The 57,671-nt window shown below is 73.1% G+C and carries 51 protein-coding genes and 1 tRNA gene (2 of these 52 cut by a window edge); 35 read left to right on the top strand and 17 right to left on the bottom strand.

Annotated features, from left to right (window positions below):
- Positions 1–579 carry the 3' portion of a discoidin domain-containing protein gene (locus ACI79I_RS10940; protein WP_456992359.1) on the top strand. The gene continues 2,271 nt to the left of window position 1, outside the view, so the window shows 579 of its 2,850 coding nt (coding positions 2,272–2,850); the start codon falls outside the window, past its left edge; it ends in the stop codon at positions 577–579.
- Between the two features lie 58 nt (positions 580–637).
- On the opposite strand, the gene ACI79I_RS10935 is transcribed toward ACI79I_RS10940, so the two are convergent.
- The 4 genes from ACI79I_RS10935 to ACI79I_RS10920 all read right to left on the bottom strand — a co-directional run bounded on the left by ACI79I_RS10935 (position 638) and on the right by ACI79I_RS10920 (position 4,205).
- Positions 638–1,612 (bottom strand): zinc-binding dehydrogenase, encoded by a 975-nt coding sequence (locus tag ACI79I_RS10935; RefSeq protein ID WP_456992358.1) that lies wholly within the window; start codon positions 1,610–1,612, stop codon positions 638–640.
- A 195-nt stretch (positions 1,613–1,807) separates the two neighbouring features.
- On the bottom strand, positions 1,808–2,191 hold the full coding sequence (locus ACI79I_RS10930; protein ID WP_456992357.1) for a DoxX family protein: 384 nt from the start codon (positions 2,189–2,191) through the stop codon (positions 1,808–1,810).
- A gap of 164 nt (positions 2,192–2,355) precedes the next feature.
- Entirely contained in the window at positions 2,356–3,279 is a 924-nt protein-coding gene (locus tag ACI79I_RS10925) for an RNA polymerase sigma-70 factor (protein ID WP_456992356.1), read from the bottom strand.
- Positions 3,276–4,205, bottom strand: coding sequence for an NAD-dependent epimerase/dehydratase family protein (locus ACI79I_RS10920; protein ID WP_456992355.1), 930 nt, complete (start codon positions 4,203–4,205; stop codon positions 3,276–3,278). Before ACI79I_RS10920 ends, ACI79I_RS10925 begins: the two co-directional genes overlap by 4 nt.
- Before the next feature lie 279 nt (positions 4,206–4,484).
- Here ACI79I_RS10920 and ACI79I_RS10915 point away from each other — a divergent pair, with 279 nt between their 5' ends.
- On the top strand, positions 4,485–5,696 hold the full coding sequence (locus ACI79I_RS10915) for a flagellin N-terminal helical domain-containing protein (RefSeq protein WP_456992354.1): 1,212 nt from the start codon (positions 4,485–4,487) through the stop codon (positions 5,694–5,696).
- 89 nt (positions 5,697–5,785) lie between these two features.
- Here the strand turns inward: ACI79I_RS10915 and ACI79I_RS10910 are convergent, their stop codons facing one another.
- Positions 5,786–6,613 carry an MOSC domain-containing protein gene (locus ACI79I_RS10910; protein WP_456992353.1) on the bottom strand — a complete coding sequence of 276 codons (828 nt, stop codon included), beginning with the start codon at positions 6,611–6,613 and terminating at the stop codon, positions 5,786–5,788.
- A 293-nt stretch (positions 6,614–6,906) separates the two neighbouring features.
- Positions 6,907–7,704 carry a MerR family transcriptional regulator gene (locus ACI79I_RS10905; RefSeq protein ID WP_456992352.1) on the bottom strand — a complete coding sequence of 266 codons (798 nt, stop codon included), beginning with the start codon at positions 7,702–7,704 and terminating at the stop codon, positions 6,907–6,909.
- A 78-nt stretch (positions 7,705–7,782) separates the two neighbouring features.
- On the opposite strand from ACI79I_RS10905, the gene ACI79I_RS10900 reads away from it, so the two are divergent.
- Positions 7,783–8,136, top strand: coding sequence for a nuclear transport factor 2 family protein (locus ACI79I_RS10900; protein ID WP_456992351.1), 354 nt, complete (start codon positions 7,783–7,785; stop codon positions 8,134–8,136).
- Between the two features lie 17 nt (positions 8,137–8,153).
- Here the strand turns inward: ACI79I_RS10900 and ACI79I_RS10895 are convergent, their stop codons facing one another.
- Positions 8,154–8,369, bottom strand: coding sequence for an FCD domain-containing protein (locus ACI79I_RS10895; protein ID WP_456992350.1), 216 nt, complete (start codon positions 8,367–8,369; stop codon positions 8,154–8,156).
- Between the two features lie 278 nt (positions 8,370–8,647).
- Here ACI79I_RS10895 and ACI79I_RS10890 point away from each other — a divergent pair, with 278 nt between their 5' ends.
- The 3 genes from ACI79I_RS10890 (at position 8,648) to ACI79I_RS10880 (ending at position 10,557) form a co-directional block, all read left to right on the top strand.
- Complete coding sequence (locus ACI79I_RS10890) at positions 8,648–9,394, top strand: alpha/beta fold hydrolase (RefSeq protein ID WP_456992349.1); 747 nt, start codon at positions 8,648–8,650, stop codon at positions 9,392–9,394.
- Positions 9,395–9,475: 81 nt separating this feature from the next.
- Positions 9,476–9,877, top strand: a complete 402-nt coding sequence (locus tag ACI79I_RS10885; protein WP_456992408.1) for a hypothetical protein — start codon at positions 9,476–9,478, stop codon at positions 9,875–9,877.
- Positions 9,793–10,557 carry a superoxide dismutase family protein gene (locus ACI79I_RS10880; protein WP_456992348.1) on the top strand — a complete coding sequence of 255 codons (765 nt, stop codon included), beginning with the start codon at positions 9,793–9,795 and terminating at the stop codon, positions 10,555–10,557. Before ACI79I_RS10885 ends, ACI79I_RS10880 begins: the two co-directional genes overlap by 85 nt.
- A gap of 217 nt (positions 10,558–10,774) precedes the next feature.
- Here ACI79I_RS10880 and ACI79I_RS10875 read toward each other — a convergent pair whose 3' ends face one another.
- The 3 genes from ACI79I_RS10875 to ACI79I_RS10865 all read right to left on the bottom strand — a co-directional run bounded on the left by ACI79I_RS10875 (position 10,775) and on the right by ACI79I_RS10865 (position 15,418).
- Positions 10,775–11,176 carry a hypothetical protein gene (locus tag ACI79I_RS10875; protein ID WP_456992347.1) on the bottom strand — a complete coding sequence of 134 codons (402 nt, stop codon included), beginning with the start codon at positions 11,174–11,176 and terminating at the stop codon, positions 10,775–10,777.
- Positions 11,177–11,659: 483 nt separating this feature from the next.
- The gene (locus ACI79I_RS10870; protein WP_456992346.1) at positions 11,660–13,021 is read right to left on the bottom strand and encodes a hypothetical protein; all 1,362 of its coding nucleotides are present in this window, start codon (positions 13,019–13,021) and stop codon (positions 11,660–11,662) included.
- Positions 13,022–13,180: 159 nt separating this feature from the next.
- Positions 13,181–15,418 carry a hypothetical protein gene (locus tag ACI79I_RS10865; protein ID WP_456992345.1) on the bottom strand — a complete coding sequence of 746 codons (2,238 nt, stop codon included), beginning with the start codon at positions 15,416–15,418 and terminating at the stop codon, positions 13,181–13,183.
- 600 nt (positions 15,419–16,018) lie between these two features.
- Between ACI79I_RS10865 and ACI79I_RS10860 the strand changes: the two genes are divergently transcribed.
- Both ACI79I_RS10860 and ACI79I_RS10855 read left to right on the top strand, forming a co-directional pair.
- Positions 16,019–16,228: a hypothetical protein gene (locus ACI79I_RS10860; RefSeq protein ID WP_456992344.1), complete on the top strand. Its 210-nt coding sequence runs from the start codon at positions 16,019–16,021 to the stop codon at positions 16,226–16,228.
- Positions 16,229–16,319: 91 nt separating this feature from the next.
- Positions 16,320–17,093 carry an AfsR/SARP family transcriptional regulator gene (locus tag ACI79I_RS10855; RefSeq protein WP_456992343.1) on the top strand — a complete coding sequence of 258 codons (774 nt, stop codon included), beginning with the start codon at positions 16,320–16,322 and terminating at the stop codon, positions 17,091–17,093.
- 102 nt (positions 17,094–17,195) lie between these two features.
- On the opposite strand, the gene ACI79I_RS10850 is transcribed toward ACI79I_RS10855, so the two are convergent.
- From ACI79I_RS10850 to ACI79I_RS10835, 4 genes are all read right to left on the bottom strand, one after another.
- Entirely contained in the window at positions 17,196–17,894 is a 699-nt protein-coding gene (locus tag ACI79I_RS10850; RefSeq protein WP_456992342.1) for a hypothetical protein, read from the bottom strand.
- A gap of 699 nt (positions 17,895–18,593) precedes the next feature.
- Positions 18,594–19,376 (bottom strand): hypothetical protein, encoded by a 783-nt coding sequence (locus tag ACI79I_RS10845; protein ID WP_456992341.1) that lies wholly within the window; start codon positions 19,374–19,376, stop codon positions 18,594–18,596.
- Between the two features lie 206 nt (positions 19,377–19,582).
- Positions 19,583–21,358, bottom strand: coding sequence for a hypothetical protein (locus ACI79I_RS10840; protein ID WP_456992340.1), 1,776 nt, complete (start codon positions 21,356–21,358; stop codon positions 19,583–19,585).
- Positions 21,359–22,114: 756 nt separating this feature from the next.
- On the bottom strand, positions 22,115–22,780 hold the full coding sequence (locus tag ACI79I_RS10835) for a class F sortase (RefSeq protein ID WP_456992339.1): 666 nt from the start codon (positions 22,778–22,780) through the stop codon (positions 22,115–22,117).
- A gap of 1,136 nt (positions 22,781–23,916) precedes the next feature.
- Between ACI79I_RS10835 and ACI79I_RS10830 the strand changes: the two genes are divergently transcribed.
- From ACI79I_RS10830 to ACI79I_RS10710, 25 genes are all read left to right on the top strand, one after another.
- Positions 23,917–24,165 (top strand): hypothetical protein, encoded by a 249-nt coding sequence (locus ACI79I_RS10830; protein ID WP_456992338.1) that lies wholly within the window; start codon positions 23,917–23,919, stop codon positions 24,163–24,165.
- A gap of 340 nt (positions 24,166–24,505) precedes the next feature.
- Positions 24,506–25,486, top strand: coding sequence for a hypothetical protein (locus tag ACI79I_RS10825; RefSeq protein ID WP_456992337.1), 981 nt, complete (start codon positions 24,506–24,508; stop codon positions 25,484–25,486).
- Between the two features lie 4 nt (positions 25,487–25,490).
- Entirely contained in the window at positions 25,491–26,987 is a 1,497-nt protein-coding gene (locus ACI79I_RS10820) for a phage tail sheath family protein (protein ID WP_456992336.1), read from the top strand.
- 10 nt (positions 26,988–26,997) lie between these two features.
- A complete protein-coding gene (locus ACI79I_RS10815) occupies positions 26,998–27,516 on the top strand; it encodes a phage tail protein (protein ID WP_456992335.1) in 519 nt (172 codons plus the stop codon).
- Positions 27,517–27,520: 4 nt separating this feature from the next.
- The gene (locus ACI79I_RS10810) at positions 27,521–28,240 is read left to right on the top strand and encodes a T4 family baseplate hub assembly chaperone (RefSeq protein ID WP_456992334.1); all 720 of its coding nucleotides are present in this window, start codon (positions 27,521–27,523) and stop codon (positions 28,238–28,240) included.
- Between the two features lie 785 nt (positions 28,241–29,025).
- Entirely contained in the window at positions 29,026–29,211 is a 186-nt protein-coding gene (locus ACI79I_RS10805; RefSeq protein ID WP_456992333.1) for a hypothetical protein, read from the top strand.
- On the top strand, positions 29,211–30,458 hold the full coding sequence (locus tag ACI79I_RS10800) for a DUF4255 domain-containing protein (protein ID WP_456992332.1): 1,248 nt from the start codon (positions 29,211–29,213) through the stop codon (positions 30,456–30,458). Before ACI79I_RS10805 ends, ACI79I_RS10800 begins: the two co-directional genes overlap by 1 nt.
- Positions 30,455–32,707, top strand: coding sequence for an ATP-binding protein (locus tag ACI79I_RS10795; protein WP_456992331.1), 2,253 nt, complete (start codon positions 30,455–30,457; stop codon positions 32,705–32,707). The genes ACI79I_RS10800 and ACI79I_RS10795 overlap by 4 nt, the downstream gene beginning before the upstream one ends.
- The gene (locus tag ACI79I_RS10790; RefSeq protein WP_456992330.1) at positions 32,704–33,018 is read left to right on the top strand and encodes a hypothetical protein; all 315 of its coding nucleotides are present in this window, start codon (positions 32,704–32,706) and stop codon (positions 33,016–33,018) included. Before ACI79I_RS10795 ends, ACI79I_RS10790 begins: the two co-directional genes overlap by 4 nt.
- Positions 33,015–33,677: a hypothetical protein gene (locus ACI79I_RS10785; protein ID WP_456992329.1), complete on the top strand. Its 663-nt coding sequence runs from the start codon at positions 33,015–33,017 to the stop codon at positions 33,675–33,677. Before ACI79I_RS10790 ends, ACI79I_RS10785 begins: the two co-directional genes overlap by 4 nt.
- Positions 33,674–34,042: a LysM domain-containing protein gene (locus ACI79I_RS10780; protein WP_456992328.1), complete on the top strand. Its 369-nt coding sequence runs from the start codon at positions 33,674–33,676 to the stop codon at positions 34,040–34,042. Before ACI79I_RS10785 ends, ACI79I_RS10780 begins: the two co-directional genes overlap by 4 nt.
- The gene (locus ACI79I_RS10775; protein WP_456992327.1) at positions 34,039–35,175 is read left to right on the top strand and encodes a hypothetical protein; all 1,137 of its coding nucleotides are present in this window, start codon (positions 34,039–34,041) and stop codon (positions 35,173–35,175) included. The genes ACI79I_RS10780 and ACI79I_RS10775 overlap by 4 nt, the downstream gene beginning before the upstream one ends.
- Positions 35,172–35,723 (top strand): phage baseplate assembly protein V, encoded by a 552-nt coding sequence (locus ACI79I_RS10770; protein ID WP_456992326.1) that lies wholly within the window; start codon positions 35,172–35,174, stop codon positions 35,721–35,723. The genes ACI79I_RS10775 and ACI79I_RS10770 overlap by 4 nt, the downstream gene beginning before the upstream one ends.
- Positions 35,724–35,733: 10 nt before the next feature.
- Positions 35,734–36,075: a hypothetical protein gene (locus tag ACI79I_RS10765; RefSeq protein ID WP_456992325.1), complete on the top strand. Its 342-nt coding sequence runs from the start codon at positions 35,734–35,736 to the stop codon at positions 36,073–36,075.
- Positions 36,076–36,078: 3 nt separating this feature from the next.
- On the top strand, positions 36,079–36,441 hold the full coding sequence (locus tag ACI79I_RS10760; protein ID WP_456992324.1) for a GPW/gp25 family protein: 363 nt from the start codon (positions 36,079–36,081) through the stop codon (positions 36,439–36,441).
- A complete protein-coding gene (locus ACI79I_RS10755) occupies positions 36,438–39,434 on the top strand; it encodes a putative baseplate assembly protein (RefSeq protein WP_456992323.1) in 2,997 nt (998 codons plus the stop codon). Before ACI79I_RS10760 ends, ACI79I_RS10755 begins: the two co-directional genes overlap by 4 nt.
- Positions 39,435–39,592: 158 nt before the next feature.
- Positions 39,593–42,484, top strand: a complete 2,892-nt coding sequence (locus ACI79I_RS10750; protein WP_456992322.1) for a hypothetical protein — start codon at positions 39,593–39,595, stop codon at positions 42,482–42,484.
- Complete coding sequence (locus ACI79I_RS10745; RefSeq protein WP_456992321.1) at positions 42,481–44,805, top strand: hypothetical protein; 2,325 nt, start codon at positions 42,481–42,483, stop codon at positions 44,803–44,805. Before ACI79I_RS10750 ends, ACI79I_RS10745 begins: the two co-directional genes overlap by 4 nt.
- A 27-nt stretch (positions 44,806–44,832) precedes the next feature.
- A complete protein-coding gene (locus ACI79I_RS10740) occupies positions 44,833–46,206 on the top strand; it encodes an eCIS core domain-containing protein (protein ID WP_456992319.1) in 1,374 nt (457 codons plus the stop codon).
- A 69-nt stretch (positions 46,207–46,275) separates the two neighbouring features.
- Positions 46,276–48,624 (top strand): eCIS core domain-containing protein, encoded by a 2,349-nt coding sequence (locus ACI79I_RS10735; protein WP_456992318.1) that lies wholly within the window; start codon positions 46,276–46,278, stop codon positions 48,622–48,624.
- A 79-nt stretch (positions 48,625–48,703) separates the two neighbouring features.
- Positions 48,704–49,270: a DUF3500 domain-containing protein gene (locus ACI79I_RS10730; protein ID WP_456992407.1), complete on the top strand. Its 567-nt coding sequence runs from the start codon at positions 48,704–48,706 to the stop codon at positions 49,268–49,270.
- Between the two features lie 547 nt (positions 49,271–49,817).
- Entirely contained in the window at positions 49,818–50,705 is an 888-nt protein-coding gene (locus ACI79I_RS10725; protein ID WP_456992317.1) for an FAD binding domain-containing protein, read from the top strand.
- On the top strand, positions 50,698–51,216 hold the full coding sequence (locus tag ACI79I_RS10720) for a (2Fe-2S)-binding protein (RefSeq protein ID WP_456992316.1): 519 nt from the start codon (positions 50,698–50,700) through the stop codon (positions 51,214–51,216). Before ACI79I_RS10725 ends, ACI79I_RS10720 begins: the two co-directional genes overlap by 8 nt.
- Positions 51,213–53,669 carry a xanthine dehydrogenase family protein molybdopterin-binding subunit gene (locus ACI79I_RS10715; RefSeq protein ID WP_456992314.1) on the top strand — a complete coding sequence of 819 codons (2,457 nt, stop codon included), beginning with the start codon at positions 51,213–51,215 and terminating at the stop codon, positions 53,667–53,669. Before ACI79I_RS10720 ends, ACI79I_RS10715 begins: the two co-directional genes overlap by 4 nt.
- Before the next feature lie 356 nt (positions 53,670–54,025).
- The gene (locus tag ACI79I_RS10710) at positions 54,026–54,499 is read left to right on the top strand and encodes an anthrone oxygenase family protein (protein ID WP_456992313.1); all 474 of its coding nucleotides are present in this window, start codon (positions 54,026–54,028) and stop codon (positions 54,497–54,499) included.
- Between the two features lie 76 nt (positions 54,500–54,575).
- Here ACI79I_RS10710 and ACI79I_RS10705 read toward each other — a convergent pair.
- The 3 genes from ACI79I_RS10705 to ACI79I_RS10695 all read right to left on the bottom strand — a co-directional run bounded on the left by ACI79I_RS10705 (position 54,576) and on the right by ACI79I_RS10695 (position 55,286).
- Positions 54,576–54,660 (bottom strand) — tRNA-Leu (locus ACI79I_RS10705).
- A gap of 67 nt (positions 54,661–54,727) precedes the next feature.
- The gene (locus ACI79I_RS10700) at positions 54,728–55,069 is read right to left on the bottom strand and encodes a GGDEF domain-containing protein (RefSeq protein WP_456992312.1); all 342 of its coding nucleotides are present in this window, start codon (positions 55,067–55,069) and stop codon (positions 54,728–54,730) included.
- Positions 55,062–55,286, bottom strand: coding sequence for a hypothetical protein (locus tag ACI79I_RS10695; RefSeq protein ID WP_456992311.1), 225 nt, complete (start codon positions 55,284–55,286; stop codon positions 55,062–55,064). Before ACI79I_RS10695 ends, ACI79I_RS10700 begins: the two co-directional genes overlap by 8 nt.
- Positions 55,287–55,461: 175 nt before the next feature.
- On the opposite strand from ACI79I_RS10695, the gene ACI79I_RS10690 reads away from it, so the two are divergent.
- Complete coding sequence (locus ACI79I_RS10690) at positions 55,462–56,790, top strand: M20/M25/M40 family metallo-hydrolase (RefSeq protein WP_456992310.1); 1,329 nt, start codon at positions 55,462–55,464, stop codon at positions 56,788–56,790.
- Positions 56,791–56,935: 145 nt separating this feature from the next.
- A protein-coding gene (locus ACI79I_RS10685) for an SDR family oxidoreductase (protein WP_456992309.1) crosses the window boundary here: on the top strand, positions 56,936–57,671 show its 5' portion. 68 nt of this gene lie beyond the right edge of the window; the window shows 736 of its 804 coding nt (coding positions 1–736); its start codon is at positions 56,936–56,938; its stop codon lies beyond the right edge, outside the window.

Raw genomic sequence — 57,671 nt, 5'->3', positions numbered from 1 at the left:
GTGCTGCCGGACGGCTCGGTCGTCGTCCTCGGTGGGCAGGCACACGCCAAGGCGTTCACCGACACCGGCGCCGCCCGCGCGCCGGAGCTCTGGGACCCCGCGACCGGCGGGTTCTCGATCCTGGCGCCGGAAGCGGTGCCGCGGACCTACCACAGCGTCGCCGTGCTCCTGCCGGACGGGCGGGTGTTCTCGGGCGGCGGCGGCCTCTGCGGCACCTGCACCACCAACCACCCCGACGGCCAGGTCCTGACGCCGCCCTACCTCCTCGACGAGGACGGCTCCGAGCGGGCCCGCCCGGTGATCGTGACCGCGCCGGCGAGTGCCGGTCACGGCTCCACCATCACGGTGCGGACCAGCGGTTCGACACCGCGGTTCTCCCTCGTCCGCACCTCCGCCGTCACCCACTCGGTGAACACCGACCAGCGCCGCGTCCCGCTCGCCGCGTCCACCACCGACGGGGTCACCTACACGATGCGGATACCCGGTGACCGCGGGGTCGTCCTGCCCGGCTACCACCTGCTCTTCGCCATGACGGCCGACGGCACCCCCAGCGTCGCCAGGTTCATCCACATCGCCTGAACCGGGACCGGCTCCTCGGCGACAGCACCGTGTCAACGGGCGGTGGGCACGGCCGCGGTCAGGTCATGTCGACGGCGATCTTCAGCTGCCCCGGCCGGGGAGCGATGGCGGCGCTGAAGGCGGCCTCCACCTCGGCGACGGGGTGGACGTGGGTGACGAAGCAGTCCTGCAGACCGGGGTGCGACGCCAGGTGGGTGCCGGCGTCGGCCAGCACCCGGCGCCGCTCCCAGGTGACCCCTGAGCGCAGGGTCAGGTTCTTGCGCAGGAGGCTCATCATGTCCATCGGATAGACCGGGTCGTCCGGGACGCCGAAGTAGTAGACCTGGCCGCCGGGTGCCACGGCGTCCAGTGCCGGCTGCAGCGTCGAGATCTGGTGGCCCACCGCCTCCACGACCACCGACGGACGATCGGCCTCGGACAGGGAGCCCGCCCACCGCTCGGCGCGGGCGGTGACGACCTCGTCGACGCCGAAGACGGACGCGACGTCGGAGCGGTCGACCGGGTCCACGCCGGTCACCCGGCGCGCGCCGCGGGCCTTCAGGACCTGGCTGAACAGCAGGCCGATCGGGCCCTGTCCGATCACCGCGACCGACTGCCCCGAGACGTCGCCGAGTTGCTCGACGGCGTAGAGCACGCAGGCCAGGGGTTGCAGCATGACCGCGGTGGTGGGCGGCAGGCCGGTGTCGTACCCGGCCACGCCGTCGCCGTCGGTGACCACGAGCTCGGCGATGCCGTCGAACATGGACGCCCAGCCCACGACGAGGTCGCCGGGGGAGTGGTCGGGATGCCGGCTGGCGACGACCTCGCCGACGATCTCGTGCATGGGGAAGCCCGGCGCCCGGGTGGCGCCCCAGCCGTCCTCGGCGGCGGGGTGCGGCCACACGGCACCGCGGAAGTTGGGCAGGTCACTGCCGCAGATCCCACCGGCCCGGGTGGCCAGCAGGACGTGTCCGGGCGCCAGGGCGGAAGGGTCCGGGGCCGCGACCTCGACCTGCTCGAAGCGGAAGGGACCGCTGAGCGTCTGTGCCCACATGGCTGGTCTCCGTCCTGCCGGGCCTGCCGGTACCGGGTGCTGCCGGGGTCGGTCGGGTCGATGGCAGCCCGGGGAACGGCATCGCCGGGCTCCGTCCCTCAGCCTGGCAGCATCGCCGGGGTCGAGCGCCGCGGCCAGTCGGAGGTGTCGGACCCGGTTCGGCGGTGACCTCTCCAGCGGGAGGACCGCACCCGGTCAGCCGGGGAACGACTCGGGGCCGAAGCGGCCGGACGCCACGAAGAGCGCCAGGGCGAGGTAGGTCAGGTCCACCAGCACGTGCGCGGACTCCCGGCGGCGGAGGGTCACGATCACCGCGCCCACCATGATCGTCGCCAGACCGACAGCGGCCAGCGGCACGAGGACCGGCGCGATGCCGAGCAGGGCGGGCAGGACCAGGCCGACGGCGCCCAGGACCTCGACCACTCCCAGGGCCTTGACGAAGCCGGCGCTGAACTCCATGACCCATCCACCGCCAGGAGCCGCGGCCAGCCGCTCCCGGGACATGGCCACCTTGGCGGAGCCGGCGAAGAGGAACACGGCGGACAGGAGTCCGGCGGCGATCCACAGAGCGAGGTCCATGGGGTCTCTCCTCGCACTCTCGATCCCCGCTGAGGGCGGGGTGCGGAGCAGGTGAGGTCCTCCGAGCAGCTGGAGGGCCGCGCCCGACGTGGTCGGCAGCGTTCGCCGGGCCCGCCGGGGACGGCAGCCGCCACCGACTCGGCACCCACCCGTTCCGTTCGGGGTCAGTCGGTGTGCCGACGAGCCCGGTTCACCTCGCGGTTGACGGCCCAGGCGTCCGCCACCGGGCCCAGGTGTCCGAGCTTGTCGGGGTTGACCAGCGAGTGGATCGTCTGGATCCGCCCGTCGAGGACGTCCAGCGTCCAGGTGAAGACGACCTTGCCGTCCCGATCGCGGAAGATCGCGCCCGGCTGTCCGTTGATCTCGTGCGGCTCGAACGTCACCTCGACCCGGGCCATCGGAGCCACGATCGCGGCGAGCAGTCGTGCCACGTTCGCGGCGCCGACGACGGCCCTGGCCAGCTGCGGGGCCTTCCCTCCGCCGTCCCCGACCAGCTGGACGTCGGCGGCGAGCAGCTCCTGCAGACCGTCGACGTCCCCTTCCCGGAAGGCGTCGAGGAACCGCTGGGCGAGCTCCTCCCGTGCCCTCCGGTCGGCCTCGAACCGGGGGCGCCCGGCGTCCATGTGGCGGCGCGCCCGCACCGCGAGCTGCCGGCACGCCGCCTCCGACCTCCCCACTGCCGACGCGACCTCGGGGAAGCCGAACCCGAACACCTCCCGCAGCACGAAGACCGCGCGTTCGAGCGGGCTGAGCCGCTCGAGGAGCAGCAGGGCCGCCATCGACACCGAGTCGGCCAGCTCCGCCGCGCGCGCCGGGTCCTCGTAGGGGTCCTCCAGCAGGGGTTCGGGGAGCCAGTGCCCGACGTACTCCTCCCGCCGCACGCGGGCCGAGCGCAGCACGTCGATCGAGATCCGGGTGACGACGGCGGAGAGGAAGGCCCTGGTCGACGTCGGTCGTGTCGGGGAGGACTCGAAGCGCAGCCAGGTCTCCTGGACGGCGTCCTCGGCCTCGCTGACGCTGCCGAGGATCCGGTAGGCGATCGCGAACAGCAGCGACCGCAGCTCCTCGAACTCCTCGGCCCGGGTCACGCCAACCCCTTCGCGAAGCCCTGCCGCCACGACGGGTAGCGCAGCTCCCAGCCGAGTTCCCGCTTGGCCTTGGCGTTGGAGAAGCCGCGCCCCTCGGTCATCATCACCACCGCCACGTCCCCGGCCAGCAGCCTGGCCAGCCAGGTGGGGATCCGCACCGGCGGCTTCGCACCCGTGCACGCGGCCAGGTGGGGGAGCCACTCGCTGGCCGGCGCCGGGTCGTCGTCGACGACGTTGAACACGCCCGTCGCGGTCTGCTCCACGGCCAGGACGGTGGCGCTCGCCGCGTCGTCGAGGTGCACCCACGAGCTGTGGCCCGTGCCGCGTCCGACGAGCGGGAACTGCCGCCTCCGCACGAGCGCGACGACGTCGTCGGTGGCGCCCGGCCCGTAGAACCCGCCGTACCGCAGCACGGCGCCACCTGCCTCGACGACCGCGTCCTCTACGTGGCGCATCGCCGCCATCCCCTCCCGCATGCTCGGCGGGCCCGGGTCCAGGGGGTCCTCCTCCGTCTTCACCCAGCCGCCCTCGCGGATGCCGTTCCAACTGGCGTGGCCCTGGGCGACGACGTGCGGAACGCCGGTGGCCTGAGCCGCGGCCAGCAGGTGGTCGGTCCCCTCGGTGCGCAGCCGGCTGGTGGTGGCGAAGAACCGGTCCATGTGCCTCATGTCGGGCCTGCCGGCGTGGGCGGGGCTGAGCGCGGTCATCTGGTGCACGATCACGTCCGGCCGGGCGGCCGCAACTGCTCCACCCACCGACACCGCGTCCAGCCCGTCCATCACGACACCATCGGCGCCCAGCTGCTCCAGCAGACGCACCTTGCCCGGGTCCGTCGTCGTAGCGGTCACCAGGTGGCCCCGGGCCGCGAGCAGCGGCACCAGCCGCCGCCCGATGACCCCGGTGCCACCGGCCACGAACACCCGCATGACCTCACCATCCTGATCGCAGGTTCGGGTTCTCACCCCAGTGACGAGACAGCCCCACCACCTGTGACACCGAGGTACCGGCGCACGGGGGCCGACCGTCCTCGACCCGGTCGGCCGCCCGGGCCCGTGCCTCCTGGACGAGGCGCTGGTGGCCGTCCCGGACACCTCCCGGTGCGCCGCTCCCGGCTCAACACCGTCTCGGAACTGCCGTTGTCAGGACTGTCACCCGCGGCGTCGGCGCGGCGGGGTGCACGGGACGGGGGCACGGGAGCCGTGAGGGTGACCACGAACGTGGCCGCGCTCACCGCTGCGCGGGTGCTGTCGCACACCAACGACTCCCTCACGACGGCCGTCCGTCGGCTCGCCACGGGGCAGCGGGTCACCAGCGCCGCCGACGACGCGGCCGGCCTGAGCATCTCCGAGGGGTTGCGGGCCGAGTCCCGCGGCATGAGGCAGGCGGTCCGCAACGCCCAGGACGGCATCAACGTGGTGCGGACCGCGGAGGGCGCCCTCGGCGAGGTCTCCGCCCTGCTGCAGCGCATGCGGGCGCTGGCGGTGCAGGCGGCCAACACCGGTGCCATGGGCGAGGAGGCGACCCGGGCCGTCGGTGCGGAGTTCGACCAGCTCAAGGAGGAGGTCGACCGCATCGCGCGCACCACGACGTCCAACGGGGCGGTCCTCCTCGACGGCAGCTACGACCGGCTCCTGCAGGTCGGTCCCGCTGCGGGCGACACCATGCGGATCGCCTTCGGGTCCCTCGGCGAGGGGATGGGCGCCACCGACCTGGGGCTGTCCACGGTCCACGTCACCCGGTACCGGGACGCGGCGACCCTCGAGGAGGGGGTCGGCTGGGTGGGCGTCCGGTCCTCGCAGGTCCCGGCGGCCTCCGACGAGGAGGGCGGGCCGGCGGCCGGCACGCTCACGCTGGTCGGCGAGTACGCCACGGGCGGGTATGCGGCCGACTTCCGCGCGCTCGTGGGCTGGGTGCGCTACGGCGGGCAGTCCCTCGACCTCTCCGCGGTCGACTACACCGGTGCCGAGACGGCGCAGGAACACCTCGACGTGCTCAACGCGGCGGCGCAGGCGGCGCTCGGCCCGACGTTCGCGTTCACCGCCACGCCGACCGGGCTGAGGACCACCGGGGCAGCGCCCGGCCCCGGCTCGACCGCCGAGGACGCGGCCACCCTCAGCCCCCGGTACCTCGTGAGGGGCGGGATGGACGAGGTCGTCCGGACCGTCGTCGAGGCCATCGGGCGCGTGTCCGAGGTGCGGGGCGAGCTCGGCGCCTACGAGAACCGGCTGGAGCACACGATCCGACGGCTGGGCGTGGCGATCGACGACACGACGGCCGCCGAGTCGCGCATCCGTGATGCGGACGTGGCTGCGGAGATGAGCTCGCTGAGCCGCGACCGGATCCTCGCCCAGGCCGGGACGGCGGTGCTGGCGCAGGCCACCAGGACCGCGGAGCACGTCCTCCGGCTCCTGGGCTGACCCCGCGGCGGCGTGGGCCTCCGGCCGTCCACTCCGGCAGTGGGGCGGTGGGCACGGCCCGGCTGACCGGGCGTGCCCCGAGCGGTCGATCAGACGTCGACTGTCGCCTCGGCCTCGATGAGCTCGACGCGGTCGCCGATCCCGACCGGTCCCGGCTCCTCGACGGTGGCGTACACGCCGAAGACGACCGCCCCGTTGTCGGGCAGGTGGGCGACCGGCGTGGTGAGGTCGGTGGCCAGCTCGCCGCGGTGGCGCGCGATGGCCTTGAGGGTGCTGAAGTCCACCACCCCGCTGTCGGGGTCCTCGTTGGTGACCACGCAGCGGGGGACCGGGCCGACCACCTGGACCGTGGCGCCGCCCAGCCGGACGCGCCGGCCCACCCAGGTGTCCTCCTCGTGCACCCCGCACCCGTCCACCTCGACCAGCATCCGGAAGCGCCTGTGGTCCAGCCGCTCGCCACCGGGCGTGACGCTGCGCAGGTGCTCGATGGTGGCCGAGGAGATCAGCGTCACCGGGTGCACGTCGACCGCGTCGCCGGGGGTGTCGGCGGCCACCAGGTGGACCGGCTCGCCGACGAACTCGGTGAGGGCAGCCGACCACGGACCTCCCACCAGACGACCGGCCACGGCGCGCCCGTAGAAGTCGGTGACGACCGGTTCGCCCGGCTCGGGGAGCACCCCCTGCACCGGGTCGCGACCGGGGACCTGCAGGGACAGGTGTCGCCGCTGACCGTCGTACTCCGCGGTGACCCGGACCAACGGCCCGTGCTGCTTGCCGTTGAACAGTCGGCGGCGGGCGTCGACGAGGTGGAACCGCCGGTTGTCCTCGACGCCGTTCCGGGTGAGCGCCAGGCTCGTCGGGTGGTGGAGGGCGGTGCCCTTGACGGGGGTCGTCGACAAGCGCGAGACGACGGGCATGGGTCTCCCATCCGTTCAGCCGTAGGAGGGTCGAGCGTAGGAGCAGGGGGCCGCGCCCCCCGTCGCCCCCGTCGTCCAGGCAGCACACCCAGCCCTGCTCGCCGCGACTGCGCCGGTCGTTCCGGCGCCGGTAGACAGCAGCCCGGAGGCCTGGTCGAGACCGTCGGCCGCGGTGGCGGTGGTCGACCGCCCGGCGCCGAGCTCACGAGAACGCGGAGCCGCTGGTCAGGTGTCCGGATGGCCGACCTGGGGCCGCCTCTCGTGGCGCGTGCGGAAGGGGGCTGCGGCAGGCATCAGCGCGGGGCCACCCGGAAGACCGGCCAGCCGATCTCGGTCCGCCAGGCGGACGGGTCCGCCGTGTCGCGCGGGCCGACGAGGTAGGTCTCCCGCACCGGTCCGGCCACCGCCAGCGCGTTGGCCACGACCCAGGCGCCCAGCTCGCCGTAGGTGACGTCGATGTCGTCGTGCTCGCCGACGTGGGTCACGACGGCCAGCTCGACGGCCGGCAGGACCACGGGGTGGACCCGGCCGCTGCGGGGTGGCTCGGCCGTCGGTCGGTACACGAGCAGGTGCCCGTGGCCGGTCTCGAACAGCGCGTTGTCGTAGAGCCCTCCGGGCGGGCCGGTCGGTTCCTCGACGACCGCGTCCAACTCCGCCACGGCCCCCGCGTACCACGCGAGGACGTCGTCGTGCGCGACGTCGTCCTCGACCGCAGCCACCGGCGTCGCCGGGACCGCGCGCAGCTCGACCTCCAGCGGAGCCGGTTCCGGTCGCAGCAGCCGGCGCAGCGACACCACCGCGGCACGGGTGCGGTCCAGCTCCGCCTCGAGCCGCTGCAGGTGGTCGGCCACGAGCGCGGCACGGGCGCGCGGATCGGGGGAGCGCAGGATGCGCTGCACGTCGGGCAGCGGCACGTCGAGTTCGCGCAGGCGGTGGATGACCTGCGCGGTCGGGATCTGGTCGGCGCCGTAGTACCGGTAGCCGGTGGCGTCGTCCACGGTCGCCGGCTCGAGCAGGCCCGCGTCGTGGTAGCGGCGCAGCGTCCGCACGCTCAGGTGGGTCAGCCGGGAGAACTCGCCGATGGCCAGCACCCGTCCACGGTGCACCCTCCCCCCGGGGGAGGGTCCAGCGCTTGACCCTCCCGCGCCCGGAGGCCGCACCGTCGGGGCATGACCACGCCGACCAGCACCCGACCCCACCAACTGCCCGCCGTGATCCGTGGGTACCTCGCCGCCCACGTGGCCCGCGACGCCGACGCCGCGCTCCGCGCCTTCACGCCGACCGCGGTGGTCGTCGACGACGGCACGGCCCACCGCGGGACCGAGGAGGTCCACGGCTTCCTGTCCCGGGCCGGGGTCGAGTTCAGCTACACGACCACGCTCGTCGCGGCCGAGCGCATCGACGACGCGCACTGGGTGGCCGTCAACCGCCTGGAGGGCGACTTCCCCGGTGGCGTCGTCGACCTCCGCTACCGGTTCGCGTTGGACGGCGATCTCATCGCCGAGCTGGTCATCGCGCCGTGACGACCGGTCCCCGGCAGTCACGTCTCGGCGCTCGGCAGGCTGTGCCAGGTGTCGTAGGCGACGGCGGCTGCACCCTCGACGTCCCCGGCGGCGCAGAGCCGGATGAGCTCGTCGTGCCGGGTGATCGATGCCCGGCCGCAGCGGGAGCCGAACCGCAACCGCTCCGCGCGGCGCACCGTGGGCGTGAACTGCTCGAGCACCGTCTCGAGGGCGCGGTTGCCCGCGATGCGCACACGAGGACGCCGTGCAGCTCGTCGTCGGCGCGGAGCGCCGACTCGACGTCGCCGGACCCGACGGCGGTGGCGAACCGCCGGTTGGCCTCGCGCAGGGCGGCGACGTCGGTCTCCGTGGGGACGGGGACTGCTCCGCGTACCGCCACCTCGTGCATCGCCGCGACGACGTCGCGGGCGTCCCTGACCTCACGGACGTCGAGGGGGCTGACGGGGGCGCGCACGCGGTGTGCGACGACCCGGGCGACGCGGGGTCGCCCACCGACCGAGAGGGAGAAGCGATGACCAGCACCACGCTCGAGACCCCCACCGGCGCCGAGCCCACGGTGGTGCTCGTGCACGGGGCCTTCGCCGACGCATCGAGCTGGAACGGCGTGATCGCCCAGCTCCGGCGGGACGGCCATCCGGTGATCGGGGTGGCCAACCCGCTCCGCGGCCTGCACGGCGACGCCGAGTTCCTGCGCGACGTCCTGGACGGCGTGGACGGGCCGATCGTCCTCGCCGGCCACTCCTACGGCGGCAGCGTGATGAGCGAGGCCGCCGACGGGCACCCGCGGGTGCGGGCGCTGGTGTACGTCGCCAGCTTCCTGCTCGACGAGGGGGAGAGCACCGGCGAGCTGGCCGGGAGGTACCCCGGCAACGAGCTCGGGTCGGCCCTGCGCCCGGTGCCCGTCCACGGTCCCGACGGCCAGACCGTCGATGACCTCTACATCGCGCAGGAGCAGTTCCGGTCGGTCTTCGCCGCGGACGTGCCCGCGGACGTCGCCGAGCTGATGGCCGTCACGCAGCGGCCGATCATCGGCGACGCGCTGGCGGACGAGGCGACGAAGGCGGCCTGGAAGAGCATCCCGTCCTGGACGCTCGTCACGCTCCGCGACCTGGCCGTCCCGGCGGCGGCCCAGCGCTTCATGGCCGAGCGCGCGCACTCGCACACCGTCGAGGTCGACGCATCCCACGCCGTGACCGTCTCCCGGCCCGGGGCCGTCGCGCGGCTGATCGACGAGGCCGCGCGCGCAACGGCCGCCTGACGGCACGGCAACCGTCGTCGAGCCCGCTCCGCCGTCCGAGTCGACACGGCAGAGCGGGCCCGGTACGGATCGGGAGCTCCGGTGCAGACCTTCGACCTGATCGGCGTCCTCGTCTTCGCGGTCTCCCGGGTCACCGATCGGGGATCGGCATCTGGGGGTGGTCACGCGCTCGGCGGCGTCCGGGTGGCCGGCAGCGCCGCCGACGTGACGGCGCAGGTCATGGCCTCGGCGGCGTGGTGGATGGCCGCCACCCGCATCCCTCCCTCCCGCGCCAACCGGCGCGGACGTGGGGGCATCCCCGGTCGCCGCAGGAACGGTTTCCCGGCACTCGTGGTCACGACCGGTGACGACATCGCCGCTGGGTGCCCGCTCGGTCCACGGATGCGGCAGGAGCAGGCGTGGGCGACTTCCCTCACCTCACGCGGCGGAGGAGTCTTCTCGGTGCAACTCCTGGCCGAGCCCCGCTCGGGGACGCGGGGCTAAGCCGTTCCGGCATCTCCGCCGGTCACCATCGCCGGCAGGAGAGTCGACCGTCAGGAGGACCTCATGCCTCGAGCGCTTGCCACCCCCTCCTGTCCGCGTGTGCGATCACTCTCGTCGTGGGCTGCGGAGGCGCTGGGACACAGGGCGAGGACTCAGCGGCAGGCGCTGAGGAACCCCGGACCAGCACCGACGAGCTCACCGCGACGCTGGTCGACCCCGAGGGCACGGAGGTCGGGACCGTGAACGTGTCGGAGGCGGAGGGAGGCACCCGGGTGTCCGTACAGGTCACCGGCCTCCCACCCGGCTTCCACGGGTTCCACCTGCACGCCATCGGGGTGTGTGAGCCGGACAGCGCGAGCCCGTCGGACCCGTCGATGACGGGGGACTTCCTCTCGGCAGGAGGCCACATCGGTGCGGGGGAGTCCGACCACGGCGACCACCCGGGCGACCTCCCCGCCTTGTACGTCACCGGGTCGGGCGCCGGATCACTCACGGCCGTCACCGATGCCCTGACCCTCGCCGACCTCACCGACGACGACGGCACCGCGGCCATGGTGCACGCCCTCCGCGACAACTACGCGAACATCCCTGAGCGTTACGCGCCCGAGGGGCCGGACGAGATGACCCGGAACACCGGCGATGCGGGCGGCCGCATCGCGTGCGCCCCGGTCGGAGGCTGACGTCCCTCGGCCGACGTGTCGGCAGGCGGGTGGCCGTGGCCTCGGCGTCGTGCCTCGACCCCCGCCGGCCCGTCGGTGACCATGCTGCCGAGGCGGCAGTCGGCCGTGGTGCCCTCGTCCGCGCGGGCCTGGGGCGAGGGGATCCCAGCGGGCGCTCGGCAGGGCGTGGTCATCGCCGTACCGGCTCGCGGAGTGACGACGGCCGGCGCAGTCGGTCCTACTGCCGTATGGAGGCGGTCACCCGGTGGAACGTCGGCAGCCAGGCGTGGTCCACGTGAGCGGGGGCGAAGAACACGAGGAGAACCGGGGTGGGTCCCTCGATCAAGTACAGGTGGAGGTGCAGCACCTCGCCCGGGGTCAGTTGCAGACTCCCGTCGAAGGTGCTGGTGTCGCGGCCGACCACCTCGGTCTGGTCACCGGGCGGGGAGATCGTGCTGAAGGGCAGGGACGCCTGGATCTGCTCCCGCTGCTGCACGGGGTCTCTCGCGTTGAGCAGGGGCCTCTCCGCGATGTACAGGCCGACCGCCGACCGGGGTTCCCGCTGAGCCGCGCTGGCCGCCTCCTGCCGTGCGCCCGCCTCGCCGAGGAAGATCCCGGACCAGTCGACCGGGGCCAGCACTGCCTGACCCTCGATGCCCGGCCGGCGCCATGTCTCCCAGTCGCGCGGAACGTCCGCCGAGTACCCGCCGACCCCCAGTTGCCGCGTGACCCGGTCGGACGCGCCTTCCCACGGTCGCCAGAGCACGAGGAGCACCACGACCGCCGCCAGCACGACGGCCCCGACGACGACCCACAGGGGGCGACGGCGTCGCTGTCGCGTGGACGTCCTGGACTCTCCGGACGGCTCCGCAGAGGGGGCGGACGGCGTGTTGACCGGAGCAGTGTCGTCACCACGAGGAGTCGAGGCCTCCGGGCGGGGGGCTCTCCTCTTGGCGAACGGGTACACCTCCGCCGACGAACCCTCGTCGGCGCTCACGGCGGCCTCGTCCGCGACCGGTCGCGGCACGACGTCTGCCGCTGCGGCGGCGGCGTCGTCGAGAGCGCAGCGACGTCCGTGTGCGCGCACGGGACGCCGAGTCCTCGTTCCCGGACGAGCAGTGGCTCAGCGGTCAGCATCTCGCTGGCCGGCGGATGGGCTCCCTGCCCTGGGCGCCGCTCCATCCGTCGCGCTCGGAGTCCCCACGACAGCGGGGTCGGTGTCGCCGGCGCTGTGGGTCCCTGGGGGAGGTGCGGGTCTGCCGTCCGAGCCGGCAGGGGGGCGACGTCGTCCGATGAGCAGCCCCGTGACCAGGGCCCCGAGCACGAGCAGCGCCACCACGCCCCACATCCACCATGCGATGCCCCCGTCGCCAGGCACGGGGTTGCTGGCGGCCTCCTCCTGGGCGGCGGCGCGGTCCTGGGCGAGCGTGAGGTAGTCGCGGGCGAGGGCTGAGTCGAAGTAGGTCGTCGCCGTCTGCAGCCGCTCGGCAGCGACCGCGTACTCCTCCCGGTTGAGCTGCGCGAGCCCCTCCGCGAACGCGATGTCGAAACCGGATCGCGCAGGCGTGATGCCGGCACCGACCAGGGCGGCCTGGATGCTGGCGGCCCCGACCGCGGAGACGACGAAGGACGGGTCACAGTCGGCCAGCGCGAGCACACCCCCGGTGGCCCGGTCGATGACGGGTCCGCCGTTGAGCCCACCGGCGAGCGAGCTGGTCAGGGTCGGGCCCCCCGTCAGCCTGCTGCCGTCCAGCCGCACGGGTTCGTTGGCGGGCTGCAGGCTGCGCGTGGACGGAGCTGACTGCGACACCTCCCACTCGAGTCCGGCGACCATCGCCTCGTCGACCGGCTCCTGGGTCGGAGACAGGCCGGCGGTCGGCAGGCCTCCGGCGCCGATGCGCAGGAGCGCCACGTCGGTGGGGCCGGAGGGCTGGTTGACGAGCGTGGCCGGCACGGGGTCCTGCGAGTCCGCACTGAGCAGCACGACCTCATAGCGTTCGTGGGGGACGACGATGCAGTGCTCGACCCGTCGGTAGCAGTGCTGGAGGTGCTCGTCGATCGCGGGATCCGTCGCGTGTGTGGGGCCGGTCGTGTCGTTCCCGTCCACCAACTGCGCGCCGATCTGTTCCACGAAGAGTCGGTTGGCGGCCGGGACGGTCACCGTGTCCAGGTCCTCCCGGAGCAGCCGGTACAGCGTCGCGATCACGCCGTCCCCGGTGACCAGCACCCCGGTCGCCTCAGCTTGGGGCACCTCGTAGGTGCCTTGGTGGATCACCACGTCCCCGGTGGAGTGGTTGACGTGGGCGATCGTCACGTCGGTGACCACGTTGATGCGCACGAGCGCGGCGTGCGTGCCCACCAGGTCGGCGTCCACCGTCGCCGGCTCGTCGCCGGCCGGACCCGCCTGAGCCGCCGGCACCAGGGCGAGGAACGCCACGAGGACCGCTGCGGTGGAGCCGATGCGGCGGATGAGCGTTGTTGACATCGCTGACCCCCCAGGGGTCTCTGCCGGTCGGAGCGGACACCGCGTCGGTGACCGCAGGTTCTGCAGCGTGTCGGTACGACCTGCACCGAGGCCGGACGTCGTGCGACCTCGCCCGGTCGCCGAGCGGTGGGCCGTACGGCTCCGGACGGTGCCGCCATCTCAGCGGCAGTCCGTGAGCCATCGGGCGACCTCCTCCTGAGCCCGTTGGTACGCCTGCAGGGCGTCCCTCCCGCGCTGGCGCCAGGCGTCCGTCGGCTCGGCCTCCCGCAGTGCACGACCGAGGTCCTGGGCGTACCGCAGGGCATCGATCTCGGTCGCCGCGGCCTTGGGGCACGAGGCCGCGGGGGTGTCCGCCGGTGCCTCGACACCACTGCAGGCCAGGAGCGCACTGTTCGCTCCTTGGACGTACGCGTCGAAGACCTCAGCTGACTCGGCACCCTGCTCGAGCGTCTGCACTCCACTCGTCCCGTCGGAGGCCGTTCCACCCACTTCGGCGAGATGGCGTTCGAAGGCGCTCTGGATCTCCGTCTCGTAGAAGTCCGTGAGCAGCCTCGCGGACTCCAGCGCCGGTTCGCACTGCCGGAAGACGTCGCTCGGCAGCGGATGGAACTGCGGCGCAGCCGGCGCCGTGGTCGCGGCGGCCTCTGCCTCGGTGGTCAGCGACACCACGTCCAGCGACCCGGTCTGGACGAGCCCGTAGAAGCCCGCCATCTCCTCTCCGTACTCCGCCATCTCCTGGTACCGGCGCTCGTAGGAGTTCGCCACGCGCCCCTCGCTGTCGGCGAGGGAGTACCACGTCCCGGGGCACACGGCGGTCGGGTCGCGTCGGATCTCCGCGTCCTCGGCCTGGCCCTCCAACGTCCCCGAGGGACTGATGCACGTGGCCATGCTGGCCAGCTCGACCTCCATGAGAGGGGCCGCTTTCGCCGGGTCGTACAGCCGCATGCTCAGCACCTGCACGGTGTTGACGACGTGGGAGCCCCAGACGAGTCGATGGAGGGTGCTCAAGTCCTCGATCGGCCACTCGACCACGGTGTAGCGGTGGGGATAGGGACGGGGCGACCTCACCTGCTCGGGTGGCACCAGCTGGGGGGCCTCGGCCGAACCCCTCGGCATGGTGAGTTCCTCGTAGTACGCGTCTCGACGACCGATGTCCACTTCGACGGTGCTGTCAGGCTCCGTGGTGGCACCAGCGCCGGCGTCGTCCTGCCAACCGCCGCGCTGGACTGCTTCCTCGGCCTCCTTGTAGTCCCGGTACTCCTCGTTGCTCATGAGAGCCTGGGGGACCATCTCCGGCCCGTGACTCGGGACCCGCTCGAGGACGAGTCGCGATCCCTGGGCAACGGCCAGCCATGCCGACAGTTGCAGCTCCTCCAGGCCGGGGGACCCGCTCGGGTCCTCGTGGTCCGGGACGTGGACCAGCAGGTTGTGCTGGAACGCCTCCTCGGGCTCGAGCCATGAGCCGTCCCCGACGATGTGCCCCAGCTGGAGCGCTTGGGCCGCGCTCGGCCGGCTGGTGCGGGAGATGGGGTAGTCGTCCTCGGCCCTCGGGTCTCCGGCGCTGAACTGGCCGTACTGGTAGATGTGCGGCTGGTCGCACTCCGGGTCGGTCACTGGCGCGAGTTCCTCGAGGAAGCAGGCCACCTGCTGCCGTTCCCGGTCGACCTCGTTGATGCCGTCCATCTGGTCACGCAGGCCATGGGTGACCGTCGTGACCTGGTAGAGGGAGGCAACGATCTGGACCTTGGTGGAACTGACGTTCTTCACGGTGATCGTGCCCTCGAACATGTGCGGGTCCGACGTCTCGTCGGCGTTCTCCCCCGCCGCTCCCGGGGCCGGCCGCAGCTCGGTCGTGACGGTCAGGGCCGCCGCGGTGGTGCCCGGCTGGTACTGCTGCGTGTACCACCAGTTGACTCCACTGAAGAGCACGGTCACGGAGAGCCCGCCGGCGAACAACCGTCCGCCGATCGCCGTCCAGGTCACCTGTTCGGCGGCGTGGTCCTTGGTGCTCCGCCAGCCGAGCACGGCCGCCACCGCCGAGGCCACCACGATGGCGGCCCACGGCACCCACGCCGGCAACGGGGGCAGGCGACCGCGGGACAGGTCAGGTGCCCGGTACTGCATCAGGAGCAGGTAGCCGCCCACGAACACCCCGGCGACGCCTGCGGCCACAGCCGCGACTCGACCGCGCTTCCACCGCCAGGTGTCCCGGGCGAGCACGGCGCTACCCGCGAGCAGCACCAGCCCGGCCGTCGCGAACGCGAGCCCGATCAGCTTGTACTGCAAGTTGGCGGCGGCCAGGACGTCCAGCAGGCCCACCCAGGTGGCGAACACGCCGATCGCACCGAAGAGGGCGGCGGCCACCCAAGCCACGTCCGGCTTCAGAGGACGGGTCAACGCCATGGACCGTCACCGCTCGGCATCATCGGATGAGCCACCCGGGTCCTGCGTGCACCCGGGTCCTGTGTGCACAGCCCCATCAGACTGGGTCGGCGCCGTCACGCCGCCGTCACCGTCCCGTCACCGTGACCCCTGCACCCGTCCGGGAAGCATGCGGGCTGATCGGTCTGACGATTCCGCGGCGGCGGCCTCGGGGGCGCCTCGAGGGAGTCCCAGGGCCGAGGGTCGTGACTCACGACCCCGGCACTCCCACATCCCACGTCCCGCCCAGCCGTCAGGCGGCTGCCTCCTGGGTGGTGGAGTCGGTGTGCCAGGGGTGGCTCCGTCGTAGCCGGTGCGAGGCAGGCAGCCGTGCAGGATGCCGACGAGTCGGTCCGATCGATCGCGCAGGAACTGGTGATGAAGGGGTGTCCTGAGTCAGGTCACCGTCGAATGCGAACCACTCCGTCGGTCGAGGTTGACTTCGTCCGGTCGGGGGAGTGCACTCACGCACTGTCACGGGAAGCGATGTCACTGGTCCTTGGTCGGCGGTCGTGAGCAGGCCGTCCACCGCGCGCAGCCCCCACGTTGCGTGACTGAGTCGTGTGAAGGGTGGCCGTGGCCGACGACGACCGAAGCGCAGCCTTCCTCGTGCGTGTCTGGTTCGAGGGGGAGTCGGAACAGTTCCGGGCGCGGGTGACGGCAGTCGGTTCTGATTCGACGGAGGGCGTCCGCACCGTGGCTGTGGCCTCATCTCCCAGTCAGGTGATCGACGCGGTGAGTCACTGGCTCGAGGAGTTCCTGCGTTACGGAACCGCAACGGATTGACACCACGCCGTGCTGCTCAGAGCATCTCGGCACCGAGGTACCGCACTCCGCTCGCACGTTGCTCCGAGGGTGGCCCCAGGGGGTGTCCGCCGTGACTCTCACCTCGACTTCCCGGATCACCCTGCTCGACGGCTTCTCCCTGCAGACGGTGCGTCCCGTGTCCCGGTTGCTGGGGGAGGACCTGCCGCGCGGCATCCAGCGGCTCGTCGCCCACCTGTGCCTCTCCGCGCGTCCGCAACGGGCGGCCATTGCCGGCATCCTGTGGCCCGACGTGCCTGAAGGCCACGCCCAGGGCAGCCTGCGATCGGCCCTCTGGCGGCTGCAGAAGGTGGCTCCCGGTCTGGTGGAGACGTCCGGCGGTTCGCTGTCCCTGGCCCATGGCGTGCGCGTGGACGTCCGTGAACTGGACGACTGGGCTCGGCAGGTGCAGGACCCTCGGTCCTGCGGCGAGATGGACCTGCCCGACGTCGGCCTGTCTGGTGAACTGCTGCCGGGTTGGTACGACGACTGGGTCCTCCTCGAGCGGGAGCGGCTCCGCCAGGTGCGCATGCACGCCCTCGAGGCGGTGGCCCGACGATTGGCCGACGTCGGCCGATATGGTGACGCGCTGCAGGCCGGCTACGCCGCGATGCGCGCCGAACCCCTCCGGGAGAGCGCCCACCGCATCGTGATCCGCCTCCACCTCGCGGAGGGCAACGTCTGTGAGGCCCTGCGCGCCTACGAGCAGTTCCGGCAACTCCTCGCTGACGAGCTCGGCATCCAGCCCAGCGAGCACATGGCCCGGCTCGTGCGAGACCTCGGTGCGACGGCCCCGACGGGTGGGTGCCGGTGCGCTGGCGCCGGCTCGTTGTCGGGGCGGCGCTGACGGCCGCAGACCGCAGGAACCACCTGGACCAGCAACCACCTGGACCATGGCACGTGTCACCGGGACCGGACGGTGAGTGCCGTGCGCCGGCCGTCGCCGAGGTCATGATCCGCCGGTAGCCGTGTAGGTCTTGCCGCCGACCGAGTCGAAGACGTTCTGCGCCTGCCGGTCCACGAGCCCGGTGAACAGCTGCTGACCCGCGCCGAAGACCACCGCCCACGCGAGGATCTGGGGCGTCGTGTCGAGAGCCGTCAGCCCCGGGACGAACCCGCCCCGCATCAGCAGGAGGCCGAGGACGGCGGTCAACGCCCCAGTGGGCAGCTTGAGGACCGTGAGCGCCACCGGGACGCCGAAGGGCGTCGACGAGCCGCGCAGGTGGCGGAGGGCGACCGCCCCGGTGACGCCGGCCGCCACGAGCCCGATGACCTCGATCAACGGCACGTCCCAGGGGGTCACCGTCTCCCGCACGGCGTCGTCCACGTCGCGAGTGGTGTCATCCGGAGCGGGCAGGGGGTGCTGGCCGGTGGGGCAGACGATCACGTGCTCGCTCCCGAGCTCGACCTGGGGTTCGAAGCACAGCGCGACCATCTCCGGCCGGAGCGCTCCCAGCAGCCCCACGAGGCCGGCGATGCCGAACAGCAGGACCGTGGCTGCGGCGAGGACGGTGCGGAAGTTGCGGATCCGCTGCTGTTCGCGCTCCGAGGCCGAACTCGCCGCCCGGGCAGCGGCGATGAGGCTCTCGCGATCCCGTTGGGTCAGGGTCCCGGCGTCGTCCCTGAGCCTGCGGGTGAGGTCCTCCACCCGGCTGCGGCGGGGGTCGTCCGCCGGCAGGTGGCGCCTGACGTGCGCTTCCAGGCTCGGGAGCTGGCCGCACAGGTAGCACACAGGGGCCCGACGCAGCAGATCGGCTTCGGCGGCGTGCAGGTTGCTCGCGACCCTCCCCAAGCGGGCGCCGGTCCGCATCCGTGGCCCTCCGGCCGTGGCGGCGTTCCGGACGGCCCCGATGTGACCCCGGATGGCGTCGGCGAGGTGCTTGTCGGCGCCGTGTTCGGGTTCCCCTCGTCTGTCAGGCGGCAACTCGTCTATCCAGTTCGACAGGGTCTCGATCTCAGCGGCGCGGGCGAGGGCCTCCTCCCGCCAGGCGCGGGTCGTCAGCTCCGCACTCGAGAAGCGCGGTGCGTGATGGGCCCGTGTGACCTTGGGTGTGGCCGGGGTCGTCGGCTGATCGGCCTGGGCGGTCGCACCGGGTCGGTCGTCCTGCACGGGAGTCATCGGAGATCTCGCCTCACTCCACGACGCGGGGAGGACGTCGGGCACGGGACGTGTCGACGGCGGCTGCCAGTCGCCGTACGACCAGGCCAGCACCCACCCGGCCGAGCGGACGACCCGTCAGGTCCAGTGCCCCGGCCCGCCCTGGCGGGCCTCGTCTCCCGGCGGACCGCCTCCCTCGCCGGCACCGAGCACGACCGCGGTCTCGGGGCATGCCGACCGGGACCTCGTTCACCACTGGTAGAGGTACTGGTTCCAGTGCGGATACCACCCGGTGCCGTACGGCTGGTCGGCGTCCGAGTCCCACACGGCGACGTGCCCGCCCCAGTACACCCTCTCGTCGAGCTGGAACGCTGCCCACCAGCCCGTGTTCCGCTGCAGCGTCCGGCTGGTCCTGGTCGCCTTGGACTGGAACCAGCTCCACAGGTTGCGCGCCCGGATCGGCCGCCTGGCAGAGGTACCGCACCGAGCGTGGATGTGGGGGTTGGGAGCCGCGAGCTCCGCGAAGCCGGCACGGATGAACGCGTCGGACAGGAAGTGCGCGCAGTTGTTGGCGTAACGGTCGCCGCCCGCGCAGCTGTCCGTCCAGCGCGCTCCCACTGACTCCAGGGTGGGCGCCGCGGCGAGCTCCACCGTGTCGGTGAGGTCGTTGCCGAGGCCGGGTGCGCGTCTGAACTCCGCCGAGGGGGGCGGGACGATGTGCTCCATCCCCACGCCGAACGGCGACTGCGGGTCGGTGGAGGGCGGGTACGAGTCGCCGACGAGGAACGGCTCGATGCGGAAGGCCTGAGCCCCCGGGCGTATCCGGAGCCGGACGCGCCCGTCCCCTGCTCCTTCCTGGTGCTCGACGTCCGCCTTGCCCACGGAGTACAGCAACTGCGGCGACTGCGCCACCACCACGTTGCCCGGCAGGTTGCGGTCGTCGACGACGTACCCCTCGATCAGCAGAGCCGTGGAGTGACCTCCCGCGGCGAGTTCCAACAGCGTGGTCATGTCCGCGTCCGGTGATGCCATGACTGCTCCCTCCACGTCGCTCACCACGGCTGCATCGCGTCGTGCTGTCCCCGGTGACCTGCGCCGCGGACCCGGACCGACTGCCGGTCGGGCCCGGCTCCGCGTCCCGGTCCGGTGGGACGAGCGGCCTCGACCGGGACACTCGTGGTCGGTCGGACGGCGACGGGGTGGGTCCCGGCCAGTCGCCGGCCCTCGTCGCCAGCGGTTCAGGACACCCGGTTCCCGGGGAGTCGGAGCGTGACGGAGGAGCTGCCGACGGCGCGGAGGTGGTCGGCGATGTCGCACCGTCGACGGACGAACCGGAGGGCTCCACCGCCCACCGCCTTGACGGCGAACGGGCACCCGGGCCGGTCGACGAGGACCCTGTCCCCGGCGGCCGAGTCCGTCCTCGGCGCCCGCAGTGACCCCAGGGCTGAGCGGTGCGTCTCCTGGAACCGGTCGACGGCTCGCCGGAAGGCGCTCTGTGCGGGGTTCTCGGCGGCCAGGTCCTCGGTCCAGACGGGCGGGTCCGTGACGAGGAGCACGTCGTTCCAGCAGTCGTCCAGGACCAGAGTGCCGCCGTTGAACACCGACACGCCGACCAGTTCAGGCCCGTTCTCGCCGAGGACCTCCTGCTGGACGACGTACTCGTAGGCATAGTGCAGATAGCGCTCGGTGACCGCCCCGGTCTCGACCCCACTCCTGGCGGCGTCGGCCTCCCGGACCGCCGTGGTGAGCTGGGGCGCGAGCAGGCGGATGCCGGGGCCGGCCGGGATGCGCAGCGCGTCGGCGTGGTGGGCGACGAGCGCGGCCCGGGCGCTGGGGCTCAGCGCGTCCCAGTCCTGGAAGTTCAGCCCGATCCCGGGGGCGGTGAACACCAGCCCCTCGTCCCACAGGGCGCGCCGCGCGAAGACCCGCTGGGCGATGTCCCGGGAGAGCGCGTCGTTCGGGAACAGGCGCCGGTCGGCCTCGTACATGACGCGGGCCAGCACCGGCATGGTGACGCCGGTGGGGGGCGCGTAGGACAACGCGCGCAGCGTCATCCGCCGCAGTCGCCGGGTCGCGGTGACCACCGCCTGCTCGAACGACTCGAGGTCCCGCCGTCGTTCGGGGTCGGGGCAGTCGGTCTCCAGGACGGCGTCGACCAGTTCCACGAGGATGTCGTAGACGGCGGCCGTCCACACCGTCGACCGGGCGTGCGGCTCCTTGTCGGCCTCGTCGTACGGCGGCCCCTCGAGGGCGGACCGCAGGTAGGCCGACCCGCTGCCGCGCAGGCCGATCCCGAACTCCTCGGCGAGGCCGCTGACGAGCGTGGGCCGACGCATGTCCCCGCCGGAGTCCGCGAAGATGCGCTCGACCACGGGCGGGTGCTCCAGCGCGGAGAACAACGCCAACAGGTCGCCCAGCGACTCGTGCAGCGCCGCGGCGTCCAGTTCCGCGGAGTAGAGGAACAGCGGTCGGAAGGAGTCGAAGACGGCGTGCCCGAGCTCGTGGGCCACGATGTCGTGGGAGAGGCAGGTCCACACCGTCGCCGAGCGGATGGGGGAGCGGAAGTAGCCGAAGTTCAGCGACGGCGACATCCCGTCGTAGTAGGCGTTGGCCCCCTCGAAGGCGTGCGGCCGGATCACCAGGGGGCCGCCGTGGCGCCACTGGATCTGCCGCCCCAGCGCCTCCTCGAACGCCCGAAGGGTGTGGCCGGCGACGGCGAAGGCGTTCACCTGGTGGAACTGCGCGTTCTCCAGCAGGGGGCGCTCGCCCGGTGCCCGGTTGAACTCGTCGTAGGTCAACGTCAGGCCGGGGTCGGACCAGTCACCGGAGTCGAAGACGGGGTTGTCGAACTGGTCGGTGTCGCGGACCACGAACTTGCTGGACCCGCTGCCGAGCAGGTGGTCGGTGTCGAGCGGGAACGGCCAGTCCTCGTGCAGGCACTCGCCGTCGGCCCCCCGGATGGACGGGTCCTGCAACAGCATGGCCATCGGCTTGGTCGCCTTGTGCTCGATCATCTCGATCCCATCCTCGGTCGGACGTGGGCTGTGGGTGGGCTGACGCTCGGCACAGAGGGTCCGCGGCGGTGCGTCACCGGGTCGTCATCGCGGCATCAACGACAGGCGGTGAGCAGCGTGATGCCGACCGATGGCCCGGGTGTGCCGGCGCGTGCGGTGCCCCCCGGGACCGCACCGTGCAGAGGGGATGGCTCCTGTCACCGGATCCGGAACTCAGGCGACGACGGGGGCAGCGCACGAGAGGCCAGGACGTGGTCGATCATCGTGGTCCGGCCGCGGGTGGAGGAGCTCCCAGTGCCTGACCCACCTGCTTCAGACTGGGCAGGAACGACCCTCGGCCCAGCCGGCACCGTCTTGCACGGGGAACGCGCGTCAGCGGGAGCGGTCCGTTGTCCGGGGATGGCGACGGGCAGCCGGCTCTTCAGGTGGACGTTGACCACCTGGTGATGGCCTGACGGGTCCAGGGCGAGGCGGGCGCGCAAGGGGGGCCGCTCCCACGTCACCGGCCGGGCGTCCGGGTCCTCGTGCGTCGAGGGCCGGCGACCCGGGGGTCTGGCCGGTGACGGTCGCTCTCACCTCCTGCAAGCACGGGACGTCGGCGTCGAGGCGGGTCAGTTGCGGGCCCATGAGCTCGATGCGACGAGCCAGGCTGGGTGACTGGACGGTGTGGTCCAGGCTCTCGAGGTTGGAGGTGGCGAGACGTACACGGCTGGACACGACTCCGGGTCTCCCTCATGGCGTGGTGGAGGACAGGGGTCATCGGAACCACCCGACGAGCCGGGCGTAGACCACGACGTTGGCCAGGTAGGTGCCCTGGGCGCTGTCGAAGGCTCCCCCGCAGGTGACGAGGCGGAGGACCGGGTCTTCGGTGGACCCGTACACCGCCTGGCTGGGGAACGCGGTCTTCGGGTACGTGCGCACCGACTCGACGGCGAAGACGACGGAGCGGCCGTCGGCGCGTGAGACGACGACTGCGTCCGACGGCTCCAGGTCCTGCAACAGGTAGAAGACCGCAGGTCCCCGGCGGCTGTCGACGTGTCCGAGGAGGACCGCCGGGCCAGGCTCTCCCGGGGAGGCCAGGTACTGGTACCAACCGGCCGGAGCTCCGGGGGCCACGGGTGGTACGGCCACCGTCCCGTCCGGGTTCAGGCCCAGGGAGGTGAGTTCGGTGTGGACCCCGATCCGGGGGATGTCGAGTCGCACCGGCACGGACCGGGGGAGCGGGGCGATCGGCGTCCGCACCTGGCGTGGAGCGGGTGCGTCGGCGATGCGATCCACCGGGGTCGACGGCTCGTAGCGGACCGGCTCCGGTGCCGGGGACACCGCCGGCTCCCGCATCCCCAGTACGAGCAGGACCAGGCCGACGGCTGCGAGAGCGGCGCCCACGACGACGTGTGCGACGCGTCGTGTGCCGTCGACCACGGACGTCATCTCCTCGGACTCACCGCCGGAGGGCGCCGGTCACGACTGCTCGCCCGCGGGAGGTCCACCCCGAGCGGGCACGCTCGTGCGCCGACGGGTGGCGTGGCCGACGACGAACCCGGCCACCAGCAGGGTGCTGCCGCCGAGGACGACGAGCAGGACGTCGGGTCCCGGCGCTGCGCCGCCGGCACCGGTCTGCGGTGCTCCGACGGGCGTGCCGGGCGACGTGGGCCTCGTCGGCTGCGCAGCGCCGGTCTCCCCGGGAGACGTGGCGGGTCCAGCGGTGGCGTCCCGGCCGGGGGGTCCGCTGGGTCCAGGAGGTCCGCTGGGTCCAGGAGGTCCGCTGGGTCCCGGGGGTCCGCTCGGTCCGGTCGGGCCTGGTTCGCCCGTGGAGACCACAGGCGTGAGCGGTGTCGGGTCGCAACCGGGCAGGAACCAGCCGATGAAGCCGACGAGCAGCGCCAGGACCGCCAGCGGATAGGCGACGTTCCACCGCCGCGCCGGAGGGGCATGTCCGCCTCCCGGGTCCTCGGGGTCCGGCGCTCTCGCACCTTCGGGGTCGTAGCCTCTCGCGCTCTTGGGCTCGGACACGGCGCACTCCTTCGTCCCGGGAGGCAGGGTCGACCGGCGAGGTGGCTCTCCGTCCCGTCGTCCGTGGTGTGACCACCCTGCCGGGCTGTGGCAGCGCTCGTGCAGGACAGCACGACCGGTGTCACCGGAACGTCAACGGCGAGGAGAGCGCCGGGTGAGACCGCTCCCGCCGCCCCGTCGGTCACGACCTGCCCCAACCACGCACGCCGGGCCCGGCGGGCCGACGTCCGGTCGGCATGCCCGTCGCGAGGAGGACTCGGCTCCCGTGGCACCCGCCGGACCTCCGCCGCGACCGGTGACGGCGCGTTGACGTCAGCGTGACGCGTGCGGCCATAGCGTCCTCGCGGCGTGGTACCGCGACCGAGGTCGGCGGAGCACCGCGAGCGCCACGCTTGAGTGCCCACTCGACCCCGCTGCGTGTGAGGCGGAGCCGCGTGGTTCCTCCCGAGGAGAGCCGGGGTCGAGGTCGGGGGCCGGTGCCGACATCCCGATGCAGGCCCGGTCACTCCTACACCGGTGACGTTCGAGGAAGAAGGGTGACCCCCATGGCACTGATGCAAGTCGCTCGGTACTACACCCGATGGGACGTCGACAACCACGACGGCCGCATCGCGCTGTACGACGCCAGCAACTCCGAGCTCGACAACCGGACCTACTCCGACGCCCAGGAGTTCCAGGTGATCGTCGAGATGCTGCGCTACGAGAAGCCCGTCTGGTTCGACGACCAGGTCAAGCACATCCGGACCGGGTTCGGTTCGACAGGCGAGCCGACCGGCGAGGAGGAGGAGAGTTAGACGTCGGCAGGTGTCCCTCCGGTCGCCCGCGACCGGAGGGCGTACGTGCCCACGGCGAGCGCGGCACGTGCGCACGCCGGCTGGGTGGTCGGAGGACGACATCGCCCGGAGCGGCACAGCCCCCGGCAGAGCACCGAGGACGTGCCCGCGCGACACGTCCCCGAGGGGGCCGCGGTGCCGCCAACGGCACGGATCGCCCGGAGGTGACGCCGCCGTGACGCCGCGGTGACGATCGTGGACCAGCATTCGCGCGGCGACCTCGCGAGACCCCGGTCTCACTCCCTGAGCGCTCGGCGGCGGGAGCCCACGGTGGTCGTCAGCAGGAGCGGAGGGCAGCGGGATGAGCATGCGGGACGAGCAGGCCGCCGCCGGTGGCTCCGCGGCCGACGCTTCGGGAGGCCAGAGAGACACGGGGCAAGCGCGCGCCTACTCCTCGGGCGGCTCGGCCGGGGGGCAGTCCACCCCTGGGACCCAGACGAAGCCGTCGGAGACGCCGACGACGCTGGTCCTGCTGCTGCCCGACATCAGGGCGCGGCAGTCGCAGCTCTCGGTCGACGTCGACCGAGGGAAGGCGGCGCTGGCCGACCAGCAGAGCCGGCAGCAGAGGGGCAAGAGGCAGCTCACCGACCTGGAGCGCGTGGTGGGCGAACTCGAGAGGGCCCGGGCCGACAGCGCCACCGCCATCAAGGACACGAAACAGGCACTGGCCGCGGCCGAGCCGCTCATCGAGCAGCTCGACGACGACGTCCGGCAGAAGCTCGAGGAGAAGGTCGCGGGCATCGACGCGGCCATCAACACCAAGCGGAGCCAGGTCGACTCCGAGCGGAAGCAGCTGGACGAGCGGCAGACGAAGCGGGACGAGCAGCGGCTGGCGCAGGCCCGGGTGCAGAGCGCCTACGACGATGCGAGCGCTCGTCTCATCGGGCTGCCCGACGCCATCAAGCAGCTCACCGGCCGCCTCAAGACCCGTCGGCCGGATCTGGTCGCCGCGACCACGGCCGGGGACGCCAGGAAGGCCTGCGTGATCGCCGGCGACGTCCGGTCCGCCGTGAGAGAGCTCGACGAGCTCCGAGGTGCCGGCCGTGAGACCGAGCTGGTCAAGGCCGTCCACACGGCGGGGATCGCGCTCGTGAAGGCCAACACCGACCTGGCCACGGCCGAGACCGCGGTCGGTGAGGCCCAGGCGCGGGTCGACGCGCTCGCCGCAGACCTGGCAGCACTCGAAGGGTCCCGCCCCAGCGACGTGCAGAAGCTGCACGAAGCACCGCCCGACGCCGCGCCCGAGGGGACGGGCACCGACCCCGAGGCCCAAGGAGCGTAGGCCCATGCCCACGCAGCTCAGCTACCCCGGTGTGTACGTCGAGGAGATCCCGAGCGGCGTGCGGGCGATCACCGGGGTCGCGACGTCGATCGCCGCGTTCGTCGGCTGGACCCCGCGCGGGCCGGTCGACCAGGCCGGCCACGTCCTCTCGTGGGGCGACTACGACCGCGTCTTCGGAGGACTGCACCGCGACAGCAGCGTGAGCTACGCGGTGTCGCACTTCTTCGCCGCGGGCGGTCAGGAGGCCTACGTCATCCGCGTCGCCGACCCCGCCGCCACCTTCGCGTCGACGACGGTGGGCGACGTGACCCTGACGGCCACCGGTCCGGGCACGTGGGCGGAGGACTACGTCGTCGACGTCACTCCGATCGAGGAGGAGCCAGGCCGCTTCGGCCTGACGGTCTCCCGGTACCCGTCCGGCGGCAGCAAGCAGTTGGTCGAGGCCTTCGAGAACCTCTCCGTGGACCCCGCCGACTCGCGCTTCGTGGAGAGCGTCGTCAACGAGGAGTCCGAGATCCTCAACGCGCAGGCGCCCGAGGACGGGGCGAGCATCTCCGAGGCCACGGAGCAGAGGCTCGGCGGCGGCTCGGACGGCGACGTGCTCCGTCCCGGGACCGCCGACTTCTGGGCCCAGGTCTGGCCCTCCGAGGCGGACGAGGACGGGCACCGCGGCGGCGTGTTCCACCTGGAGCGGGTCGACCTGTTCAACCTGCTGTGCGTCCCCGGACTCACCGAGCTCGAGAACCTGGCGCAGTTGGCGGGCTTCTGCCAGGAGAAGCGGGCCTTCCTCATCGCCGACGGTGGGACCACGACCAACGAGTCGACGGTCAGGCCGATCGAGAGCGCCGCGGGCATCAACGCGGCGATCTACTACCCGTGGGTCAAGATCGGCGATCCCCTCCAGGAGGGACGGGCGCGCGCCTTCCCGCCGAGCGGCCTGGTGGCGGGCATCTACGCACGGACCGACACCACGCGGGGGGTCTGGAAGGCGCCGGCGGGGATCGACGCCAGCCTGGGTGCCGTCCGCGGCCTGGTGAACACGCTGACCGACCCGGAGTCCGGGCAGCTCAACAAGAGGGGCGTCAACGCACTGCGGACGTTCCCGATCTACGGCTCGGTGGTGTGGGGCGCCCGTACCTGCCGTGGCAACGACGAGATCGGCTCCGAGTGGAAGTACGTGCCGGTGCGCCGGACCGCCCTGTTCATCGAGGAGACGCTCCGCCGCAGCCTCGCCTGGGTGGTGTTCGAGCCCAACGACGAACCGCTGTGGGCCCAGATCCGGCTGAACGTCGGTGCCTTCATGAACGACCAGTTCCGTAAGGGCGCCTTCCAGGGCGCCACACCGCGGGACGCCTACTTCGTCAAGTGTGACAAGGAGACGACGACGCAGAACGACGTCAACCTCGGCATCGTCAACATCGTCGTGGGCTTTGCGCCGCTGAAGCCCGCCGAGTTCGTCGTGCTCAAGCTCCAGCAGATGGCTGGACAGGTCCAGGCCTGAGGAGGCGACGATGGCGCAGTTCAACGTCAACGTCCATCGCTTCGACCCGTACAAGAACTTCAAGTTCCGGGTCAGGTGGGAGGGCCGCAACGTCGCCGGCATCAGCAAGGTGAGCGCCCTCAAGCGGACGACGGAGGTGGTCGAGCACCGCGAGGGCGGCGATCCCAGCACGAGCCGCCGGGGTCCGGGCCGGACGAAGTACGAGGCGATCACGCTCGAACGCGGGGTCACGCACGACGTCGAGTTCGAGCAGTGGGCCAACAAGGTGTGGCACTACGGGAACGGGCTCGGACAGGAGATGTCGCTGAAGGACTTCCGGCGCGACATCCTGATCGACCTGTACAACGAGGCCGGGCAGGTCGTGAAGACCTTCAAGGTCTACCGCTGCTGGGTCTCCGAGTTCCAGACGCTGCCTGACCTCGACGCCAACGCCAACGCGGTCGCCATCGAGACGATCAAGCTCGAGAACGAGGGCTGGGAGCGCGACCTCGACGTGCCCGAGCCCTCCGAGCCGACCCTCAACCAGTGACGCCATGCACGCCGCCGACCTCGTTGCCGCGTGGGAGGAGGGGCGGGGGCGGACGCCCGGTCGCCGTGGCCTGTCCCTCCTCGGACTGCTCGGTGTGGACGCCGCACGGCGACCAGGCCTGAGCGTCGGTCAGCGTGACGCCCTGCTCCTGGACCTGCGCGGGGAGCTCTTCGGGCCCGCCGTCGTGGCCGTCACCTCCTGTCCCGGCTGCGGTGAGCGAGTGGAGCTCGACTTCGACGTCGACGACGTCCGGGTGCCCCCGCCCGGCGACCCGACGGAGGCCTTCGAGTTCCGCCACGACGGCTACACCGTGCGGGCCCGCCCGCCGACGGCCGGCGACCTCGTCGCCCTGGAGACCGCCCGGTCCGCGCCGGAGGGACGCGCTCTCCTGCTCGGCCGCTGCGTCGTCAGTGTCCGCCGCGGCGACGCGGAGGTCGCTCTCACCGAACTCCCCGACGGGGTGCACGCGGAGCTGGCGGCTCGCATGGCGGAGGCCGACCCGCAGGCGGACACCCGGCTGGTGCTCACCTGCCCGGCCTGCGGCCGGACGTGGTCGGCGATCTTCGACATCGTCTCCTTCCTGTGGCAGGAGCTCGACGACTGGACGCGTGGCCTCCTCCAGGACGTCCACGGCCTCGCCTCGGTCTACGGCTGGTCCGAGGCCGACATCCTGGCCATGAGCCCGGCGCGCCGAACCCTCTACCTCGACCTGGTCCGTCGATGACGGACTTCCTCGGCTCCCTCGTCGCGCGCAGCGTGGATCTGCGCGAGGACCTGACGCCTCGACCACGGGCCCGGTTCGAGCCGGCCGTCGACCCGATCCCGGCAGCCTCGGACACCCCGGACGACGACCTGGTCGAGGCGACGGACGAACCACGACGGCGGCCGGACCACGGTCCCGATCCCCAGGTGCGGGCGGCCGTAGGACCCGCCTCCCCAACTCGCGGACGAGCGCCGCGCGAGCCGGGTGAGCCGCCACTGCGGGCCGGCCAGCGGGTCGAGCTCCCGGCGCCGGTCGAACCCCCACCGGCACCGGTCGCGGACGACCCGGTGCCCTCGGCTCCGGTGACCGCGACCCGGGACGGCGTGCTCCGGCCTCCGGTCACCCGGGACGGAGCGGACCTGCCCCCGGCGCCCGCACGTCCCCCGGCCGCGCCGCTGGCAGCCGCAGGACCCCTGGAGGCGCCGAGCGATCCGCCACCGACCCCGCCGTCGCCGCAGTGGACGCAGTCACGGATGCCGCGGCCTGAGGCCGATGAGGCTCCGGCGGTGTCCGCGCCTGCGCCGTCCGTGCACCCTCCACCGGCTGATCCGACCCGGCGGGCGTCAGCCGATCCACCGTCCTCCTCCCACGTCCCGACGGCCCCGGCCCCGCCGGCGGGGGCACCGGTGGAGCGCCGGCAGGCGCGCTCCACCGGTGCCCGGCCGGAGGCACGGCCGCCGGTGCGGCTCCGGGAGGCCCAGGAGGCCCAGGAGGCCCCGCACGAGGGATGGTTGCGGCCGCCCCCGATGCCGGACCCGATCCCCGCCCGCCGCGAGGAGGGGGGCACCCGGGACGAGGTCGTCGTCGAGGTGACGATCGGGCGGGTGGAGGTGCGCAGCCAGCGCACCGCGCCGGCGCCCGCGCGGCGACCCGCTCCGGCACCCGGCGTGCTGCCGCTCGCCGAGTACCTGGCGCGCCGGGGAGGCCGCTGATGGCCAACCACCTCGCCATCGCCACGGTCACCGAGGCCCTGAGACTGCGACTCGCCGGGGCCATCGGGCCGGAGGTCGCGGGTGCCGACGTCGCGGCGCGGCGACCCGAGGCGACGGACGGCGACGCGCGCAGTCAGGTGACCATCTTCCTCTACCGCATCACCCCCAACGGCGCGCTCCGCAACGCCGACCTGCCCACCCGGGGACCCGACCCCACGGAGGTCCGTCGACGGCCGCGCGCGGCCGTGGACCTGCACTACCTGCTGAGCTTCTCCGGCGACGAGGAGGAGCTCGTCCCGCAGCGGATGCTCGGGACCTCGCTGGCGTCCCTGCACAGTGCACCGGGCCTGACCCGGGCGGAGTTGGCCGCGGCCAGCCGGGGCGAGCCGTGGCTGGCCGACTCGGACCTCGCCGAGGACCTGGAGTCGGTCAACTTCTTCCCGGGCGACCTCAGCCTGGACGACATGTCGAAGGTCTGGTCGACCTTCCTCCAGGTGCCCTATCGCCTCTCGGTCGCCTACGGCGCCAGCGTCGTCCTCATCGAGGCCCCCGTCGCGACGCGGGAACCCCTGCCGGTGCAGCAGGGCGGCGTCGACGCCGTGGCCGCCCGGCAACCCGTGATCGACCGGGTCCGTCCCGGCGGCGGCGAGGGGGCCGCCGGTGCGCCCGCGGAGCTGGAGATCCTCGGCCGGCACCTCCGCGGCCCGTCCACCGCCGTCCGCGTCGACGGCGGGGAACCCCGGCCGGTCACCACGGTCACCGACACGCGGATCGTCGTCCCCGCCACGGGGCTCGCGGCGGGGATCCACGTCGTGCAGGTGGTGCACCGGGTGGCCATCGGGGTGCCGCCCGTGCCGCACGACGCCGTCGAGTCGGCAGGGGTCTCCTTCGTGCTCCGGCCGGTGGTCACGGCCACCTTCGAACCCGACCCCGGGCCGCCGCCCGATCCTGCAGCGGGGGCCGTCGTGGTCGAGTTCGCGCCGCCGCTGACCGCGGGACAGCGGGTCGTCCTGATGCTCAACGAACACCTCGACCCCGCGCCGAGCGGGCGGGCGCTCGGCTTCCACCGGCTGGAGCCGGAGGCAGCTCCGCCCGGGGGGGCCGCGACCCTGCGGTTCCCGCGCGGCACCGTGCCGGCCGGGACCTACCTCGTCCGTGTCCAGGTGGACGGGGCCGAGAGCACCCTCGACTTCCACCGCGGCGCGACCCCGCCGTCGGCTCCGACCCCCCGGGTGACCCTGCCATGACCACCACGGATCCCCGGGACAGCGACGACCGGCTGATGGACGCCACCATGACCTGGCTGCGGGCGGTCCTCGTCCCGCCCCGTCAGCACGGGGGCGCCCCCGTGGCCCCGGAACCGGCGCCGATCACCCAGGCTCCGGCGTCCGGCCGACTCTGGGGCCGCCGGCCACCGCCCCGCCCGGAGCTGCTCGTCCCCGACCCCGAGCCGGACGACCGGCGGGAGGCGGCGCGGCGGGCGCGGCGGCGGCTCGAGGAGGCCCTGGCGGCCGAGCCCGTACCCCGGTTCACCCGCCTCTGCGAGGTCCTGGGCCTGCGCCCCTTCGAGCGGGACGTGGCCCTGCTGTGCCTCGCGCACGCCGTGAGCACCGAGATCGCGGCGCTGTGCCGCGCGATGCCCGAGAGCGCGGCCGGCGCCCCGACCTTCGCCCTCTCCCTGGGCCTGGCCATGGACGACGAGTTCGACACGGCGCCACCCGAGCGCAGGACGGAGATGACCCGGATCGCCGCCGTCCCGGAGTGGGCGGCGGTCGGCCCGGACCGCCCCCTGCGTTCCTGGCGCCTGCTCGACATCGTCCAGGGGCCGGCCCAGGCCCTGGTGAGCAGCGCCCTGCGGATGGACGAGCGGATCGTCGACCACGTGCGGGGCCGGGACTACGTGGACGACCGGCTCGCCCCCGTCCTCGATGCACTGCTCGTCGACTGGCGCGACACCGTGGTGAGCCCGGCCCAGCGGAGCCGTCTCGAGCTCGCGCTCGACCACCTGCGCCACCTGCCGCCGGGCAGCGAGCGACTGCTGGTCCAGATGCCCGGCGGTGACAGCGCCACCAAGCGGTTGTTCGCACACCGGATCGCCGGGGCCGTCGGTCTCGACCTGCACCGTCTCCCGGTCGCGCAGCTCCCCTCCGGCGGGGACCTGGCGACCCTGGTGGACCTGTGGAACCGGGAGACCCGTCTGCAGGGCGTGGCGCTGCTCGTCGAGGCCGATCGCGGCACCGAGGAGGCCTCCCCGGTGCTGGGACGCCTCCTCACGAGGCTGACCGGCCTGGTGTTCCTCGACGTCCGCGAGCCCCTGCCGCAGCAGGACACCACCCTCGTGCTCGACGTGGTCCGTCCGGAGGCCGGCGAGCAGCGCTCGATGTGGGACGAGGCCCTCACCGGCACCGCGGGGCAGTGGCCGGAGCGACTCGCCGGGCAGTTCGACCTCAACCCCGGGGAGATCGCCGCCGTGGCCGACGGGGTCGGCGACGACGGGGACCGCGGGCAACGCGCCTGGGACGCGTGCCGGCGGCGGGTCCGTCCCCGCCTCGAGGGCCTCGCCCAGCGGATCGTCACGGAGACCGAGCTCTCGGACGTCAAGCTCCCCGAGCGCGAGCAGCGCCTGCTGGAGCAGGTGCGCGACCAGGCCCGCCACCGGATCCGGGTCTACGACGAGTTCGGGTTCCGGTCGCGGCTCACCCGCGGGCTCGGGATCACCGCGCTGCTGTCGGGAGAGAGCGGCACGGGCAAGACGATGGCGGCCGAGGCCCTCGCCAACGAGCTCCGGCTCGACCTGTACCGCATCGACCTGGCCAGCGTGGTCAGCAAGTACATCGGGGAGACCGAGAAGAACCTCCGGCAGGTGTTCGACGCGGCCGAGCAGGGCGGCGCCGTCCTCCTCTTCGACGAGGCCGACGCGGTCTTCGGCAAGCGCAGCGAGGTGCAGGACAGCCACGACCGGTACGCCAACATCGAGGTCAGCTACCTCCTCCAGAGGATGGAGGCCTACCGGGGGCTGGCCATCCTGACCACCAACATGAAGGCCGCCCTCGACCCCGCCTTCCTGCGGCGCCTGCGCTTCGTGATCGCCTTCCCCTTCCCGGGGCCGGCCGAGCGTCTGCGGATCTGGCGGGGGATCTTCCCGGAGGACACCACACCCGACCCCGAGACCGGCGTCGCAGGGGCTGCCGGGCCGCGCTGGCGGGTGCCGGGGGTCGACCGGCTGGACATGGTCGCGCTGGCCCGCCCCGGGATGACCGGCGGCCAGATCCGCAACGTCGCGCTCAACGCCACGTTCCTGGCCGTGGCCCGGGACGGCGTCGTCACGATGGAACTGCTCGAGGAGGCCGCCCGGCAGGAGCTCCGCAAGAGCGGGCGCCCCTTCGTCGCGAGCGACTTCGCCGACTGGGTCACACGGCCGGACCGGCGGCCCGACGGGCAGCGGACGGAGTCCTACGGGGTCCGCGAGCCCGAGCTGGTGGGTGATCGGTCGTGAACCTGCACGTGCACATCCAGCGCCTCGTGCTCGAGGACCCCACAGCCGATCTCGACCACGCGGCGGTGGCCAGGGCGGTCGAGGGCGAACTCGCCCGCCTGCTCCACCACACCCCCCTGGCCCCGGACCTCACCGCCCGGGCGGTCGTGCCGGCACTCCGCGGTGGTGACCTGGGAGCGCCGGCCGCGCACCCGGAGGCGCTCGGCCACCAGATCGCGGCGGCCGTCCACGCCGGCCTGGCCGGCGGGAGCAGGCCACCGACGACACCGGGGGGCGCCGGCCCCCGAGCACCGGGGAGGACGGCGCCATGACAGCGTTCCCCGCGATCGCCCCACGCATCCTCAAAGGGGGCATCGCCCAGATCGACCCGGACACGGGTCGGGTCATCCGCATCATCGCGCTCCAGTACAACCCCGAGACGCTCAGCCGGTCCTTCCAGGCCCAGGCCGTGGGTGCCGACGGCGGCACCGACCGCTCCCAGGCCCTGCGGCTCAAGGGGCCGGCGATCGAGACCTACAGACTCGACGCGGAGATCGACGCCGTCGACCAGCTCGACGACGGCGACGCCCTGGTGGGCCGCTTCGGCATCCAGCCGCACCTCGCCTCGCTCGAGCTGCTCGTGTACCCGACCAGTGCGCAGTTGCGGGACCAGCACGCGGCCGCCGCCCGAGGGGAGCTGCAGGTCGCCCCCCTCGAGGCCCCACTGACGCTGTTCATCTGGAGCACGAGCCGGGTCGCTCCGGTCCGGGTCACCGACTTCAGCGTCAACGAGGAGTTCTTCGACACCCGCCTCAACCCCATCCGGGCCAAGGTCACCCTCGGCATGCGCGTGCTCAGCGTCAGCGACCTCGGGCACGACCACCGCGGCGGGTCCCTCTACCTGCGCTACCAGCAGGAGAAGGAGCGCCTGGCGGCCAGCGTCCCTGGGGCCTCACCCGCCCTCCTGGGGCTGCGGGAGGTGCCGACGTGACGATCAACGAGCAGGAGCAGCGGCTGAGGGACCTGCTGCAGCCGGCCCCGGCAGCCGTCGTCTCCCCGACCAGCCGGTACGCCACCGTCGGCACCGCGGTGTTCGACCCCGACGGCGAGCGCCCGATCGTGTACCTCCTGCGCCGTCTCGTCCCGCGCCCCGAACGGTTGCCGCAGCGGGACACGTACGTGGTCGCCGCCGGTGACCGCACCGACCGCATCGCGGCGGCGGTGTTCGGTGACCCGGAGCTCTTCTGGCGGCTGTGCGACGGCAACCGCGCCGTGTTCCCCGAGCAACTGGTCCAGGAGTCCGGCCGCCGCCTGCGGATCACCGAGCCCGAGGGCACCCCGGGAGCCGGATCGTGAGCGGCCCCGTCACCCTCTCCGTCTACCTGGGTCCGGCAGTGCCCCTGCCCGCGCCCCGCGTCGTGGTCGAGGCCCTCACCGAGGTCACCGTGACCGCAGGCAGCGGGGAGAGCGACGGCTTCGAGCTGAAGTTCGACCTGGGCGGCGAGGCGTCCGCGCTGCAGACCGCGTTCCTGCTCTCGGGCGGCGCCGTCCCGGCTCTCCTCCGGGTGGTCCTCGCCGCCAGCGTGCGCGGCTCGGCCGACGTCCTCATGGACGGCGTCGTGACGCAGACCCAGATCGCACCCGACACCGGCTCGGGACCGACCCAGCTGATCGTCAAGGGCCGCGACATCAGCCAGGCGATGGACAACGTCGACCTCAGCGGGCTCTTCCCGTACCCGGCGATGCCCATCGAGGCCCGGGTCGCGCTCATCCTCGCCAAGTACGTGGTGCTGGGCGTCGTGCCCCTGATCGTGCCGACGCCGACCGTGGACCTCAACAACCCGCTCGAGCGCATCGACCAGCACTGGGGTACCGACCTGGCGTACCTGCGGGAACTGGCCGACATGGTGGGCTACACCTTCTACGTCGAGCCAGGGCCCGTCGCCGGCGCCAGCGTCGCCTACTGGGGGCCCACGCTGCGGGTCGGACCGGTGCAGACAGCACTCAACGTCGACATGGACGTCGAGACGAACGTCGAGTCGATCAGCTGCAGCTTCGACCACGACTCCGCCGGCATGCCGATCGTCAACGTCGAGAACCCGATCACACGGCTCCCGGCGATCCCCGTGCCGGTGGGGCTGGTCAACCCGCTGGACCCGCCCCTCGGGCTCATCCCCCCGATCCCCAAGAAGTTCGACATCGTCGCGGACACCACCTTCAAGAGCTTCCCGCGTGCGCTGATGCAGGCCTGGGCGGACCAGGCGGCGAGCAGGCGTTCCGTCACGGCCCAGGGGAGCCTCGACGTCCTGCGCTACGGCGAGGTCCTCCGGCCGCGCCGCCTCGTCGGCTTGCGCGGGGTGGGCACCGCCTTCGACGGCCTCTACTACACCCAGCAGGTGACCAGCACCCTGCGGCGCGGAGAGTTCAAGCAGGCCTTCACGCTGGTTCGGAACGGACTGGTCTCGACCGTCGGGAGGATCCCGGTGTGAGCGTCACGACGGCTGCCGGTGCCGCTGCCCGGCGCTCCAGGAAGCAGTACCTCGGCAAGTACCGGGGAGTCGTGCTGCAGAACTTCGACCCGATGGGCATCGGCCGGCTCCAGGTCCAGGTCATCGGGGTCTTCACCGTCACGTCCAGCTGGGCGATGCCCAGCTTCCCCGTCGCCGGCCTCCAGACCGGTGCCGTCGCCGTGCCGCCGATCGGCGCGGGGGTGTGGGTCGAGTTCGAGCGGGGCGATCCGGACTACCCGATCTGGACCGGCTGCTACTTCAGCTCGCGGACGGAGGTCCCGCCGCTGGTCCAGTTGGTCCCCCCGCCGATCCCGGCCATGACGCTGCAGACGCCGCTGAAGAACGCCGTGCAGGTCAGTGACGCCCCGCCGACGCCGGTGACCGGGGGAGTGGTGCTGCGCAACACCACCGGCGCCTCGATCGTCGTCAACGACTCCGGGATCTACATCTCGGACGGCAAGGGCGGTGCCATCACGATCATCGCGGGAGTCGTGACCGTCAACGCCGGCGCTCTCATCGTCAAGTAGGGCGGACGACATGCCAGGCTTCCTGCTGACCGTCGGGTCGGGCGTCCAGTGCACCCACGCGGGCGCCGCGACCGCGCAGACGGCCAACGCCCGCGTCCTCACGGTCGCCGGCCCGGTGCTGACCGCCGCCGACGTGCACCTGGTCGCCGGCTGTCCCTTCACGGTGCCGGGCCCGAAGCCGCAGCCGTGCACCACGATCCGGTGGGCGCCCGCCGGCCGCGTGTTCGTCAACGGGCAGCCGGCGGTGGTCCAGTTGCCCGGCACCGGCCAGGGCGTGTGCCAGAGCCCCGAGCAGGTCCCGCAGGGCCCACCGCTCATCACCGCCGTCCAGACCCGCGTGCTGGGGGTGTGACCGGTGTACGTCGACTTCCCCTGGAGCTACGACGGTCGCGGCCGTACCGCCGAGACCACGCGGGCCGACCACGTCCGCGACCTGCTCGTCCTGACCGCCCTGACCGAGGCGGGCGAGCGGGTCAACCGGCCCGGGTTCGGCTGCGGACTGCGCCAACTGGTCTTCGCCCCGAACAGCGCCGAACTCGCCGCCGCGCTGCAGTTCACGATGCAGGGCGCCATCGAGCGCGAGCTGGGCGACGTCCTGACCCTGCGTGCCCTGCAGGTCACGAGCGAGGACTCGATCCTCGACGTCACGGTCACGTACGTCCTGCGCGAGACGGGAGCGGAGGAGACGGTCACGGTGCGGCGGGAGGCAGGGCCGTGAGCGACCTGCCCCTCCACTGCCACACCGACCGTCGGCGGCCGCGGGTCCGCTTCTCCGAGCGCACCAACGGCATCGACTCCGTGGAGGTCGAGGAGCGCGAGGGCCGCGTCGAGCTGCACCTGTTCCTCCTGCGCTCGCTCCCGCCCGACGACGCCGACGCCGCGCTCTTCGGAGCCGAGAACGTCCAGATCACCGGGGGTCCGGCCGACGCCGACGTGCAGATCGGTGAGCCGGACTTCCGGCGGGCACCGGACCCCGCTCGCGACGACGTCGCGGTCGTCGAGGTGACCGGGCTCGGCCCCCGGTCGCGCTACACCCTCCGGCTCGTGGACACCCCCACCCGCCCGCTCGCCGACATCGACCCCCGGTACCGGACGGCGGACTTCACCCTGGCGGCCGGGGGGCCCACCGACGTCGACTGCCTCCCCGCGCAGTGCGGGACCCCGCCGTCGTCCCCGCCGGACCTCGACCACCTGGCGAAGGACTACGCGAGCTTCCGTCGGCTGCTCCTCGACCGCCTGGCCGTCACGCTGCCCGGCTGGGACGAGCGGCACGCTGCGGACCTGTACCTGACCCTGGTCGAGGTCCTCGCCTACGAGGCGGACCGGCTCAGCTACGCGCAGGACGCCGTCGCCACCGAGGCCTACCTCGACACGGCCCGGCTGCGCACCTCGGTGCGTCGGCACGCGCGGCTGGTCGACCACGTCCTGCACGAGGGGTGCAACGCGCGAGCGTGGGTGTGCCTGGCGGTCGAGGGAGACCCGGTCGTCGACGCGGACGCGCTGTCCTTCATCACCCGGCCCACGGGCATCCCCACCGAAGGCGCCACGATCGACCCGCAGGACCTCTCCCGCGCCCGCCGGCGCAGCTACGAGGTCTTCGAGCCGTGCCTCCCGTCCGGCCGGGCGCGGATCACCGCCCACGACGTGACCGACCCCCGGCTGGTGGCCGGTCGCATCACGACCGGCGCGGACCCGGCCCTGGACCACGTGCGGGCGACCCTGTCCGAGGAGGAGCGGCGGCTGTTCGGGCGGGACGACCACGAGGACGAGGAGCTGCCCGCTCTCGCGGCCGCGATCGGTCGCCGGCTGGACGCGCTGCTGCAGGACGTGGGCCTGGTCCGCCGCGCGCCCCAGGCCATCCAGCGCGCGATCTCCCGCCACGGCACGCTCAACGCCCTCACCGGCGGCCGACTCGCCGCGAACAACCGCGACGAACTGGCGCGTCTGTTCCCCGAGGGCCTGGCCCACCCGGCGCACCTCCGGTTCCACGAGTCGCAGAACGAGATCCACCTCTACACGTGGGGGTACAGCGAGTGCTGCCTCACGGCGGGAGCGACGTCCGCGACGCTGCGGGACACCCGCGATCCGGAGTCCGGCACGCGCGGGCTGCGTCACCTGCGTCCCGGTGACGTGCTGGTCCTCGAGGAGGTCCTGGGCCCTCGCTCAGGGGTGGCGGCCGACGCCCGCCCCTCCCAGCGGCACGCCGTCCGGCTCACGACCGTCCGACCCGGCCTGGACGAGCTGCGCCGGGTGCCGGTGGTCGAGGTGTCCTGGGACCGGGCGGACGCGCTGCCGTTCCCCCTGGTCCTCTCGGTGATCGGCCCCCCGCCGGAGTGCGCGCTGATCGAGGACGTCACGGTCGCCCGGGGCAACGTCGTGCTGGTCGATCACGGCGAGACCGTGCGGGGACCCGGCGGGGTGCGGCTCCTCGACCGGGGACGCACGGTCGTCGCCGTCCCCTTCCTGCCACCGCACGAGGTCGTCCCGGCCGGCGAGGTCGAGCTGTGCTGCACCGGGGACGCCGCACCAGCCGAGCGTCCGTCCCGGGATCCCGACTACGAGCCGGTGCTGCCGCGGTCACCGCTGGTGTCCCGCGAACCGCTCCGGCCCGACGCGTCGGCGCGCGCCGCCCTAGAGCAGGACCCACGGCGGGCCGTCCCCGCCCTCGCCGTCTTCGGGCCCGTGACCGGACCGCACCCCGCCCCGGACGTCGTCGATCGCCTGGAGGACGGACCCGGTGCCCGGCCGACGGGGCTCCGCTACCAGCGGTGGGTGCCGCGTCGGGACCTGCTGAGCAGCGGCCCCGACGACCGGCACGTGGTCGCCGAGGTGGACGACGACGGCGTGGCGCACCTCCGCTTCGGCCTGGAGACCGGCGCCCGCCCGACGCCGGGGACCCGCATGCTCGTCTCCTTCCGCACCGGCGGTGGCTCGGCCGGCAACGTCGGGGACGGCGCCATCCGCCACGTCGTCCCCCGCGGGGGCCTGCCCGGAGGCCGGATCCTCGCGGTGTCCAACCCGCTGCCGGCCTCGGGTGGCACCGACCCCGAACCACTGGACCAGGTGCGGCTGCTCGCGCCGCACGCGTTCCGCGCGCACCTGGAGCGCGCCGTGGTGGCCGAGGACTACGCGGCCATCGTGCAACGTGACTTCCCCCAGGTCCAGCGGGCGGTCGCGACCGTGCTCCTCGAGGACGTCGACGGGGAGAAGCCCCAGCGCACCGTCGTCTCGGTGCGGTTCGACCCCGTCGGGACGTCGGCGGACGAGCCGGACCTCCTCCGGCGGATCGCACAGCACCTGGACCGGTACCGGCGGATCGGGCACACGGTGCGGGTGCAGCAGAGCACCTACCGGTCGATCGAACTGGTGGTGCAGGTCCGCGCGCTGCCCGGGCACCAGCCGGGCGCGGTCCGAAGCGCGGTGCAGGACCGGCTGAGCAACCGCACGCTCCCGGACGGCACCCGCGGCCTCTTCCACCCGGACGCGTTCACGTTCGGTCAGCCCGTCCCGATCAGCGTGGTCCTCGGCGCGGTCCACCGCGTGCCCGGCGTCGCCGCCGCCACGGTCACGCGCCTGCGGTTCCACGGCGTCGGCGGGGACCTCCCGGACGGCGACGTCCTGCGGGTCGCGCCCGACGAGGTCGTGCGGCTGGACAACGACCCCGACCACCCCGACCACGGGTCGCTGACCGTCGAGCTGGAGGACTCGTGACCGACTGCTGCGGTACGGAGGGCGCCGGGTGTGGGTGCGGTGGCGCGCCGGAGCTCGGCTGCGGGCGCTGCCCGTGCCCGGAAGGGCCCCGGGCGAACCCCCCGGGTGCCGGGTCGATCGCGCTCACCCGGACCGCCCATCCCGACGCCTGGGACCGGATGCGACAGCGGCTGTCCGCCGCGGACCTCCCCGCCCTCCGGGCCCTCACCGCCCGACGTCCCGACCCTCCACTGGACCCCGCGCTGGCCCTCCTCGACGCCTGGGCCTGCCTGGGGCACGTCCTCGGCTTCTACGGGGACCGGCTCGTCAACGAGCACTACCTGCGCACGTGCCTGCACCGCCGGTCCGCCGTGGAACTGGGGCGGTTGGTCGGATACGCGGCACGTCCGGGCGTGGCCGCCGACGTGCACCTGGCCTTCACCCTCGACGACCTGGACCCCGAGGCCGAGCTCGAGGTCCCCGCCGGGACGCGGGCCTACAGCCAGCCCGGGCCCGGGGAGACGATGCAGCCGTTCGAGACCGTGGAGCGGCTGACCGGTCGGCCCCGGTGGAGCCTCATGCACCCGCGGCGCACCGCGCCGCAGCGGGTCGGCGCGGACACCCTGACCCTTCACCTGAAGGGGACGGCGACAGGTCTCCGCACGGGGGACACCCTGCTCGTTGAAGTCGGAGAGGTCTGTGCACACCACACCGTGGCCACGGTGGAGGCACTGTTCGAGGAGGACCGCACCAGGGTGGTCCTGGAGCAGCGGCCCGAGCCCGGCCCGGCCCGGGAACCCGTGACCGTCGGGACCGGGCTCCTCCAGGCACTCCTCAGGCAACCGGCATCGACCGTCGGCGACCCCGCGCAGCTGGAGCCCGACCTGGGCCAGCTCTTCCGGCCAGACTCCTACGCCGCTTACGGGATGGTGGCCGGGGCCCACCCCCAGCTGGGTCGACTGCTCAGCGTGGCCCTCGGGGGCACTGCGCACGCAGATCCGACCAACGCCGTGAAGGTCTACGCCATGCGGGTGAAGGCCGCCCTCCACGGCCACAACGCACAGCTGATCCCACTCATGGACACGGAGACCCGGCTGGTCAAGGAGTACCTGGAGTGGAAGGACGACGGATCCGGTGCAACTGTGGGCGGGGAGGGCATCCCCTCCTGGCCGGCGGATTCGGTGCCGTCCGAGGGCGCGGAGAAGCAGATCGCCCTCGACAGCATCTACGACGCCATCCTCCCGGGCAGCTGGGTTGTCATCACGCCACCCGCGAAGGGGGAGGAGACAGCCAGTTTCCACAAGGTCGCGGGAGTGGGCACGGTCACGCGCACTGCATTCAACCTGCCCGCGCGGGTCACCCTCCTCACGTTGGAGACCGCCTGGCGCGACAAGGTCGACGGTGAGGGCCAGGACGGCGAGGGCGAGGGCGAGGGGCAGCCTCCGCCCCACGTCGGACCCGTCCACCGCAGGACCGTCGTCCATGCGCAGAGCGAGCGGCTGGAGCTGGCCGACGTCCCGATCACCGAGGACGTCTGCGCCGGTGAGCTCGAACTCGACGGCTACTACCCGGGTCTGCGGCCCGGCCGGCGAGTCATCGTCACCGGCGAACGCACCGACCTCCTGCCGCACGAGGAGTCGGAGGAACCCGGCGAGCAAGGCACAGAGCGACAGGAGGTCACGGGAGTACTGGGCACCGAGCTGGTGATGATCTCGTCGGTCCAGCACAAGGCGGACGGACCGGCCCCTCGCGGGGAGGGTGACGGTGACGGGGAGGCCGCGGTCGAGGCGCAGGCCGCCACCCGGGACACCGTGCACACGGTGCTCGGCTTCGCCGAGCCGCTGCGGTACTGCTACCGGCGCGAGACCGTCCGGGTCCTCGGCAACGTCGCCCACGCCACGCACGGCGAGAGCCGGGCCGAGGTGCTCGGCGGCGGTGACGCCACCCCTCCGCTGCAGGCGTTCCCCCTGCGGCAGGGCCCGCTCACCCACCTCCCCGCGCCCACGATGACCGGTACGGCGGCCAGCCTCGAGGTCCGGGTGAACGACCTCCGCTGGCACGAAGCTTCGAACGCGGCGGCGGTCGCCCCGGGGGAGCGGGCGTATGTCCTGCAGACCGACGAGGACGGGACGACCCGCGTCGTCTTCGGACTCGGCGCCCGGCTGCCCACGGGCAGCGACAACGTCCGCGCCTCCTACCGGGGCGGGCTCGGGGTGGAGGGCAACGCCCGCGCCGGGCAGATCAGTGTCCTCGCCTCGCGCCCCAACGGCGTCACCGCGGTGACGAACCCCCTACCCGCCGGCGGGGGAGCCGGCCCGGACGACGTCGACAGCATCCGGCAGCGGGTCCCGGTCGGCCTCACCGCGCTCGACCGGCTGGTCTCCGCGACGGACCTGGAGGACTTCGCGCGCGCGTTCGCCGGCATCGGCAAGGCCCGGGTCGCCACGGTTCCCGGGCCGCCGACGACCCGCTACACCCTCACCGTGGCGGCGGTGGACGACGCGCCGCTGCGGATCGACTCGGCACTCCTGGAGAACCTGTGCCGAGCGCTCAGCCGCTTCGGTGACCTGCAGGAGCGGCTGGAGGAGCCGGCAGAGTCGGAGCAGCCGAAGGAGAAGGTGCTGCACACCCTCGGTTGGCCGGATGCCACCGTGACCATCCGGATCCGCACGGCGCTGCTGCTCGGCATCCGTGCGCGCATCCGCACCCTGGCCGACCACCCCTGGGAGACCGTGCACCCACGACTCCGGAACGCGCTGCTGAGGACGTTCGGCTTCCGAGCCCGCGAGATCGGGCAGGTCCCCCACCCCGGTGAGGCGATGGCCGTCATGCAGGGCGTGCGCGGGGTCGCCTGGGTGGACCTGGTGGCCTTCGGGACGATCGAGACCGGCCCCCCCGACGCGCCAAGGTCCCCGGCCGAGGTGGCCCAGGCGGCTGCGAACCTCTTGGGCGGCCCCGGTGGACCGGGCCTGCCCGAGCTCGCGACGGTCGGTGAGGACCAGATCGCCTACCTGTCGCCCGACGCACCCGGGACCCTGCTGCTCGAGCTCGCAGAGGAGCCGCAGCCATGAGCGCCGACCGGTTCTTCGAGCTCCTGCCCGGCGTCGTCCGGGCGCCCGGCAGCGAGGTCGCCCTGGCGCTGCGCGACCTCCTCAGGGTCCTCGGCGAGGAAGCGGACCTCGTCGAGGAGGACATCCGACGGGTGTACGCCGACCTCTTCATCGAGACCTGCGAACCGTGGGTCATCCCCTACATCGGTGACCTGGTGGGCTACCGGTGGCTCCCGGTCCCCGAGGGACGACGGGACTGCGGGGAGGCCCGGCCGGTCCCCGGCGTCGTCCCGCGGAGAGCGGTCGCCGACACCATCCGTCACCGCCGGCGCAAGGGCACCCGTTCGGTCCTGGAGGACCTGGTGCCCGCGGTGAGCGGCTGGCCGGCGGTCGTGTGCGACGGCGAGGGCGAGGGCGACTGCGCGGGTGCGCCGCCCGGCCGGGTGACCGTCAGGGCCTGGCGCCTCCCCTCCTGGCCGCTGACGGCCGTGCGGCCGTTCCGGGTGCGCCGCCGGGTCAACAGCTTCGAGCTCAGCGTCCTGGGCAACGACGCTCCCCTCTTCACCTGCGCCCACCCCTCGGCCGAGCAGGACACCTCCGGCCGGCCGCCGATCGTGCGGCGGCTGACGACCGAAGCGCTCGGGGCCGACCTGCCGCGTCACTACGGCCAGGGCAGGGACCTGCTGCTGTACGAGGACGGCGCACCGATCGCCCTCGAGCGGATCACGGTGCGAAGCCTCGCCACCTGGACCCCCGAGGTGTTCGGGGACCGCATCGCCGTGGACCCGGAACGAGGGCGGGTCATGTTCCCCGAGCGCTACGAGCTCGGTGAGCTGACCGCCTCCTACTGCCACGGCTTCCCCATGGCCATCGGGGGAGGGGAGTACCGACGGCAGCCTCCGGGCGTCCCCGTCCTGGCGGCCTTCCTCCGGGCCGACGACCTCCGCGGCGGCTTTCCCACCCGTCTCCTCCAGGCGCAGGACCCGCTCAGCCGGCTCCTGCGCAGCCTCATGGACCCGGCCGTCGTCGCCGGTCTCGCGGGGGAGCCCGTGGCCGCCAGGGCCCACCTGGCCGCGGAGCTCAACCGGATCATCCAGGCCCACGACCTCGTGGGAGTCGTGGACGAGCAGCAGCTCGACGACGAGGCGGTCGCGCTGCGGGACGGCGCCGCGGCCGGCCCCGGGCGGATGCGGCTGAACCGGCTCGTCCTGGAGGCCCGGTACGCCGAGGACATCCCGCGGTCCTACGCCCTGACGCGCGTCCGGTCCGGGGCGGGGCCCTCGATCGCGGATGCGGTGCGGGCGCTGCAGCGGTCCGCCCGTCCGCCCGTCCACCTCGTCGTCGAGCTCGTCGACAGCGGCCTCTACGTGCAGCCGGTCAAGCTCGAGGTGGCCGAGGGCCACACCCTCGAACTGCGCGCCGCCGAGGGATGCCGGCCCACCGTGCTCCTCCCCGAACTCCGGGAGGACATCGACGACATGACCATCAGCTGCGGACGGGGGAGCCGCATCCTCCTCGACGGCCTCGTGGTGGCTGCGCACCCGGTCCGCTTCTCGGGCGATCCCGCCGAGGTCGTGGTGCGGCACTGCACCCTCGTGCCCGGATGGGAGCTCAACACTCGCTGCGAGCCGCGCCACGGGACCGAGCCGAGTCTGATCATCACGGACCTGCCGCGCAGGAGACGCGACCCGGAGGGTCCCCCTGCCGACCGCCCTCCGGAGGCACTGCGGCCCCCGTGCGTCGAGGTCGACAGGAGCATCGTCGGGTCCATCGTCGTCCAGCGCGACGAAGTGGGGGCCGAGCCGATCCGCCTGCACGTCCGGACCAGCGTCGTCGACGCCACGACCACCGGCAGGGACGCTGTTGCCGCGCCGAACGGACGGCGGGCGCACGCCGTGGCCACAGTCGTCGACAGCACGGTCATCGGCCGCACCCACCTGCACGCCGTCGAACTCGGTGAGAACTCGATCTTCACCTCGAGGATGGACGTCGCTCGTCGGCAGATCGGGTGCCTGCGGTACTGCTACGTGACCTCAACCTCCCGCACACCGCGGCGATACGCCTGTCAACCGGACCTGGTCGTGCTCGCGGCGAAGGAGGAGGAGCGGGTCGCGGAGGCCGCGAGGGTCGAGCCGCGGTTCACCACCCTGCGCTACGGCCGACCGGACTACTGCCGCCTCGCCGACGACGGCCCGCCGGAGATCCGCACCGGTGCCGACGACGACTCGGAGATGGGCGTCTACCACGACCTCTTCGAGGCCCGCCGCACCGCGAACCTCCGGGCCGCCCTCGAGGAGCACCTGCCCCTCGGATGGCAGCTCGACATCCGGTTCCAGTCATGACGGCGGGCGTCCGGGGAGTCGTCCTGGATGGGCACTGCCCATCGCAGCGGCCGGGCGCCCGTCCCTCGAGCACCAGCACGGAGGAGCACCATGCGGGCACTCCACGAGACTGCTCGTCCTGCCAACCCGGAGGCGCTCCGGTTCGCCCCGACGTGGACCGTCAGCAGGTCCTCGGACACTGACGAGGTCCGAGCGGACCGCAGTGCCACGGAAGCGATGGCCAGACTTCCGATGGGCCGGGATGGGCGCGAGCTCCCTTCCGAGGAGGGAGCCGTGTCACTCACGGGCCCCAGCTCGTGGGCCGCGGCCTTCGGGCACGACTTCAGCCGCGTGCGGGTGCACGTCGATGCCACCGCACGTGAGCTCACCCGGGCCCTCGGCGCCAGGGCCGTCACGGTCGGCCGCCAGATCTTCTTCGCGCCCGGCACGTACGAGCCGCGCACGCGGCGCGGACAGGGACTCCTCGCACACGAGTTGGCGCACGTCGTCGAGCACGACGAGGGGGGCCAGCAGTTCCGGGTCCGGCGGCAACCTGCGGGGTGCACGAGCCTCCTCGGCAATCCCTCGGTCACGAGCCTCATGTCGGGAACCGCAGTGCATCAACTGATCAAGGACGACTTCGCCGGCCGCGTCCCCGGTGCGGTCGACATCATGATCCCGGGCGCTTCGGCGGCCCCGCTGCGCACTGGGGGCATCTGTGGGAGGGACGACAAGGTCATCCCGCCGCAGCTGCTCGGTGGGGCCGCCGGCGCGGGGTTCCCGGACCTGGCCCGTCGGAACCTGGCCGGGGTGCTCTCCGTCGCGGAGATCAAGCCTGCAGCGGTGGAGTGCCTGGTCGACGGTGAGAACCAGCTGATGCGGTACATCGATCAGGGGAACGCCCGGGATCCGGCGCAGGCTGCGTGGCGAGCCGGGTCGGGGATCTCCGTCGTCGTCCCGATGTTGCCGTCGCTCTACCAGCCGCCAATTCTCACGGCGGGCGTCGTGACCATCGAGACGGCCTGGTGCGGTCCGGGGCTCCTGGTTTACGCAGTTCGACGGGGACGCCGTGTTCCCGTGGAGGTCCCCGCCCCGGTCCCCGCGGAGGAGAGAGAGCGGGAGCGGCAGCGGTTGGAACGGGAGGCGCGGACCCGGGGGACGGCGATCGCGGTCGGTACAGCCGGCGCGGCGGCGGTGACCGCCGTCGTCGGGCGCGCCTTGTGGCGCCACTTCTGGCAGGTGGTGGCGCGTCGCTTCGCAGTCCGGGGTGCGGCGGCACTGGCTCTGGCGGCAGCGGACGGCCCGCTGCCCTTCGGCGAGCTGATCGACGTCGGGCTGGCTGTCGTCACGATCGTGCAGATCGGGATCGAGTGGGAGGAGTTGTGGCGACAGGCTGACGAGCTCGCCGCCTCAGGGACCTGAACCCGCCAGCACGATCCGGCACCGCCTGATGGATGGCCGTGATCCGGACGCCCGAAGGGAGGTGAGGTCATGGGCGTGTTCGCCGAGCTCATCCGGCGCCAGGCCTCGACGTCACCGGGCTCCGTCGTCCGGACGGGTCCCGGAGCCGGTCAGCCCGTCGAGCCCGGCGTTCGTCACCCACTCGAGGCGTTCCACGGCCACGACTTCAGTGGCGTCCCGGTGCGAGCCGAGTCGCAAGCAGGTCGTGGTGCTGTGCGCGGGCAGGGCGCTGCTGCGGCCCGGCGGTCGTCCGATCCGCCAGCTCCCGTGGATCGCGATGTGCTGCAGGCGGCCGGTGAGTCACGGGATGGTGCCCCGAGTGCCGCGACGCTCGGTGGCGTGCCGCTGGACGCATCGGTGCGTGCCGCGATGGAGGCCGGATTCGGGCACGACTTCTCAGCGGTGCGCGTGCACGCCGACGAGCGAGCCGGTGACGCGGCCCGCTCGCTGCACGCGAGCGCTTTCACGATCGGCACCCGCGTCGCCTTCGCGCGGGGCGCGTACCGACCCCGGACCCCCGGCGGGCTGCGACTGATCGCGCACGAGCTCGCGCACGTCGTCCAGCAGGACGGCCGTACACCGGTGGGGAGCGTCTCGGACCTCGCCGGAGAGCGCGTGGCCGACGAGGCCGCCCACGTGGTCGCGGCCGGGGGGCGGGCCTACGTCAGCCCGTTGGCCGTCACCGGACCGCAGTGCTCTCCCGACCCGCCGCCCGGCGGGGGCCCGGCTCGGTCCCCGGCGCTTACGCCGCAGGAGATGTGGACCCAGCTCGTGCAGAGCAAGCGCGGGTTCGAATCCTCTTCGAGTGGCGCGGGCGACGCCTATCGCTCGTCCCCGGCGACCGTGCCGCCGGGCAGTCTCCGCGTCGACGAGGCAGGTAACCCGGTGGCCAAGGGTGCGCCGCTCGGCAAGGGCTACGAGACGTTCGCCGGCGTGCAGCTCGTCGACGCCGAGGGCAACCGCGTGGCGGTCGCGGCCGACAGCTTCCGCAGCGGTGGACCCGACGACCACGCGGAGGCCCGATGTGTACGAGCCCTGGAGAAGGACGGACCCGCCCGGCTCGCGGGAGGCAAGCTCGTCGTCGTCAGCGACCAGGCGATCTGTCCCACATGCCGGCAACGGTTGGTCAACTACGCGAGGAGCCGCGGGTTGGCGGTCATCGAACCGCACGAGCCCGTACGGCCCAAGATGGTCGGCTCCGGCGAGGCCTCGCCGAAGACGACGAGCCGCTCGTCGACGCAGGCAGGGCGGCCGCAGCCGGCGATCGTCGCGCGCGAACCCATCCCCGTCCCCCCGTCGGCGCCACCTGCCCCTCAGAGCGCCCCGCCAACGTCGCCGGCCAAGCCCCCGGCCAAGCCGCCGACCAAGCCTCCAGCTCCGCAGCAGACGCCGGCTGCGCAGCCGGCACCGCCCCCCGAGGGCACGTCGGCGGCCGCACCGCGGGCGGCGCCGACACCCGAGCGTGGGGTGGTGAAGGGCAAGCGGGTCTCGCTGGAGGTCCAGACAAGGGGCGGCCAGCCCAGGGTCCGCGTGACGGCGATCGACACCGCAGGCGTGGCGAAGGACGAGGCACCGCACCTCTCCCGCACCCCGAAGGGCGCGGCGCTCGCGACCGCGACCACGGTCGCTTCGGTCGGCCGGACCCTGCTCGACCTGTACGCAAGCGCCTCGGACGAGGCGACCCGGACGACGATCGAGAAGATCACCCATCCGGTCGAGTCGAGGCTGAGGTCGGCCGTCTTCGACGCCGAGCAGGAGTTCCTGGCCACTCACCCTGACCCGGCGACCCTGGCGAGCAAGACGGATGTGGACCGACTGCGTGCCGTCTATGAAGCCGAGTGGCGCCGCCTCGGCGCGCACCGGGTCCGCGCGATGCTCTTGGCCGTCTCGCTCGCTGTGGTGCCAGAGGACCGACGCGGGCCTGACTGGCACGCCGCCATGCAGCAGCTCAGCAGAGGGGCGGTCGCGCCGCCGCAGGATCTGGCGTCATTCCGGGCGGCAGCAGAGGCCTACGAGAGCCGCGCGATCGACGTTCTGCAAGAGATCGCGCCGCACCCGCTCGGCCTCCCCCAGCTCGCGGCCGAGATCGACCGGCGCGCCCAGATGCTCGAGACCGTCGCCGATGACCTCGAGAAGACCTTCTGGGAGGCGGTGAGAAGGTTCCCCCTCGCGTCGACCGCACTCCTCGAGCTGCACTCGATCAGTCAGTTCGTGGGCGAGCTCGCCGGGCGGATGCGGGGCTTCGCGCAGACAGTGCGCGGTCGGTACCAGGCGTACGTCGACCTCGACGAGAAGCTCTCCGCTCAGCTCCAGCGGGTCGGCGAGCACATCGGGGACCCCGGCAAGGCGATCATGCAGGCGCCGCCCCGGCCCCGTTAGCCCCAGAGGGGCCATCAAGCTGCTGCGCCCGTTGTCTCCGCAGAACGTCTTCGCCGAGCAGCGGAGTGGTGCTTTTGGCATGGTCATCAACGCCGCCAACGTCACTGCTCGACGATCCTGGCCGGCAGAACGTCCTCGACCAGCTCGAGGGCTCCACGGTCGACTGGGTCGCGAACGTGACCGCGACCCGGGGCTGTGCCATGGGCGCGTCTTCGGCGGACCGGGAGGGCACCGGGCCGTGGGGCTGGCGCTTCAGCGCCACCACGTCTCGCTGGACGACCTCGTGGTCGACGACGAGGTCCGCTCGGTCACCCCGTGCTTCCTCGGCGCAGAGCCGGCGACTGCGCCCGGCCTGGGCGGTGGCACCCTGCGCCCGCTGGAGCGGGTCGAGGACCTCGCCCGCGAGCTGGTGCGCTCGCTGTCGCCGGAGCCGCGGGACGTGGCCGTGCTCCTGGACCGGCCGCCGTCAGACATCATCGGCGGCGACCGCCCGCGCGTCGCCGACGGCGACCAGGTGCTCCTGCTGCCCGACATCTGGAGCGGGCGCGTCACCGAGCCGCGGCTGCGCGACCGGGTCGAGGCCATGACCACCGCGGCGGAGGCGGCCACCGGGTACGGCCCGAGGAGCACCGTCGGCTGGCTCTGACCTCGCCCGTCGGGGACGGGTCCCCGACGGGCTGGCCGCTCCGGTCGACCTGGAGCGGGTGCACCTGGCCTGGGCTGGGTCGCCTCGAGCCGGGGGAGCTGCACTGCCACCGGCTCCAGGACCTCCGGCTGCTGACCGAGTGGGACGACACCGCCCGCGACGCCGACCACGCGCACTCTGCCTGGCGGGACCCGGAGGCCCACTTCGGCACGGGCGTCTCGGCGGAGCGCCGGCACGTACACGACGGTGGCTGAGCAGCTCGCCGCTCGTCGGCGCGGAGGCCTGTTCGGTCCATCCGGACCGGCTCCGTGCGACACCCCGGGTGGGGACGTCCGAGCCCGTTGACACGGGGTGGCCCCTCGTGGAGGGTCGTGGCCCGCACGTGATCCAGATCACCCTCACGACACGGACCGCAGGTGGGCCGCGTCGTGTCCGGAGCCGACAGCCGTCGCGCCCGCCGTCGCCACGAGGCGGGTGGCGGCGGACGACGTCCGGCGCGCTGGCACCCGGCCGGGACGCCGTCCGCCCGCATCTCTCGGAGGCAGCGATGAAACCCGCACCGTTCCGCTACCTCGCCGCGAGGACGACGGACGAGGTGGTCGAGCAGTTCGCGGAGCACGGGCCGGATGCCCGGATCCTCGCCGGCGGCCAGAGCCTCATCCGCCTCATGAACACCCGGCTCGCCGAGCCCTCGCTGCTCGTCGACATCAACGGGGTCGAGGAGCTGGACCGCATCGACCGCCGCGACGGCACCGTCGTGATCGGCGCCCTGACGCGGCAGCGGACCTCGGAGCTGTCGGACACGGTCCGCGCCGCAGTGCCCCTCCTCGCCGAGGCCGGGGCGCTGGTGGCCCACCCCTCGGTGCGCTCGCGCGGCACCGTGGTCGGGAGTGTGTGCTTCGCCGACCCGGCCGCGGAGCTGCCCACGGCGCTGCTGGCGCTCGACGGGGAGGTCGTCGCCCGGAGCGCCCGCGGTGAGCGGGTCATCGCGGCGGAGGACTTCTTCGTCGCCGCTCACGAGACCAGCCTGGAACCGGACGAGTTCGCCGTCGAGGTCCGCGTCCCGGTGTCGGCCGGGACCGGCACCGGATCGGCCTTCCTCGAGCTGTCCCGCCGCCACGGCGAGTTGCCCGTGTGCGGCGTCGCCGTCACGGTGGCGCTCGACCCGTCCGGCCACCTGTCCGACGTCCGCATCGCGCTGGGCTCGGTCGCCGGGCGGCCGGTCCGCGCCCGCCGGGCCGAAGCCGCGCTGAGCAACGCCCAGCCCTCGGCGGAGGCCATCGCGGGGGCCGCGGACCTCGCCGCCGCCGACCTCTCCCCGGTGAGCGACTGCCACGGTTCGGCCGCGTTTCGCAGGCACCTCGCGGTCGCCCTCACCAAGCGCGCCCTGACCCGAGCCATCGCCCGAGCCGACGGAGGACAGACGGATGCCTGAGAAGGTGCACCTCACCCTCACGGTCAACGGGGCCGAGCACGAGGCCCTGGTGGAGCCGCGCACCCTGCTGACCGACTTCCTCCGCGACACGCTGGGGCTGAAGGGCACCCACGTCGGGTGCGAGCAGGGCGTCTGCGGCTCGTGCACGGTCCTGGTCGACGGGCAGAGCACCCGGGCCTGCCTGTTCTTCGCCGTGCAGGCGAACGGCCGCAGCGTGCAGACCGTCGAGTCACTCGCGCGGGCCGACGGCACGCTGCACCCCCTCCAGCAGGCGTTCAGCGAGCGCCACGGGCTGCAGTGCGGCTTCTGCACACCCGGGATGCTCATGGCCGCCACCGAACTGCTCGCCGGCAACCCGACGCCCGGGCCGGAGGACGTGCGCCTCGCGATGTCGGGCAACCTGTGCCGCTGCACCGGCTACCAGAACATCGTCGAGTCGGTGTGCCGCGCCGGAGAGCTCATCAGCCAGGCCCACACGTACGCGGCGCCGCAGCAGGAGGTCCGGGCATGACCGCCACCGAGGACGTCACCGACGCCACCACCGGCGACGGGAACTACCGGTGGGTCGGGCGCAGTGTTCCCCGAAAGGAGGACCGGAAGCTGCTCACCGGGCGCGCGACGTACGTCGCCGACGTCGTCGTCCCCGGGATGCTGCACGCCGCGGTCCTGCGCAGCCCGCACGCCCACGCGCGGATCGTCTCCATAGACACCTCCCGCGCCCGCGCCCTCCCCGGCGTGTTCGCCGTGCTGACCGGCGAGGAGGCTCAGCAGCACGTCGGCCCGATGACGGCGTTCTGCGCCGAGCCGGTCCCCCAGCACGCGATCGCCGTGGAGAAGGTGCGCTTCCCGGGCGAGGCCGTCGCGGCCGTCGCGGCCGAGAGTCGCTACATCGCCGAGGACGCCCTCGCGCTGATCGACGTCCGGTACGAGCTGCTCGATCCCGTCGTGGATCCCGTGGCCGCCATGGCCCCCGGGGCCCCCCGGGTGCACGACACGCTCGACAGCAACGTCGTCTTCCACCGGGCGATCGACTTCGGCGACGTGGACGGTGCCTTCGCCGGCGCGCACCGGGTGATCCGCCGGCGCGCGCGGTGGCACCGCATGGGCGCCCAGCCGATCGAGACCGCCGGTGCCGTGTGCTCCTTCGAGCCCTACACCGGCGAGATGACGGTGTGGTCCAACACCAACTTCCACAACTTCCTGCCGTGGGCGTTCGCCGGCATGCTCGGGGTGCCGACCAGCAGGCTCCGGCTCATCCCGTGCACCGTCGGTGGCAGCTTCGGCAGCAAGCACCTGCTGACCAAGGTCATCTCCATCGCCGGGAGCCTCAGCAAGGCGACCGGGCGACCGGTCCAGTTCCTCGAGGACCGCATCGACTGCCTGGCCGCCAACGACAACGTCGGCTGCGACCGCATCTACGACGGCGAGCTGGCGGTCGCCGAGGACGGCACCTTCCTCGGCCTGCGGCTGACGATCGTCGACGACTACGGCGCGTACTTCCAGTTCGCCCACGGCCAGCACGGCAACGCCATGGCCCAGCCCACCGGCCCCTACACGATCCCGGCCCTGGGCTACGACGTCTCCTGCGTGCTGACCAACAAGGTCCAGCAGGGCTTCTTCCGCGGCGCAGGGGCGGACCCCGGCAACTTCGTCCTCGAGCGGCTCGTGGACGCGGCCGCCCTCGAACTGGGCATCGACCGGGTGCAGATCCGGCGGCGAAACTTCATCCGGCCCGAGGACTTCCCGTACAGGATCCCGACCGGCAACGAGTACGACTCGGGCAACTACGACCGGGTGCTCACGCGCGCGCTCGAGGTCTCCGACTACGACTTCTGGATGCGCGAGAAGGAGCGGCTGCGGAAGGAGGAGGGCCGCTACATCGGCGTGGGTCTGGCCAGCTGCCAGGAGCGCAGTGGGTACAACGCCAGCGAGTGGTGGTTCCTCTACGACCAGCCCCCGCTCGGCGCGACGAGCACCCCGGAGTCGGTGAAGCTCGACGTCGACGCCACAGGTGGCATCCGGGTCGAGGTCGGCTGCCCGCTGTGGGGCAACAGCCCGGAGACGGTCATCGGCCAGGTCGTCGCCGAGGAGTTCGGCGTGCAGCCGGACGACGTGACGGTCGTCTACGCCGACTCCACCTCCGGCAGGTTGTCGGCGGGCCCGGGTGGCAGCCGGCTGACCATCATGCTGTCCGGGGCCTCCCGCACGGCCGCGCGGCGGATCAAGGAGAAGATGACGCGGATCGCGGCGCACATGATGGAGTCGGACCCGGACGACGTCGAGTGCATCGACGGCACCTTCCGGGTCCGCGGCGTGCCCGGCAGCGAGGTCGGCATGGCGGCGGTCGCGATGCGGGCCCACCTGTTCAAGCACGACAACCCGGAGGGTGAGTCCAGCGGCCTGGTCGAGAGCTACACCTACGACCACCCGCACTCGACGCCGCCGGCGAGCGACCGGAGCGACATGGGGATCTTCTACCCGATGGTCAGCCACGGCTGCCACGTCCCGATCGTCGAGGTCGACCCCGAGACGGGCTCCGTGGAGGTCCTCCAGTACTACGCGGTCAACGACTGCGGCACCGTGATGAACCCCAAGCTCGTCGAGGGTCAGGTCATGGGCGGCATCGTCCAGGGCATCGGTGCGGCGACGATGGAGGAGTACGTCTACGACGCGGACGGGCGCCTGGGCACACCGACCTTCCGGGAGTACCTCATCCCGTCGATGAACGAGGCGCCGCCCATTCACGTGGTGCACGAGCAGACCCCGTCACCCTGGACCGAGTACGGCGTCAAGGGCGCCGGCGAGGGGGGCCGGCTCATCGCGCCGACGGCGATGGCCAGCGCGATCAACGACGCCCTGTCCCCGTTCGGGGTGTGGGTCGACGAGCTCCCGATGACCCCCGAGCGGGTCGTCGGCCTGCTCGCGGCGGCCGGCCGGACGGAGCCGGCGGACCGCACCGGGTGAGCGCCCGAGGCTGCTTCTCCCCGCCGCCGGTAGCGGTGACGAGGTGCGCTTCGTCACCGAGCCCGACCTGGGCCGCCGCATGCTGCAGCGCGCCATCGATGCCGCAGTGCCGGCCGGCCGACCGCCGACGAGGTCTCCGGGCAGGACGACGACGAGAGGGACGTCCCTCCCGGGAGGCGTCCCCTGCACCGGGCCAGGATGGGATGACGTGTCCGAGGGGGGACACGCGACATGCGCACACGCCTCCGTCCCGGGCGGTGACGCGGCGAGATCGCGTTCAGGTTCGTCTGTCCCTGCCTCGTCGGACGGCGGATAGTGCGGTTGTGCTCTCGCGGTCCCTCGCGCTCCTCACCACAGTGCTCACCGGCCTGCTGGCCGGCGGCATGGTCCTGATCGAGGTCGTGCTCCTACCGTTCTGGCGAGGCGCCTCCCCGGCTGACTTCCGCGACTGGTTCGCAGCCCACTCCGGCCGGATCCGGGACTTGATGATCCCGCTGGGAGCCGGCGCGGGAACCATCGGCGCGGCCTCGGCGGTCGCGCAGTTGAGGGAAGGCCGTCGGGGCGCCCCCGCGTCCGTTGCTGCAGCGGTGGCCACGGCCGGCGTCCTCGGCATCACGGTCACGGTGAACGAACCGGCCAACCACCAGTTCACTGGGGGGACGTTGACCGACCCCGAGACCACGGAACTCCTCAGCAGATGGGCCCGCTGGCACCACGTCCGCGTGCTCCTCGGGCTGGTGGCCGCGGTCGCAGCCGCGTTGGCGCTGCTGCCGAACCCGGCGTCGAGAGTGGCGTCGCGACCTGTGGTCGGCCGGGGGCCTCGGCGCTAGGTGCAGGTCCGGACTCCCGACCTGCCCGGAGACGGCAGAACCCCCACGGCTGCGGAGCCGTGGGGGTTCATGCCGGTGTCCGAGGGGGGACTTGAACCCCCACGCCCGATAAAGGGCACTAGCACCTCAAGCTAGCGCGTCTGCCATTCCGCCACCCGGACGAGTGCGAGACAGAGACTACCGGACTCGCGGACGGCGATCACGCACCCCCTCCCGGTGTCCCGGTACTCAGACAGTGGCGACGGCGACGCGACCCCGGCCGTCCCGCTTGGCGCGGTAGAGCGCCCGGTCGGCGGCCGAGTGAAGGGCGGTCAGGTCGTCGGACCCCTGGGGCAGGTGGGCCACGCCGAGGCTGATGGAGAGGCCGAGCAGCGTGCCGTCGGGGAGGGGGAGCGGGGCCGACCGGACGGCGTCGTGCAGCTGCTCGGCACGCCGCGCCGCGACGGCGACGTCGCACCCCGGCAGCAGGGCCGCCAGCTCGTCGCCGCCCAACCGGGAGAGCACCGCGTCCTCGCTCCGGAGGTGCTCGCGCAGGATGCGCGCGAGGTGGACCAGGGTCTGGTCACCCACGGGTGGCCGTGGGAGTCGTTGATGGTCGTGAAGGAGTCCACGTCATGAGCAGCAGCGCCGTGCCGGCCGGCGTCCGCCCGGTCACGGTCTCGGCCAACGCCTCGTCGAAGACCCGCCGGTTGACCAGACCGGTCAGCGCGTCGACCCTCGCCTGCTCCCGGAGGGCGGTGACCAGCTCCTCCTGCCGCTCGTTGGCGCGGACCAGCATGACCGACATTGCGCCATGGCGCACACGACGAGGATGAGCTCGGCGCTGCGGGCGGCCGTGCGGGGGTCGCGGGCCCGCAGCGCGGTCGGCATCCTCATGCCCCGGTGATCGGCCCCCGCCGCACGCGGTGTGGCCCGGCCCACCCCTCCGGGGGGCGCGCGTCCGCGGTGGCACGATCGTCGGCATGTCGGAGCCCACCGCCGCGCCCCTCGTCCGCGCCCAGGACGAGGTCGCCGAGCTGCTGTCCGAGCTGATCCGCATCGACACGACCAACACCGGCGACACCGCCACCGGCAAGGGCGAGCGGTCGGCGGCCGAGTGGGTCGCCGGCAAGCTCGACGAGGTCGGCATCTCGAGCACGATCCTGGAGTCCGAGCCGGGCCGGGCCAGCCTGGTCGCCCGCATCCCCGGCGCCGACCGCAGCCGGCCCGCCCTGCTCCTCCACGGCCACCTCGACGTCGTCCCCGCCGACCCCGCCGAGTGGAGCGTGCACCCGTTCTCCGGCGAGGAGCGCGACGGCTACGTCTGGGGCCGCGGCGCGGTCGACATGAAGGACATGGACGCGATGGTCCTGGCCCTCGTGCGCGACTGGGCCCGCACCGGCGTCGCGCCGCCGCGGGACGTCGTCCTGGCGTTCGTCGCCGACGAGGAGGCCGGCGGCCGGCTCGGCGCCCGCTTCCTGGTGCAGGACCACCCCGACCTGTTCGAGGGCTGCACCGAGGCGATCAGCGAGGTCGGCGGCTTCTCCATCACCGTCCGCGACGACCTGCGGCTCTACCTGGTCCAGACCGCGGAGAAGGGCCTGGCCTGGATGCGGCTGACCGCGGGCGGCAAGCCCGGTCACGGCTCGTTCGTCCACGACGACAACGCCGTCACCCGGCTCTGCGCGGCCGTGGCCCGGCTCGGCGCGCACCGCTTCCCGACCGTGCTCACCCCGCCGATGCGGCAGTTCCTCGCCGCTGTCGAGGACGCCTACGGCATCGAGATCGACCCCGACGAGCCCGAGCAGGCCCTGGCCCGCCTGGGCAGCATCAGCCGGATGATCGGCGCGGCGCTGCGCAACACGGTCAACCCGACGATGGTCGACGCCGGCTACAAGGCCAACGTCATCCCCGGCACCGCCACCGCCACCGTCGACGGCCGCTTCCTCTACGGGCAGGAGGAGGAGTTCGAGCGGCAGCTGGCGAGCCTGCTCGGCGAGGGGGTCCGCCGCGACTGGCTCGTCCACGACCAGGCGGTCGAGACGACGTTCGACGGCCCGCTGGTCGACCAGATGGTCGCCGCGCTCAAGGCCGAGGACGACGGCGCGCGGCCGGTGCCGTTCACGATGAGCGGCGGCACCGACGCCAAGAGCTTCGAGCGCCTCGGCATGCGCTGCTTCGGCTTCTCCCCGCTGCGGCTGCCGCCGGACCTGGACTTCGCCTCGCTGTTCCACGGGATCGACGAGCGGGTGCCGGTCGAGTCCCTGCGCTTCGGGATCCGGGTGCTCGACCGGTTCCTGCGCGCCGTCTGAGCGCCGTCCGCCCACGCCATCCGCGACGATCACGGAGTCCGTGAGGCGACACCCCGTGGGACGACGGCGTGGCGCGTCCCGAGCACCATGATCGCGGCGAGGCGGGGCCTCGGTGCGGCGGAGCGCCGCGTGGTGTGATGCCGGGGTGAGCGATCCCACACCCGGCCCCGGCTCCGTCGCGCTGATCACCGGGGGGACCGGCGGCTTCGGCCGCGCCCTCGCCGGGCGGCTGCGCGAGGGCGGGGTCACCGCCGTCCTGACCGACCTCGACAGCGAGCGCAACCGGTCCGTGGCCGCCGAGCTGGGCTGCCCGTTCCTGCCGCTCGACGTCACCGACCGCGCCGCCAACCGCGCCGTGGTCGAGGCGGTCGAGGCCGAGCACGGGCGCCTGGACGCGGTGTTCCTCAACGCCGGCATCGCCGGGTTCGACTCCGACGCGCTGCTCGACGTGGACGGCTTCCTGCGGGTGCTCGACGTCGACCTGCTCGGCGTCGTCTACGGCACCGAGGCGGCGCTCCCGGCGCTGCAGCGGGCCGGCGGCGGCGCGGTCGTGGTCACCGCGTCCCTGGCCGGGCTCTCGCCGATGGCCACCGACCCCGGCTACAGCGTGGCCAAGGGCGGGGCGGTCGCGTTCGTCCGGTCGATGGCCCCGCGGCTGGCCGCGCAGGGGATCCGGATCACCGCGATCTGCCCGGGGTTCGCCGACACCGCGATCATCGACCCGATCCGCGAGGAGTTCGAGAAGGCCGGGTTCCCGGTGCTCTCCGCCGGGGAGGTGGCCGACGCGATGCTGGCCGCCTGGGCCTCGGGCGAGCCGGGCGCGGCCTACGTCGTCCAGCCCGGCGTGGGGGCCGTGCCGTACGCGTTCAAGGGCGTGCCCA

This window comes from Geodermatophilus sp. SYSU D01105, assembly GCF_054050095.1.
The sequence above is the reverse complement of the archived record's forward strand: the minus strand, read 5'-3'. Positions and strand labels throughout refer to the sequence as shown.

Bases quoted from the DNA above. Each gene is read 5' to 3' on its own strand.
- ACI79I_RS10825 (WP_456992337.1), top strand. From the start codon at position 24,506: ATGAGCATGCGGGACGAGCAGGCCGCCGCCGGTGGCTCCGCGGCCGAC.
- ACI79I_RS10845 (WP_456992341.1), bottom strand. From the start codon at position 19,376: ATGGCATCACCGGACGCGGACATGACCACGCTGTTGGAACTCGCCGCG.
- ACI79I_RS10725 (WP_456992317.1), top strand. From the start codon at position 49,818: ATGAAACCCGCACCGTTCCGCTACCTCGCCGCGAGGACGACGGACGAG.
- ACI79I_RS10730 (WP_456992407.1), top strand. From the start codon at position 48,704: ATGGTCATCAACGCCGCCAACGTCACTGCTCGACGATCCTGGCCGGCA.
- ACI79I_RS10805 (WP_456992333.1), top strand. From the start codon at position 29,026: ATGCCGGACCCGATCCCCGCCCGCCGCGAGGAGGGGGGCACCCGGGAC.
- ACI79I_RS10795 (WP_456992331.1), top strand. From the start codon at position 30,455: ATGACCACCACGGATCCCCGGGACAGCGACGACCGGCTGATGGACGCC.
- ACI79I_RS10750 (WP_456992322.1), top strand. From the start codon at position 39,593: ATGCGACAGCGGCTGTCCGCCGCGGACCTCCCCGCCCTCCGGGCCCTC.
- ACI79I_RS10890 (WP_456992349.1), top strand. From the start codon at position 8,648: ATGACCAGCACCACGCTCGAGACCCCCACCGGCGCCGAGCCCACGGTG.
- ACI79I_RS10810 (WP_456992334.1), top strand. From the start codon at position 27,521: ATGCACGCCGCCGACCTCGTTGCCGCGTGGGAGGAGGGGCGGGGGCGG.
- ACI79I_RS10830 (WP_456992338.1), top strand. From the start codon at position 23,917: ATGGCACTGATGCAAGTCGCTCGGTACTACACCCGATGGGACGTCGAC.
- ACI79I_RS10745 (WP_456992321.1), top strand. From the start codon at position 42,481: ATGAGCGCCGACCGGTTCTTCGAGCTCCTGCCCGGCGTCGTCCGGGCG.
- ACI79I_RS10765 (WP_456992325.1), top strand. From the start codon at position 35,734: ATGCCAGGCTTCCTGCTGACCGTCGGGTCGGGCGTCCAGTGCACCCAC.
- ACI79I_RS10785 (WP_456992329.1), top strand. From the start codon at position 33,015: ATGACAGCGTTCCCCGCGATCGCCCCACGCATCCTCAAAGGGGGCATC.
- ACI79I_RS10930 (WP_456992357.1), bottom strand. From the start codon at position 2,191: ATGGACCTCGCTCTGTGGATCGCCGCCGGACTCCTGTCCGCCGTGTTC.
- ACI79I_RS10840 (WP_456992340.1), bottom strand. From the start codon at position 21,358: ATGATCGAGCACAAGGCGACCAAGCCGATGGCCATGCTGTTGCAGGAC.
- ACI79I_RS10935 (WP_456992358.1), bottom strand. From the start codon at position 1,612: ATGTGGGCACAGACGCTCAGCGGTCCCTTCCGCTTCGAGCAGGTCGAG.
- ACI79I_RS10815 (WP_456992335.1), top strand. From the start codon at position 26,998: ATGGCGCAGTTCAACGTCAACGTCCATCGCTTCGACCCGTACAAGAAC.
- ACI79I_RS10910 (WP_456992353.1), bottom strand. From the start codon at position 6,613: ATGCCCGTCGTCTCGCGCTTGTCGACGACCCCCGTCAAGGGCACCGCC.
- ACI79I_RS10920 (WP_456992355.1), bottom strand. From the start codon at position 4,205: ATGCGGGTGTTCGTGGCCGGTGGCACCGGGGTCATCGGGCGGCGGCTG.
- ACI79I_RS10820 (WP_456992336.1), top strand. From the start codon at position 25,491: ATGCCCACGCAGCTCAGCTACCCCGGTGTGTACGTCGAGGAGATCCCG.
- ACI79I_RS10715 (WP_456992314.1), top strand. From the start codon at position 51,213: ATGACCGCCACCGAGGACGTCACCGACGCCACCACCGGCGACGGGAAC.
- ACI79I_RS10740 (WP_456992319.1), top strand. From the start codon at position 44,833: ATGGGCACTGCCCATCGCAGCGGCCGGGCGCCCGTCCCTCGAGCACCA.
- ACI79I_RS10690 (WP_456992310.1), top strand. From the start codon at position 55,462: ATGTCGGAGCCCACCGCCGCGCCCCTCGTCCGCGCCCAGGACGAGGTC.
- ACI79I_RS10735 (WP_456992318.1), top strand. From the start codon at position 46,276: ATGGGCGTGTTCGCCGAGCTCATCCGGCGCCAGGCCTCGACGTCACCG.
- ACI79I_RS10695 (WP_456992311.1), bottom strand. From the start codon at position 55,286: ATGTCGGTCATGCTGGTCCGCGCCAACGAGCGGCAGGAGGAGCTGGTC.
- ACI79I_RS10900 (WP_456992351.1), top strand. From the start codon at position 7,783: ATGACCACGCCGACCAGCACCCGACCCCACCAACTGCCCGCCGTGATC.
- ACI79I_RS10870 (WP_456992346.1), bottom strand. From the start codon at position 13,021: ATGTCAACAACGCTCATCCGCCGCATCGGCTCCACCGCAGCGGTCCTC.
- ACI79I_RS10800 (WP_456992332.1), top strand. From the start codon at position 29,211: ATGGCCAACCACCTCGCCATCGCCACGGTCACCGAGGCCCTGAGACTG.
- ACI79I_RS10720 (WP_456992316.1), top strand. From the start codon at position 50,698: ATGCCTGAGAAGGTGCACCTCACCCTCACGGTCAACGGGGCCGAGCAC.